The sequence below is a fragment of the uncultured Comamonas sp. genome, from assembly GCF_964277875.1.
GTDB classification, from domain to species: Bacteria; Pseudomonadota; Gammaproteobacteria; order Burkholderiales; family Burkholderiaceae_C; genus Comamonas; species Comamonas sediminis.
In genome coordinates this window covers 1-54,881 of the sequence record NZ_CAXYJV010000002.1, presented here as the reverse complement: position 1 = coordinate 54,881, position 54,881 = coordinate 1, and the positions used below count along the sequence as shown (strand labels likewise).

The window sequence follows — 54,881 nt, the reverse complement described above, 5'->3', positions numbered from 1 at the left end:
TTGTTCTGGACCACCACCGGGCGCCCCATCAGCCGCCCGGCGCATTCGCCCCAGGCGCGCGTCATGGCGTCCGAGCCGCTGCCTGGCGGCTGCTGCGCGATCACCTGCAGGGGGCTTTGTGCGGCGGCACCGAGCGCCCAGGCTGACAGGCCGCAGGCAAGAAGGGATGCTCTGATCAAGGGGACACCTCGCTGGAAAATGATTGAAGTAGCAGGGACAGCTGCTGCAGTTGCTGGTCAATGGCAGCCGGGCTGGAAAACGGCGCGACGACACCCAGGCCGCGCAGACAGGACAGCACCAGCTGGCAGCGCGCTGCGCCATCGGGCGCCGCTGCCCATTCGGGAAAGCTACCGCACAGGCGCTGCTGCAGCTGCTCATTGATGAGGGCGCGCTCGGCGCGGATATGGGCGACGATGTCCTCGTCAGCACGCACGGCCAGGTAAGCCTCCCAGGCCACCGCAAAGCGCGGCTGGCCATAGAGCCGGTGCCAGGCCTCGTGCACAAAATGGTCGGCACGCCGCCGCATGGACCAGCGCGGCGATGGCCAGAAGCTGTCGTCGGTATCGATCTTCTGCACCAGCCGCCGGATGATCTGCAGCATCAGCTCGGCCTTCGACGAGAAGTGGTGCTGCACCGCCCCGGTGGTCATCCCCGCCATGCGGGCCACCTCATGCATCGACAGGCTGGCAATGCCTTTGGCCTGCATCACATCGAGTGCAGCATCCATCAGGCGCTCACGCGTCTGTTCGCTTTTGATTTGGTGCAGGTTCGGCACAACGGGTCTCCTGAAATACATTATGTGTGTAATGTAATTTCGGAGAAATCCGGGTTTGGCCTAGGAGCGCAGCTTTGCACCGTGCATCGGGCGCTTGCAAGCTCGCGCGGGTGTCACCGCTTCGCTGCGCCGGCCGCACAAGCGATGCGGGCAGCACCGCTGCACAGCGCTCAGAAAAGATCGGTGAGCAAGGCCAGTTCCGCCAGAAACGCCTGCATCTGCGGGCTCGCCTCTTCGCCAGGCGCCAGCAAGCCATGCTTGTGCGCCAGTTGCCGGAACACCGAGGCGGCAGCCAGTTGCGGCAGTGCTGCACCACCGTCCCCTCCGGCATCGCTCAGGTTGTCATGTGCCAGTTCAATCATGCAAACTCCTCTCTTCTTATCGGATGCCAGCGCGCACGGCGCAGGCCATGGCTGGTCTTTAAACTGTATAAATATACAGTATCAGAGAAAGATTGCGCACCACATTGGCAGCCATCCAGCGCTGCATGGGCGGGCACTGCCCCTCAGCGCCTGCAGAGCGCGCAAAGAATTTTCAAGGGGCGGGAATAAAGCGGCACTGCCATTCGTCCATAGCAGTGTTCTTCCACCCCCACTTGAAAAATCTTTGCGATGAAAAACCTCCAAGTCTCCCTGGTCGCCCTGTCTTTGGCTGCACTGCTGGCGCCTATCGCACAGGCCGAGCCGGTGGCCAGGATGGCCAATGGCCTGCTGGTCAATGCCAGCGGCATGACGCTCTACACCTTCGACAAGGACGTTGCCGGCAGCAACAAGAGCATGTGCAACGGCCCCTGCATCGCGCTGTGGCCCGCAGTGGCGGCAGCGGCCAGTGCCAAGCCAGAAGGCGACTACAGCATCATCACCCGCGATGACGGCAGCCTGCAGTGGGCGTACAAGGGCAAGCCGCTCTATACCTATACTGCGGACAAGAAGGCAGGCGACGCCACCGGCGACAACTTCAAGGACGTCTGGCACGTCGTCAGGTAAGCGCCCGCTGCTGCCGGCCACCCACCCACGCCCCCAAAGCTACAGCACCCATGCGCGCACAGGACGAAGCGGAGATCGTCGCCTGCATCCCCAGCCTGCGGCGCTATGCGCGCGGCCTGGTCTCCGACCCCGACCGGGCCGACGACCTGGTGCAGGACACATTGGAGCGCGCCTGGTCGCGCTTTTCCATGTGGCAAAAGCGCAATGAGGTGCGCGCCTGGATGTTCGGCATCATGCACAACCATTTCATCGACCGCCTGCGCGCCCAGCGCAGCCGGCCCGAGGACAGCGCGGGCGACGACCTGCCCGAGCTGCCCCAGCGGCCCCAGCAGGCCGATGCGCTGGAAGTGCGTGACCTGGACCGCCTGCTGCAGCGCCTGCCGCCCGAGCAGCGCGAAGTGCTGCTGCTCATCAGTGTCGAGGAGATGAGCTACCAGGAAGTGGCACAGATCACCGGCGTGCCGCTGGGCACGGTGATGTCGCGGCTCTCGCGGGCACGCGCCCGGCTGCGCGACGAAATGGCCAGCCAGGGCCAGAGCAAGGAGCAGGACAAAGTCAGCCATGCAGCGCAAAGAATCCAACGGGTGAAGTGACCATGGACAAGAACCCTCTTCAAGCCCTGGACGCCAGTCCCCTACCGCCGGTGACCGAAGCCGATCTGCATGCCTATGTGGACCGGCAATTGCCCAGCGCACGCCGCCTTCAGGTCGAGCACTACCTGCACGAGCACCCGGAAGAACGCGCCCGTGTGGAGGATTGGCAGCAGCAGAATGCGCGGCTGCGCGACATGCTGGCACCCGTGATGGACGAGCCCTTGCCGATGGGCCTGCCCTTGCGCGCTGCGCACAGCGCAATGCCCTGGCGCAGCCTGGCCGCCGGCTTGCTGGTGGCGGTCATCAGTGCCGGCGCTGCCTGGTCGGTCCGGGGCGCCGTCGATGCCAAGGCCATCCAGCTCGCCATCGCTGGCCGGCCCGCAGCCCCCACCCCGGAATCCGCCCAGCCCCAGCTGCTGCCGGCCAGCGGCACGGCCTTGAGCGGCTTCGCCCAGCGCGCCGCGATTGCCCATAGCGTCTACAGCCCGGATGTGCGGCGGCCGGTGGAAATCGGGGCCGAGCAAGAGCAGTCGCTGGTGACCTGGCTGACCAAGCGCACCGGCGCGAACGTACGCCCTCCTGCGCTTCAGGCGCTGGGCTACCACCTGATGGGTGGCCGTCTGCTGCCCGGCGGCAGCGGCCCGGTCGCGCAGTTCATGTACGAGAGTGGGTCAGGTCTGCGCCTGACGCTGTATGTGACGCGCGAAGTGGCGCTGCAGAACGACGCACAGTTCAGGTTTGGCCAGGAGGGACCGGTCAATGTCTTTTACTGGGTGGAGAACCACCTGGGTTACGCCATTGCGGCCGAGGCAGACCGGACCGAGCTGATGCGCGTGTCACAAGCGGTCTACCAGCATTTGCAGCAGGATTGACCCAGGCGCCGCAGAACCTCCAGCGCGGTCAGGGCCGCGCCCGGACTGCGCCAGGTGCGCCGGGCCGCGTCACGCTGCTGTGCCACGCGGCGCAGCAACCGTTGTAATAAAGCCGTTGCCCGCGTGGGCGGCGCATGCAAGAGGTCTGTGGGACTGGGAGTGAGCCGCATGCGCCCGGCATGAAACCGAATCAACCGCCCAACGGCTTGGGGTGCTGCATCGCCGCCAGCCGGCGGTACTTCTCGAAAGTCTTGCTGATGTCGGTGGAGACCGAAGGCACATAGCGCTTCGCTTTCTCGCCGCGATGGGCCACCAGCGGCCGCGTCGGCATGGTCAGCATCGGAAATGAGGGCTGGTTTTGCATACCCAACTCCTTTCACAAAGGACTTATTCATCGATTCAGTCAATGATTTAAGAATGTAAGCCTTGGTTGCGCAAAGTCAAGAAGTCCCCGGCCATCGTGGCGCGCTTGGTTGTAATTAATTGCAAACCAGCCGCCCTGCTCTGCGTACCACCCCATCTCAAACCGCGTCGCTGCCGCCATACGGTTGCAGCCGCCCAACCCCGGCAAGGAGCGTGCCCGGCGGTACGGTGTCCCGTTCACCGCCCCCAAAAATCGGCTGGTTGCAACGCGTGGCGCGAGCCCGGGTCCGCAGGCCATCCCTGCATAGGCCGCGTGGGCTCGCGCAGCGCCTCCGGCATTTTTTTGCCCGTATGCCGATTAGAAATTGCTGACAATCCATTTGAATAAATTCATAGAGAATTCTTCTATAGAGATACCGTTTCGCCCCGTTCCCGGGGGGAGTCTTTGGGGAGAGGAGGTGCACCATGCAGCCGGTTATTCAACTTCGGTCGTCGAGGACCTCAGCGTCCAGCCTGCTGCAGCTCGGCAAGGGCCGCACCCAGATCGGGCGGGGTGCCGGTTGCGGGCTGCGGCTGCAGTACCAGGGGGTCAGCCGGGACCATGGTGCCTTCACCTACTACATCGGATTGCTGATGGTCGAGGACCATGACAGCACCAACGGCATCTTTGTCAACGGCGTGCGGGTCAAGCGCCAGGTGCTGTACGCAGGAGATCGCGTCACCGTCGGGCCCATCGAGATCTATATCCAGAATGGCTCGGCCGCGCCATCCACGGCCACCGCATGATCGCTTCCGCCGCCTGTTTGCCCGCAGCCTTTACGCCGTCACAGCTCCGCTTTATTCAATGGGCACGGGAGGATGGCCTCTGTCCGGAGGTCCGCGAGCCAGCGGCGCCCCGTTTTATTTCTGCGACAGATGGATGAAAACTTTTAAGCGCCGGTTTGAACCGGGTGGGCCTGGTGATAATTATTACGTTTAGCCACATAAGTGGTTTCTGTTAACGCGGTTCCGGCGGGGATTCGACCCCCGGCCCCGGGCCGAATCCTGATGGAAATGGGTCCAACAATGCATGCAGCTTGGGGTGTGGGACAGGGTTACTTTCGCGGGTGCATGGGCGCCTTGCTGCTGGCGGGCGCAGCCGGGCCCAGCCTGGCGCAGTCGTATGTCAATGCCCCGAGCAGCTACCTGGGCGTGGACGGGTTGGTGGCAGGCTGGATGAGCAATCGCCCACCGGGAACCCTGACCCAGGACTGGTATCCGGGCTCCGGTGAAGCCAGCACAGGGGCGGGGCCCGTATCAGGCCCGACACATGACGTGGTGTTTCTGTCCAGCACCGGCCCACAGCGCTTTGGCACCGGTCTGAGCGCCAGCCCGGACCCCACCTACCCCGATTTCCAGGTGATCTCCGGCCTGACCACGGATACGGCCGACGGCGCAAAGCTCGCCCAGCAGTAGATAGAGTTTCCCTTTGTGACCGGCACCATGCGGTATGCGGACACCAGCCCATCGGCTGCGCTGTTCTATGTGAATGGGGCCTTCACGGCCAAACGCTGGAACCTCAACGGCAATACGCATCCTCGCGCCTTCGGCTACGCCGCCTACCTCGTCGATGGTGACGGCAATGCCGTCAGCGCGCTGCTGCAGCAGACCGACGATGTCAGCACGGTAGCGGGAGACGACTTTCAATTTGTCCGTGCCCCCGACGGCCCGGGCCCCGGTATCACCCTGCAGCCGGGGTCGGCCTATGCGTTGCGCTTCTACCTGTACCGCACGGCCGCCAACACCGATGGCAAGGCATCCTGGGATGACACCTTGTTCACGATGAGCCGCCAGACCCTGGCAGAAATCATCGTGGGCGCCAGCGCCATCACGGCCGCGCCCGCTGGCACCCAGAACCACTACAGCTACAGTTTCAACGTCTACAACCATGGCCCCGACGCGACCCGGGCCGTCGTATCCGACCCCTTGCCGGCGACGGCAAACGGGGCCTCGGCGACCTGGTCATGCACGTTGCAGCCATCGGGCTCGCCCTGCGCCACACCCTCGGGCAATGGCCCCATCAGCGCGGTGGTCCAAGCGTTGAACTCCGGCGAAACCGCGCTTTACACCGTAACCTGGACCGGCCCGGGTGTCACCACCGCAAGCACGCATACGGTGACTGCGCAACCGGAAGCAGGCAGCCCCACGGACCCCATCAGCACCAACAATGCGGCTGAGCTGTCGCTGGTGCCACCCACCATCACGGCGGTGGACGATGTGGTGACCCTGGGCACGAACACCGCCAGCGCTACCACGCCCGTGGCCAGCAATGACACCAGCAGCGGTGGGGCGGTGGACCCGGCCACCGTCACCGTCGTCACGCCCCCGGCTGCGGGCACGGTCAGTTGCGCGTCGGGCATTTGCACCTATGTACCGCCCGCAGGCGGACTGGCCAGCCCCGTGAGCTACCAGTACAACATTTGTCTCGCAGCGCCCAACCAGACTATCTGCGCGACGGCCACGGTGCGCGTGTCGGCGGCACAGCCCAATGCCCAGCCGGCAACGCCCACCCCTGTGCCGGCGACCGGGGCGTATGCCCTCTCGCTGCTGGCCGTGCTGCTGGGCCTGCTGGGAATACGCCAGAGCCGCCGGTCCAGCGCGCAGTGATGGCGCGGTGCGCGGCGCTCAACGGGTGCCGCCCGAGAGCGCCAGCAGCACCCCAAATCCCACCAGCAAGCCGCCAAATGCGCGGTCGATCCAGTGGCGCGCCGCCAGCAGGTGGCTGCGCACCGCACCGGCAGAAAAGCACAGTGCCACCAGGCTGAACCAGGCGACATGTGCGGCCGAGATGAACGCGCCATAGCCCAGTTGCAGCGACAGCGGCGTGCCGGGCCGCACCACCTGCAAAAACAGGCTCACGATGAAGACCGTGGTCTTGGGGTTCAACGCATTGGTCAGAAAACCGGTACGCAAAACCGCCCCATCGGACAACGGCGCACTTGCGGCCTCGGGCACCCCGTTCGAAGGCCGGGTGCGCAGCATCTTGACACCGAGATAGACCAGATAGGCGGCCCCGGCAAGCTTGATCGCATGGAACAACCACAACGACTGCTGGATCAGCAGCCCCAGGCCCAGCAAGGTGTAGCCCACATGGACCAGCACGCCCAGCCCGATGCCCACGGCTGTCAGCACGCCTGCGCGGCGCGACAGCAGCAGGCTGTTGCGTGACACCATCGCAAAATCCGGCCCCGGGCTGATCACCGCGAGCAAGGTGATGGTGATAACAGCTAACAGTTCAGTCATCGCGTATCCTGTACAAAATCAAAAAACAGGCCGCATGGTGCCTGCAATGGCGCGCGATGAAAAACGATGATTTCTGACAAGTTTGGTGAATCTGGATCACATACCCAGCAACGCCGCCTGCCGTCGCTGCTGGCGCTGCGCTGCTTTGAAGCGGCCGCCCGGCTGGAGAACTTCAGCCGCGCTGCCGACGAGCTGCATGTGACCCATGGCGCCGTCAGCCGGGCCGTGCGCCTGCTGGAAGAGGACCTGGGCCGGGCGCTGTTCGAGCGGCGCAGCCGCCGCGTCTACCTCACCGCCGACGGGCGCATGCTGGCCCATGCCGTCAGCCAGGGGCTGGACCTGATGCGCGATGCCGTGGCTGAGCTGCGTGCCCGCGCGCGACAGAACCAGCGCTGGGTGCTGTCCTGCGAGCCCACGCTGCTGATGCGCTGGCTGATCCCGCGCTGGCCGGATTTCCAGGCCCGCCACCCCGGGCTGGAGCTGCACCTGGTGGCTGGCGGTGGCCCTTTCTCCTTTGCCAGTGGCATCGATCTGGCAATTCGCCGCGACGACTTTGCCTGGCCCGCAGGCTGCCATGCCGAGCCCCTGTTTGCAGAACGCACGGGCCCGGTCTGCCGCCCCGACCGGCAAGCGGCATGGTTCCGCACCGGCAAGGGCAGCCCCCGCCTTCATGCCCAGGCACCGCTACTGCATACGCACACCCGGCCCGGCGCATGGCAGGATTGGGCACAGGCTTCGGGACAGCCGCTGCTCCCCGCAAGCGGGCAAAGCTTCGAGCATTTCTATTTCAGCCTGCAAGCCGCCGTTGCGGGCCTGGGGGTGGCCATCGGTCCCTGGCATCTGGTGCAGGACGACATCGCCAACGGCCTGCTTGTCGCCCCGATGGGCTTTGTGGACGACGGCTCCCGGTACTGCCTGCTGTCACCGCAGCCATGGACGCCGGGCAGCGTGCAGGCTGATGTGCTGACCTGGCTGCGCGCGGCGGCTTAGCCTGGCCGGCATGGTCCGCCAGCCAGCGCGGCGGCCCCCTGGCGGCGTAGCCGAAGAGCCCGCCCACTGATGGGAATGACTGGCGCCAACCGCACCAGCAGGCGTCGAATGCAAAAAAACAATGGCTTTCCGTCCAGTTAGCAAAAACTTTATCGGTTTAGCAAATTCGATTGATTGAATAAGACAATAAAAATCTCCACTGTGATACCACCGATCCACATCACTTTTTGGAGATGAACCATGCGCAAAGCCCACACCGTCCAAGACAAGGTTGTATTGATTGCCGGCGGCGGAAAGAACCTGGGCGGCCTGATCGCGCGCGACCTGGCAGGCCAGGGTGCGAAAGCGGTTGCCATCCACTACAACAGCGCCGCCAGCCGTGACGAGGCGCTGGCCACCGTGGCCGCCGTCGAAAAGCTGGGCGCCAAGGCGGTTGCACTGCAAGGCAATCTGAGCAGCGCAGCGGCCGTGCAAAAGCTGTTTGCCGATACGGTGACAGCGCTGGGCCGCCCCGATATCGCCATCAACACGGTCGGCAAGGTACTCAAGAAGCCAATGGTCGAGATCTCCGAGGCGGAATTCGACGAGATGTCCAATGCCAACAGCAAGGCGGCATTCTTCTTTCTGAAGGAAGCGGGCCTGCACCTCAACGACAACGGCAAGATCGTCACGCTGGTCACCTCGCTGCTGGGGGCCTTTACCCCGTTCTACTCCTCCTATGCCGGCACCAAGGCGCCGGTGGAGCACTACACCCGTGCTGCGGCCAAGGAGTTTGGCGCGCGTGGCATCTCGGTCACTGCCGTGGGTCCCGGTCCGATGGACACCGCCTTCTTCTACCCCGCCGAAGGGTCCGATGCGGTGGCCTACCACAAGACTGCGGCCGCGCTGTCGGGCTTCAGCAAGACCGGCCTGACCGATATCGAGGATGTCGTCCCCTTCATCCGCCACCTGGTCACCGATGGCTGGTGGATCACCGGCCAGACGATTCTGATCAACGGCGGCTATACGACCAAGTAAGACCCGGCTGCCGTGGGGGCGACCGCGCCTCCCCGGCGGTAATCCGCACGTTGCCGTGCACGCGGGGTCCCCTTTCTTCCAACGCTTGAAAGTCTCGATATGCATGTACTGATGGTGACCGGTGGCGGTCTGTTGCTGCTCGGGGTGTTTGTGCTGTTTGGCTGGCTGTGGTCGGCCAGCGCCGTTGGCATGGTTGTGGCGGCCAAGCTGTTCATGCCGGTATGGCTGGTCCTGGCCTGCACCAATATGTGGGTGGGTGTCACCCAGGCTGGGTACAGCGTGCGCGAGGAGGCGCTGATCCTGCTCATCGTGCTGATGGTGCCGGTGCTGCTGGCAGTCTTTGTCACCCGCATCTTTGCCTCCAGCTGAAACGCCGCTCAAAGGAATTCCATGCCCATCACACCCGCCATCTCACAAGGGTTGCTGCGCCAGCGCGACGGTCACCACGCGCGGGTGACCTATGAGGAACTGTTTTTCGACCTGGTCTACGTGTTCGCCGTGACCCAGCTGAGCCACCAGCTGCTGCACCATCTGACGTTCAACGGCGTGGCGCAGACCCTGGTCCTGTGGTTTGCCGTATGGCTGGGCTGGCAGTACACCTGCTGGGTGACCAACTGGTTCGACCCGGAAACCTTCCAGATCCGAGGCATGCTGTTTTGCACGATGCTGCTGGGCCTGCTGATGGCTTCCAGCATTCCCGAGGCCTTTGCCGAGCGGGGACTTGTCTTTGCACTGGCCTATGCCGCCATGCAGGTGGGGCGCACGGCATTTATCTGGCGCCAGCTGCCCGCAGGTGACCCGCTGGCGCTGAACTACCGCCGCATGCTCGGCTGGGTCTGCATTTCTGCGGTGTTCTGGATAGCCGGCGCCCTGGCCGCGCCTGATACGCGGCTGCTGCTGTGGCTGGTCGCTGTGCTCTGCGAGTACGTGTCGCCGATGTTTGGCTTTGCGCTGCCCGGCCTGGGCCGCAGCCACACGCAAGACTGGACCATCGAAGGCGGCCACCTGGCCGAGCGCTGCCAGCTGTTCGTCATCGTGGCACTGGGCGAGACCCTGCTGGCCAGCGGCGCCACGTTGGCCGACACCGGGATCTGGAACTGGGAGGTGCTGATGGCGCTGGCCGCCACCTTTATCGGCACCTTGGCGATGTGGTGGCTGTACTTTGGCACCTCCAGCAAGGATGCCACCGCAGCCATCACCCATGCCGAAGACCCGGGCCGCATCGGCGCCTATTTCCACTACGTGCATGCCATCCTGATCGCGGGCGTCATCGCCACGGCCGTCGGCAACGACCTGGTATTGGCGCATCCCCATGCACAGGCGGCTGTTCCGCAGATTGCGATCCTGCTGGCCGGACCTGCGATCTATCTGCTGGGCAGCGCCATCTACAAGAAGGTCGTCTACGGCAGCCTGCCCGCGTCGCACTGGATCGGCGCGCTGCTGCTGCTGGCGCTGGTGCCGCTGAGCGAGTTCTTCAATCTGCTGGTGCTCGGCTGGCTGACCACGGCGCTGATCCTGGGAATCGCATTCTGGGATACCTACGACGCCTAGCCTTGCAGCGCAAGCCGTATGCACCAGCCGATGGGCGGGCAAAAACCTGGTGGTGTCCCAGCTGCGGCGCTGGCTGATGTCGGAGACCTGCCGCCCACCCCATGTCCAGACGCTGGTAGCCGCCGGCAGTGCCTTGAACACCATCGATCACTGGCGACCTTTCGGGAGATGCGGCCGTTCGCCGCTGCAGTGACCAAAGCGTCATTTGTTCGCTGTCCGAACCCGGGCCATAGACCTGCGCAATCAGATCCGTTATTTGGTATTTCTATAAATCTTTTGAATTTTTATCATTACCAAAGGAATGTCTTCATAACAAATACGTCCTAAAGCTTTACACAGCCATTTCAGTCCGGTTTTCACTGCCGCAGGCGGCATTTGTCTGACGCTCGCGCACCGCCGAAACGGCCGCTTTTGCGCCATCCCCGGCGCGCAGCGATACCGAAATGGCGTGGCTGTGTAAGTCCTCAAACCCAAAGGCCATGCGGGTTTCGCGCCATGTCCGATCTGCTGGCAACGCGCGGATGAGGCGGCTTTCCGCCGCGCTGATGCAGCGGCTAGCAGTGCCCCGTTGCAGCTGCAAGCAGGTGGATACCAAGCTCACGTAAATTGACATTGATGCAGCGCAACAAATTAAAAGCTGGCACCGCCATGTGTGACAATTCACAACGAAAACAGGTGATTAAAGGCTTCCAAAAACTATGAGTCACGGTGATATGCAATCTCCACATATATTGATCGTGGACGATGATCCCGACCAGTTGCGTTTGCTGGTCGCTGCACTGCGCAATAGCGCCTACCGGGTCAGCGTGGCACTCAATGGGGACCAGGGCTATGCACGGGCAGCGGTGCTGCTGCCCGATCTGATTTTGCTGGACGTGCGCATGCCGGGGCGCAACGGCATCACGATCGCGCGCCTGCTCAAGACCAACCCGGCGACCCAGCATATTCCGATCATCTTCCTGTCGGCGCTCGTTGACCAGGACGACCGGCTGTCCGGGCTGCGCGCCGGCGGTGTGGACTACATCACCAAGCCCTTTTTCGTCGAAGAGATCCAGGAGCGGATCCGCATCCATCTGACGCTGTCAAAGCCCGCCGTGCTGCAGGGCGCCCCGGCTGCACAGCCGGGCCAGGCTGCGCCACTGGCACTCCCCCCGGGCCAGTCTCCGGCCAACCTGACCCTCAAGCAGGTGGCCACGGAATTCATCCTCAGCCATATCCAGGATCCAGCGTTGAAAAGCTCCGACGTGGCGGCCAGCCTGGGGCTTTCCATCAGACGCCTGAACATGGTGTTCGAGGCCTGTGATGGCCTGTCGGCCTTTGAATTCATCCGGCAGGAGCGCATGCGCCGGGCGGCGCTGATGCTGGCACAAAGCACGTTGAGCATTGCCGATGTGGCCCTTGAAGTGGGCTACTTGAACTCGGCCAACTTCTCCACCGAGTTCAAGAAGTTCTGGCAGAAATCCCCGACGCAGCTGCGCGCCGAATGCCAGGCCAACCCTGAAGTCCTGCAGAACCTGGTGGCCTCCAAGTTCCACTGACACCGGGTCTCCTGCCTCTGTGTGCGGGCTGCCCCTCGGGCGGCCCGCCTGTAACCTCCTGCACCCCACTGCACTCTCCTGCACCCTGCGGCCCCTTGGGCGACTGAAGAACAACGAATGGATCACCCGGAACAAGGCCCGCAACCCCCGTATACCGACCGCCATACAGCCAGCCCACATGCGATTGCGATGAAGCGGGGAAAAGAGATGCTTCCCCAGGTGCGCAGAGCGACCTTCGCGCTCGTGCTGTTCTGGTGGTGCGTGGTCGCTGCGCTGGGATGGTGGCTGTCGCAACGTCTGGTTTCGCAATGGATACAAAGCCAGGCTGCGAGCGCGGCTTATGAAGCCGAGACCACGGCCCGCGTGGTCGACCGGCTCTTTACCCAGATGGTGAGCGTGGCCAACATGGTCGCCAACCAGAGCCAGGTGATCCAGCTGGCCTCCCGTTACCGCGAGGACCCGCCCGGTCTGGACGCGCTGACCCGCCAGCAGCGCGCAGCGCAGTTCACCGCCGATCCGTTGGTGCGCAAGGTGGGCGACTTCATGGATGCGCTGGCGGCGGACCTGCGCTATGCACGCATCTACCAGAACAACCTGTCCGACGACACCATCACGGCCAGCAACTGGGCCGCGCCCGACAGCATCGTCGGCATGATCTACGCAGGGCGCATCTACCTGAACACGGCCTTGCGCGACGGCAGCGGCCACTCCTTCGGCATAGCACGCATCAACAAGACCCCTTCGTACTTTGTGGCCAGCCGCATTGAAGACGCCCAGGATGTCGTGCAGGGCTCCGTCACCGTCAAGTTCGATGCCCCCGATATGGCGCACTACCTGACCGGCAGACATACCGCCTTGATCGTCAACCGCCAGGGGCGCGTGACCACCAGCGCATCCGAGCCCTTCATGCTGCGCAATGTGGCGGCCTTGCTGCCGCCTGGTCAGCTGCATCCGCCGGACGATGAAGATGGCGAGGAACTGGGCGATGCGATGGATATCCGCGCTGTCAAAGCCCATGGCGTGGCCGACCAGTGGCTGATCGACGGCATACCGTATGTGATGAAGCGCCAGCCGCTGAACAACCGGCAGTACCAGCTGCTGACCTTGGCGTCGCTGGAGCCGTTGGCAGAGCTGCGTGACCAGCACCTGTGGACGGCGGTGCTGATTGCCGCTGTCGGTACCGTGCTGATCCTGCTGTCCTGCCATATTCTGGGCCAGATGGTCGTGCGCCGGCAGGACGAGAAATACGCCACGATGGTCACCTCGGCACTCAATGCCGACCTGAGCACGGCGCTGAGCGATGCCCAGACCAAGGAGCGCCAGAAGGTGGAGGTACTGGGCTACATCGGCCATGACCTGCGCGCGCCGCTGGCCACCATCAAGGGCTACTCCGAGATGCTGCTGACCGAGTCTCCGGAAAAGCAGCAGGGCCTGGTCAAGACCATCCAGCGCAGCGTCAAATACCAGCTCGACCTGATCGACGAGTTGCTCGAATATGCCAAGTCCGAGTTGCAGCCGCTGGCCGTGCGGCCGGCGCCCATCGATCTGCAGGCGCTGCTGGACGATATCGCCGACTACGCCATCTCGCTGTGCTCGCAGCAGCACAACCACTTCCACTGCCATATCACCGGCACCCTGCCCGGGCGCATGGCGATGGACGGCAAGCGGCTGCAGCAGGTGCTGCTGAACCTGGTCTCCAATGCCGCCAAGTTCACCCGCGATGGCGTCGTGACCCTGTCGGTCAACGCCCGGCATGCCGGAGAATTCTGTGAACTGCATATCTCCGTCAGCGACACCGGCATTGGCATCGACCTGGCGCAGAAGCCCGATATCTTCGACGCCTTCCAGCAAATCCAGACCGAGGGCGGCAGCACGGGCCTGGGCCTGTTCATCTCGCAGCGCATTCTGATGGCCATGGGCGCCAGCCTGGAAGTCAGCAGCGCGGCGGGCCAGGGCACCACCTTTTCGTTCGCGCTGTCGGTACCGGTCATGGAAGGTGCCGGGGAGACGCCGGGCAGCCGGCCAGCCTCGCCAGCACCGCGCCACCGCACTGCGGCGGCGCTGGTGGCAGCCATCGCAACCCCCGCCGATGCGGCACTGGATGAACTGGCCGAGCTGGCCTTGCATGGCCGCTTGACCGATATCGAAGGCTGGATCGGCCGCCAAACCGATCACGGCGTGCATGCGCAATTCACCGCTCAGCTGCTGGACCGTCTGGAGCAGTTCGACTTTGCCGGCATCCACAAGCTGGCGCTGCAAAGCAGGCGCGGCACCAGCAGTACCCGCCGCTGAAAGGCCGCCCGGGCCGCACTCAGCCCGGCTTGCCGCGCTGCGTCCAGCGGCTGCTCACGGTGCGGGCCAGCCAGTCCAGCACAAAGCCCAGGCAGCCGATGACAACGATGCCGGCCATCAGCTCGTCATAGGCCAGGCGGTCGCGCGTGTCCAGCACAAAATAGCCCATGCCGCTGGAGACGCCCAGCATCTCGGCGGGCACCAGCACGATCCAGCCAATGCCCACCGCCAGCCGAAAGCCGGTCAGGATATGGCTGGTGCAGCCGGGCAGCACTACCCGGGCAATAGTCTCCCAGCGCGTGGCCGACAGGCTGTGTGCCAGCCGCATCCAGGCCGGGTCCAGCGCCGCCACGCCGGCTGCGGTGTTCAGCATGATCGGCCAGACCGTGGCAAAGCCCAGCAGGAAGATCACCGGTGCCTCGCCCACGCCCAGCGCCATCACCGCCAGCGGCATCCAGGACAGCGGCGAGACCATGCGCAGAAACTGAAAAGTCGGCCCGCTGATGCGCGCAAACAGCGGCGACAGACCCAGGCACAGGCCCAGCGGCACACCAATGGCCAGGGCCAGGACCAGCGCGATCGCCATCCGCTCCAGGCTCATGCGGATATGCGGCCACAGCTCGCCACTGCCCAGCAGCTGCACCAGCGCCTTGAGCCCGGCCTGCGGCGCAAAGGCGGCACGGATCGCCTCCACATCCGAGATATGCCGGGCCGCCAGCGCCCACAGCGCCAGCGTGATGGCCATGCCCAGCAGCGGCCAGGCCAGGCGCGCCGCCCAGCGTTGTCCCCCGTGCATCATGCTTCGATCACTTCCTTGCGGCTGAAATCCTCCGCATGGCCAAAGGCTTTCAGCCCGCCCACCTGGCTGAGTGCCTGCTTGACGAAGCGGTCATCCACCAGGTCCCTGGCGGCAAAGGCCGGATCAAGCTCGCGGATGAAGTCCACATTGCCTTCCATCAACGTGCCCTGCATGGCCTTGACCAGCTCCTGCGTGTAGCTGGGGAAGGGATAGGGCTGGAAGTCGATGCGGCGCTGGTTCCACGCGGGGTGCTGCAGCACGCCCTTGGCGTGGTACTGTTCGAAGTCCTTCAGGTCAAACACCTTTTGCAGCACCGGCAGCGGGTGCGGCGTGTATTTGTTGGCGCCGTCCTTGGACATCAGCTCGGCCGTCTCGCCCATATGCTCACGCGTCCACAGCTGCGCCTTGACGATGGCCGTGGTCACGCGCTGCGCCCATTCGGGGCGCTCGGCAATGTTGCGCTCGGACAGGGTCACCAGGCAGCAGGCATGGTCCTTCCAGATATCGCCCAGAAAACGCGCCACCTTGCCCACGCCCATGGTCTCGGCCACGGCATTGAACGGGTCGGCGACGATAAAGCCCGAGACCGATTTGGCGGCCAGCGCCGCCACCATCTCGGCGGGCGGCACGATGACCAGGTTCACCTCCTTGGCGCCCAGTGCCGTGCCCTTGGGCTTGCTGACCGGCGTGAGCCCGTTCTTGCGCAGCACCTGCTGGATCAGGATGTTGTGGATCGAGTACCAGAACGGAATCGCAAACGTCGTGCCAGCCAGATCGGCCACGCTGTTGATGTGCGGCGCCACCGTGATGGCCGAGCCGCTCATATGGTTCCAGGCCACCACCTTGGCGCCAAACTTGGAGCCATAGCGCACCGACAAGGTGGTGGGCGAGAGCAGATGCACCACATTCACCTGGCCGGCAATAAAGGCCTCGATCAGCTGCGCCCAGCTGCGGAACAGGCGGGGCTTTTCTGCCTGCAGGCCTTCGGCCTCAAACAGCTTGCGGCTGTGCGCCACAAAGAAGGGGGTGGCATCGGTGATCGCCAGGTAGCCAATGCGCACGGGTACATCGTCGCCCTTGAACTTCTGCGCCAGCGCGTCACCCGCGCGCAGCAAGGGGCTGGCCGCCACACCGCTGATGGCGGCAATGCGCAGCCAGTCGCGGCGGCTGATGCCGCAGTCGCAATGGCTCGATGGGCAGATGTGCTGGTAGGTCATGGTTCTCTCTCTTCGGGGTTATCTAGGGGTGTCTGTCAACGCGTCAAACGGCAGCCGCCTGGCCGCGCAGGCTTTGCAGCGCATGCAAAATCTCCAGCCGCATCGCGGCAATGCGCTCGTCGTCGATGCGCCGGGGGTGGGCGATGTCGAGGCGCCAGCTCTGCACGATGCGGCCGGCACCGGCCTGCACACCCGGCGTGCTGCCCATCAGCAGCACCCGGTCTGCGACCAGCAGCGCCTCGTCAATGTCGTGGGTGACCAGCAGTGCAGCGGTATGCCAGCGGTGCACCACCTCGACCAGCAGCGCCTGCATGTCGCTGCGGGTCAGCACATCGAGCGCCGAGAACGGCTCATCGGCCAGCAGCAGGCGCGGCTCACGCGCCAGTGCCCGGGCCAGCGCCGCACGCTGGGCCATGCCGCCCGACAGTTGCGCCGGAAAAAGCCGCTCCTTGCCGGCCAGGCCCACCGCGCCGATGCTGGCCTGCACGCGCTGTGCAATCGCCTGCTGCATGGCCTTGGGCTGGTGTTTGAAGTCCAGGCCAAAGGCCACGTTGTCCTGCACATTCAGCCAGGGCAGCAGGCTGGCCTGCTGGAACACCACGGCCGCACGCGGGTGCGGCGCGCGCAAGGGCGCATCCAGAAACTGCAGCGTTCCGGCATCGGGCGGCTGCAGTCCCGCCAGGGTGCGCAGCAAGGTCGATTTGCCGCAGCCACTGCCGCCCAGCAGCGCCACAATTTCCTGGCTGTCGATATCGATGTCGATGCCGGCAAACACCGGCCGGCCCGCCTGGTAGCCATAGGCCAGGCCGCGTCCCTGCAAGGCTTGGCGGGGTGCAAGGCTTGCCGTCATACCGCCACCTGTGGTGCATGCTGGGCCAGCTCACCTTCCAGCTGGGTCAGGCTGGGCGTGACGATGGGGATAAAGGCCGACTCGCGCCAGCGGCGGCCAAAATCGGGCTGCCGGTCCTGCAGGTAGGCGCGGCCCCCGGTGGCCTGCAGCTCCAGCTGCAGCGCTTGCTGCACCAGGCCTGCCAGACGCATGCGCAATGCAAACAGAGGGCTGACATCGGCGACCCAGCGGTCACCCAGCACACCACCCAGCAGCTCTGCCTCCACCTGGCCCAGTGTCGTCTGCGCCTCGGTCACGCGGCTGTGCAAGGGGCCACGCGCGCCGCCATCCTGGGCGGCAGCCTGCAACGCTGCCCGCGCCAGGCCAATCGACAACGCACACTGCATGCCCAAAAACCCGGGCCGCGCGGCTTTGAGATACGGCGGCCCGGCCTGGGCCAGCAGCGCCTGGGCGGGCACCGTCACCTGGTTCAGCTGCAGCGCCGCAGTATTGCTGGCACGCATGCCCAGCAGGTCCAGATCGGGCGAGCGCACCAGGCCCGGCAGGCCGCTCTCCAGCGCCATCACCATCGGCATGCCACCGCCTTCGGGCTGCACCGCAGCGGCCACCACAAAGCCCTGGGTTCGCACGTTGGACACCCAGGGCAGCAGGCCATCCAGGCACCAGCCCTGCGCCACCGGCCTGGCCTGCACCTGCAAGGCCTCGATGCGCGACAGAAACTTGATGACATTGGAGAGGCCCACCGCGCCCGCGATATCGCCACGCAGCAACGCATCCCACCAGCGCTCACGCGCGGCCTCATTGCCGCTGGCCTGCAGGTAATGGATGAAGGCGCGCTGGCTCCAGAACACAAAGGCCGTTGTCAGCGACACGCTGGCGACCTCGGTGATCGCGGCCATCGCATCGCGCACATCCCCGCCATGGCCGCCTTGCGCGGCAGGCAGGCCCATGCGCAGCAGGTCATGGTGGGCCAGCATCGGCAACACGGTGCTGGCCAGCTCGGCCTGGGTATCCAGTGCATGGGCGCGCTGCGCGATGTCGGCGCGCGCGCTCTCGGTCAGCAAAGGGTATGGGGTGGTGCGCATGGTGCAAGGCCGGCGGCCCCTTTGACATGAACGCAATGGCAGCCATTGCCGGGCCACCAGAGGGCGGGCATGGAAAGCATCCGTCGCATGGTCAGTTGCCGGACCGGCAAAAAGTCATGGTGGGAGCGCGGGCAGGCCCCGCGCGAGGATGCTGCAGTCTAACGCAACTGCCTTATAGGCTTATTTGACCGAGCGCAGGTGCTTCCCACAGCAGCGCAGCCATTGCTCGCGCATCTGCGCCTCCAGCGCCAGCAGGCTCTCGGGCGGGCCGCCCCCGCCGACGGCCTGCACATCCTGCAGCTGCTGCTGGACCTCGGGCCGGGCGAGCACCTGGGCCACGGCCTGCTGCAGTTCACGGTTGGCAGCAGGGTCGGAGTGGGCCGCTGCCCAGAGGATGTAGTGGTCGTAGACCGCCAAACCCGCCAGCGCGGCATGGGCGCCCAAGGTGGGCCAGGTAACGCCATCGAGGCTTTGCGGATGGGCCGGGTCCGCTGTGGTGCCCAGCACCCGCAGCTGGCCACCTCGCACCGCCGTGGCCACGCCATTGACGGGCGCCAGCACCAGCTCCACCGCATGCGCCTTCGTCACCACATCGGAGTCAGGGTACATGCCGCGGAAGACCTGGCGCTGCATGTCCACACCGCCGCGCGCCAGCAGCTCGGCCCATGCCAGCTGGCCGATCCAGCCATCGTCCCCGGTGCCTACGCGCAGCCGGCCCGGGTGGGCCCGCGCATAGGCCAGCAGGTCGTCGGTGTTGCCAATGCCCAGCGCATCGGCCTGCGTACTGTCGATGGCCAGCACCAAGGGCTGCGATGCGACCAGGGTCACCGGCAGCAGCGATCGCAGCGCGGTATCGATGGCAGGCCCTTGGTGCAGGCCCGGGATTCCGCCGCGCGGCAGGGTCATGGCTGTGAACAGCAGTTGCCGGTCGCCCCCGTCGGCGGCCAGCCGCTCGTAGTCGGCCACGCTGGCATCGGGCACATGCCTGATCTCGACATGGCGGCCCAGCAGCAGCGGCAAATGGGCGGCCACCATCCGGGCATAGTGGCCATTGCGGCCACCAGCTGGTGATGGCACGGTGATCTGCAGCGGCAGCTGCGCCTGCGGCGCCAGCCACTGGCCGGCATCGTTCATCACGCCATAGCGGATGGCCCACTGGCCGGCGGTCGATGGATTGCGCACCAGCGCCTCGGCCACCCAGTAGCGGCCCATGCGCCAGTACTGCCGAATCATCGGCCACTCGTCCCGCCAGCCGGGCGGCCGCCAGTCCTCGGCAAACAATGCCGACACCACCGCGTAGCCATGGCGAAACCGGCGCGCCTCGTGGAACTGCGGCGCAATCACCCACTGGCCTTTTGCATTTTGGTAACCCCAGCGCCCGGTGGCAGTGTCCTGGACGGGGCGCAGCGCCTCGCCACCCTGGCTGCGCTGCAGGCGCTGCCAGCGGCATACCCGGGGCGTGCCGGCGTCCCGCTGCAGCCGCAGCCCGGCATTGCTGCACAGCTGGATGCGGCGCTGTGCCGTCGCATCGGGCAGGTGGCCAAAGGTGAACGGAATCACCATGCGCCCCTGCGGATCAATCAGACCGGCGCCCAGCGAGCCCGGTGTCACGATCTGCTTTTTGTAGTCCATCCACTGTGCGGTGGTGATATCGCTGGGCGGCACCGGCGCCAGCCAGCGGCCTCCGGCATCGCGCAGGCCCGGCTGCGCATACACCAGGTCCAAGCGCAGCGCCGACGGCAAGGGCTGGGCGTCACCCGGCACCAGGTAGGCGACCGCATCGGGGGAGTACACCCCGTTCGTGGTGCCGCCATCGCAGGTAACCGGTGGCACGGCCCAATGGCCTTGCGCATCCAGGTGCCCATAGGCGGTGGTTGCTTCTCGCCGGCCATTGGGCTTGTGCTGCACCAGCCAGACCTTGGTAGCGGGCTGCAGCACGTTGTTTACCTTGGAATTGTGGTGCGAATCCACCCGCACCACCTGCCAGCGGCCATCACAGAAGCTGCGTGCGGACGGCGCGAGAAAAAGCGTGTGCCCCTCCAAGGCATCGAACAAGGCGGGCGCCAGTCCCGTGTTCGGGTCCGGGTTCAGGCTCAGCCAGCGCAGGCGATCGATGTGTCGGGGATCAGTGCCGATCTGGAACATGAAAATCTCTGCCCAGGGCGGCGCAGACGACGACACGGGCCGCAGCTGCCAGTGCGGCTGCATCGGCATCGCGCGCTCGGGGTGGGCATACAGCTCCTGGTAGTCAGGCGGCGCAGCCTGGGCGCTGGCCATGCCGAGGCAGCATGCCAGCAGCGCCAGCCAGGCGCGCAAAGGCTGCAGGGCTTTCATACCGGGGCCCCGGCCGACCCGTTGGGCGCCGATGGCAGCTGCGGCGAGCCGCTGCGAGAGATGCAGAAGAAGGAGCATGGAGGCCATGGACCGAAGGGGATACAGCGCCAAAGTATCCGCTTTTTCTGCGGTGGCCTGGCAGAGGCCCCACCCCCAAAAACCCTGGGGGCCGGCGCCCAGGGCTTGGCCGGCTCAGGCCTGCGCAGTCTCCAGCGCCGGCTCGCCCAGGCTCAGCATCAGCCGGTTGGCCCAGTTGAAGAAGGCCGCGCCTTGCAGCGCATCGGCAATCGCATAGTCGTCCAGCCCGTTCTGGCGCAGGCCGTCGATATGGCTGGCATCCAGCGCCAGGGGCGTCTCGGTCAATGCCACCGAGGCGGCAACGATTGCGTTCCAGCGGGGGCCCAGCTCGGCCTGAACGCCTTGGTCCAGCAGCTTTTGCACATCCTCTTCGCGGCGCGAGAAATGCGACGCAAAGCGCGCATGCACCGAGGCGCAGTAAATGCAGCCGTTGAGGCGGGATGTGGCCGCAGCGGCCAGCTCGCGCTCGGCGCGGGGCAGGCCACCATCGGGGTTGTAGAAGATGTCCTTGTCGGTGCGGGTGCGCGCACCCAGGGTGTCGGGGTCGCGGGCCAGCAGCCGAAAGTACGGCGACTTGGCGCGTGACGCATCCACCAGACCGTCAAAATGCCTGGGGGTCAGCTCCGCCTCCGGCAGCGGCTCCATCCAGGGCAGCCAGTCCAGCTGGGCCTGGGTAAAGACCTGGGGTTCGGTGCTGTTCGGGTAGTGCAGGGTCTGCTCGCTCATGCGGCGTTCTCCTCGGCGGTGGGTTGTGGGGCGGATGCGGATGGGGCAGGATGGGCCTGCAACAGGCGCAGCCCCGCCACCACGCGGATCTGAAAGGCCAGGAACGACACCAGCTGCGACAGCACCACGATGTCGGTCGCCGTCCAGCCCGCATCCAGCAAGGCTTGCAGATGCGCGGGCTTGGCGTCGCGGGGGTGGAAGGCGAGCAGATGCGCATGCGCCAGGCCGGCAGACAAGCGCTCGCCCAGCACGGCACGGTTCTGCGCAGCCACCGCGTAGACCGGGCCGGCCTGGTCTTCGGCGCTCAAAGGGCCTTGCGGGTAGTGGCCATAGGGCCCACGGGCCAGGCCCTGTGCCGCTTCGCCATCAATGGCTTTGCCCAGCGCCAGGCTCGCCTGGGTGGCCAATGCATCGCGGTAAAAACGCTGCACCTGCGGCTGCTGGTGCAGAACGGCCACAAAGGCGGCCACTGCCAAACGCTCGTTCAGCGGCCACTGGCTGCTGAGCGGCGCGCGGGGCGCCAACAGCGCCAGGTAGCTTTGCTGGGCCTGCTCACGCGCCTGCAGGCGGTGGCGGCGCACGGCATCCAGGTGGCTGCCCGGCTGTATGCCGGCGAGCTGGTCAATCACATCATCGGTCTCCGATGGGTTCCATGCAGAAGTCATCAGTGCATCACTCCAAAAAAATCAGGCCAGCGCCGGTGCGGGCACGGGGGCAGAGGCGGTTGCGGGCGGCACCGGCGCGTCGTCGCGCCACCAGCCCAGCGCCGGCGCCACATACTGCGCGGTCAGCGCGATCGAGCGCAGGATGTCGGCATGCGGCGGGTCGATCGAATGCACTTGGAAGGAGATGTCGGTCACCCGCGCCAGCGCGGTATCGGCACGCAGCGAGGCAATCACCTCATCGGGCGTACCCACATGCACGTCGTAGGCGGCCAGCAGCTGCGCCAGCGGTGCATCCGGCCCCCATTGGCTGGCCGGGCCGCCCGGGTTCGCAGCGGCGGCACGCGCCAGGCTGCGGCGCAGGCCCACATCGGCCAGTTGCAACGCACGCTGGCGGTCTTCGGCCACAAACAGGGTGCGCGATCCCAGGATGCGCGGCGCCGTGCCAGCCGGCAACGCCGCCAGGTAGGTGTCGATCAAGGGGTTCTGGATGTCGGCCAGGCTGGCACCCGGCGCCTCGGCGCTGCGCGGCTGGGTGCGCGACAGCATCAGCCCATCACCGGCCAGGCCGGCGCGCTCGGCCCCGGCGGCCGAGAACGTGGCCTGCCAGATGCGCGGCAACAGCTGCGGCCCGGCAGGGTAGAGGCGATCACCGCCAGGCAATGGCAGCCCCGCCCAGGCATTGCGCAACACCGCCAGGTGCTGCGCATAGACGCGGGCGCGGTCGTCGCTGCGCAGGCCAAAGGCGGTAAAGGATTCGGGCGTGCCACCGGTGCCCACGCCAAACTCCAGGCGGCCACCGGACAGCAGATCCAGCACCACCGCGTCTTCGGCGACCCGGATCGGGTTCTCCATCGGCAGGGTCACGATGCCCGTGCCCAGGCGGATGCGCTGGGTGCGCGCCGCCACATGGCTCAGGAACACCAGCGGCGCAGGCAGGCCGCCTTCGGCTTCATGAAAGTGGTGCTGCGCCACCCAGGCCGTGTCAAAGCCATGGGCCTCGGCATGCTGGATCTGCTCGGACACCAGGCGGTAGCGCTCGGCAGCGCTGGCCTGGTCCAGCAGGCGGCTGAAAAAGCCCAGGCGTTTTCTAGGCGGCGAGTGCAGGAATGGGCTCTGGTTCATGGTGGTGTTTTTGTCCGGGAATGGCAGCGATCAGCTCGCGCGTATAGGCACTGCCGGGGCGCGAGAACACCTCGTCCACCGGCCCGGCATCGACCTGGCGGCCGCCCTGCAGCACCGAGACGGTATCGGCAATCTGGCGCACCACGGCCAGGTCGTGCGAGATGAAGAGATAGGTCAGCTGCAACTCGCGCTGCAGCTGGTCGAGCAGTGCCAGAATCTGCGCCTGCACGGTCACATCGAGGGCAGACACGGCCTCGTCCAGCACCAGCACACGCGGCTGCAGGATCAGCGCCCGGGCAATGGCCACCCGCTGGCGCTGGCCGCCCGAGAGCGCGCGCGGGCGGCGCGTCAGTACCGCCGGCGGCAGGCCCACGCGGGCCAGCATGTCATGCACGCGGCGCTCGCGCTCGGCCGGCGCCAGGCGCTCAAAGTTCAGCAGCGGCTCTTCGATGATCGCGTAGATGCTCTGGCGCGGATCGAGCGAGCTGAACGGATTCTGGTAGACCAGCTGCACCGTTTTGCGGAACTGGCGCAGCGCCTCGCCGCGCAGCGATGTCACATCGACGCCTTCGACCGTGATGCGGCCCGCCGTCGGTTTGCCAAAGCCCACCACGTCGCGGATGGTCGTGGTCTTGCCCGAGCCGGACTCGCCCACGATCGCATGCGTGCTGCCCCGAGGCACTTCGAACGAGATGCCATCGACCGCGCGGAACAGGCCGCGCTGGCCCGCCACTGCAAAGTCATGCACCAGGCCCTGCACCACAATCGCTGGCTCTGCCGCCACCGTCCGTGGCACCCGCGCCGGCGCCGTACCCAGCGATGGCGCATCGGCCAGCAGCTGGCGCGTGTAGCGGCTTTGCGGGTTGCGCAGCACATCGGCCGTGGGCCCCTGCTCCTGGATGCGGCCGGACTGCAGCACGACCAGACGGTTGGCGCGGTCGGCAGCCACGCCCAGGTCATGCGTCACCAGCAGCACGGCGGTGCCAAACTCGCGGCGCAGGTCGTCAATCAGATCCAGAATGCGGCGCTGCACCGTCACATCGAGCGCGCTGGTGGGCTCATCGGCAATGATCAGTGCAGGCTGCAGCGCAATCGCGATGGCGATCAGCACGCGCTGCTTCATGCCGCCCGAGAGCTCATGCGGAAACTGGCGTGCGCGCAGCTCGGGCTGCGACAGCCCCACTTTTTGCAGCAGCTCCAGCACACGCTGGGCAATCTGCTTTTTGTCGCGCCAGCCATGCAGGCGCAGCATCTCGCCGACCTGGTCACCCACGGTGCGCACCGGGTTCAGCGAGGTGGTAGGATCCTGCGGAATCAGGCTCACCACCTTGCCGCGCAGTGCCTCCAGCTGGCGCTGCGACCAGCCCGCCACGTCGGTGCCGTTGATGCGGATGCTGCCGGCCTGTACCCGGCCGTTGTCGGCCAGCAGGCCAATGATGGATTGCGCGGTCGTCGTCTTGCCCGAGCCGGACTCGCCGACCAGGGCCAGCACCTCGCCAGCGGCAATGGAGAACGAGACCTCGTGCACGGTGCGCTGCTCGGCCTGGCCGTCGTGGTAGGCGATCGACAGGTTCTCGACCTGCAAGACGGGAATGGCGGCCCCGGTCATGCGCGCCTCCGGGTCAAATCGGCACTGATATGGTTGGCCGCCAGCACCACCGCTGCCACCAGCAGGCCGGGCGCCGCGGTCAGCCACCAGGCGGTGGAGATGTAGTTGCGGCCTTCGGCAATCAGCAGGCCCCATTCGGGCGTCGGCGGCGGCGCACCATAGCCGAGAAAGCCCAACGTCGAGATCGCCAGAATGGCCGAGCCAAACTGCAGTGCCGCCAGCGCGATCACCGAGGTCAGCGAATTGGGCAGCACATGGCGCCAGAGCACGGCCGCAAAGCGCCCGCCACTGCCCAGTGCCGCTTCCACATAGTCAGAGCGGCGCACCCGCACCACTTCCGAGCGCACCAGGCGCGCAAAGCTCGCGACCGAGACAATCCCCACCGCCAGCGCCGCATTCACGGTGCCAAAGCCCAGGATGATGATCACCGACAGCGACAGCAGCAACGAGGGCACCGACAGCAGCACGTCGACGAGGCGCATCACCGCGTCTTCCACCCAGCCGCCTGCTGCGCCGGCAACCAGGCCCAGCAAGGTGCCCAGTACCAGGCCGACGCTCACCGCCACAAAGGCGCCGCTGAGCGAATGGACGGCGCCGTAGACCAGGCGCGCATAGCTGTCACGGCCCAGCGCGTCCGTCCCCAGCCAGTGGGCGGCGCTGGGCGCCTGCAGCTGCTGGCCGGCCGTGCCCAGCACCGGGTTGTAGCTGGTGAACCAGCCCGGCGCAATGGCCCACAGCGCCACCAGCGCCAGCACGCCCCAGGCCAGCAGCAGGCCCAGCGGTGCGGCACGCAGGCGTTGCAGGGCCTTGGCAAAGAGGGCAGACAGGCCTGGCGCAGCCAGCCGCTGCTGCGGCGCCTGCACCGCAGCGCTGTCCGTGGCTCGGGCCCCGGTCAGCAGGCCCGGCTCGGCGGCCAGGGCGCCCAGCCCGGCGGGTGAAGAAGTGCTTGCAGACATGGTCAAACTCCCAAACGGTTGCGCAAACGCGGATCGAACAGCGGGTAGAGCAGGTCCACCGCAAGATTGATCAGCACAAAGGCGGTGGCCGAGATGACCACGACCGCCTGCAGCACGGCGCTGTCCTGGTTGCCGACGGCTTGCTGCGTGAGGCTGCCCAGACCGTTGAGGCCAAAGACGGCCTCGGTCACGACAGCGCCGCCCAGCAGCTCGCCAAACAGCACGCCGGCCATCGTCAGCATCGGCAGTGCGGCATTGCCGGCCACATGGCGCAGCAGCAGCCACAGGCGCGGCGCGCCCTTGGCACGTGCCACGGCCACAAAGGGCTGGGTCAGCACCTCGTCCACATTGCGCAGCAGGATCTGCGCCAGTGGCGCCGCAATCGGTATCGCCAAGGTCAGGGTCGGCAGCACCAGGCCTTGCCATTTGCCGGGGTTGATCACGGGGATCCAGCCCAGGCGGAACGACACCAGCTGGATCAGCACAATGCCCAGCCAGAACACCGGCACCGAGACAAATACCGACGGCAGCGCATAGAGCGCGCCGCGCAGCCAGCGCCACGGTGCCAGCTGGGCCAGCAGCGCCAGCAGCAGAGCCAGCACCACGGCCAGCGCAAAGCCCAGGCCGGCCAGCCGCAAGGTGGGCGGCAGGCTGGTGGCCAGCCCCTGGCTGACCGGCACGCCGGCCTGCAGCGAGTAGCCAAAGTTGCCGCTGACAAAGCCGGTCAGGCTGTGCCAGTACTGCTGCCACACGGGCTGGTCTGCGTCATAGGCGGCGCGGATATCAGCCACCTCCTGCGGGCCCAGGCCCAGCTCGGGGCTGAGGAACTTGATCAGCAGTGCATCGCCCGGCAGCAGCTGCAGCAGCACGAAGGACGCGGTGAACGCCGCCCACAGCACCAGCAGCGCCTGGGCACTGCGCCGGGCCAGATAGGGATAGAAGGACATCGACGTGCTCCTTGACGCTCAGCAGGGCTGCGCCTCAGCGCTTGGCCAGCCAGGTGCTGTAGAAGCTCGGGCGCCCTACGGCCTCAAACCCCACTTCGCGCACCCAGGGTGCAGCGGCGAAGGCCTGCGGCTCTTCAAAAATGGGGATCACATAAGCCTGGTCGATCAGGTAGTTCTGCACCTCGGCGGTCAACGCCAGGCGCTTCTGGGCGTCCGTCTGCGCGGCAATCGCTTCCAGCAAACCGTTGAGCTGCGGATCGACAAAGCCCTTGACCTTCTGGCTCACGCCACCTTGCTGCAGCAGCACGTTGCGGTTGGTCGGGTAGTAGTTGCTCTTGATCACATCGGGATCGGCGCGGCCCACCATGCCGGGGGCGACCGGCGTCTTCTCCGGATCGAGGTTGTCGACAATGCGCACGCCAGCATCACCGCTGAGCACCTGCAGCTTCACCCCCACCTTGGCCCACTGCTGGGCCACCAGTTGCAGGGTTTCCTTGTTCTGCGGCTGGGGCAGCGAGTCATAGGCGGCCAGCGCCAGCGCGCGGCCGTCCTTTTGGCGGATGCCGTCCGGCCCCGGTGTCCAGCCTGCGCTCTCCAGCAGCTGCTGCGCCTTTTGCGGGTCATAGGCCAGCTTGCTGGCCAGGTTGACGTAGCCCAGCGCGCTGGACGCAATCACCGAGGTGGCCTGCGGGTAGTTGTGCGAGAACAGCGTCTGCACGACCTCCTGGGTATTGGTGGCATGCAGCAGCGCCTGGCGCACCTTCAGATCGGCGACCAGCGCGTTGTCGGGCCGGAAAACAATGCTGTTGTTCACCCCCCGCGTGGACGGCGCATAGATGACGAACTTCTGCTCCTCCACCCGCTTTTCGTCATAGGCCTGCACCTGGCGGATCACACCAGCCTGGCCCGACAGCAGCGCACCAATGCGCACGCTGTCTTCCGGGGTGACGATAAAGCGCACTTCATCCAGGCGCGCGCGGCCCTGGTGCGCCAGCTGCGCAGGGCCCCAGTTGTAGTCCTTGCGGGCCGACAACACCAGCTCTTTGCCCAGGGTTTCGCTGGCCACCACGAAGGGGCCCGAGCCAATGATCTTGGTGGCATCGCCCAGCTCATCAAACGGGCGCTCCAGGGTCTGCAAAGACACCAGGCCCGAGCCGATCACCGAGGTACCTTGGAGGAAGCCCGGTGACGGCTTGCTGAAGTAGAACTTCACCGTCAACGGGCCCAGCACCTCACTGCGCTCATAGTTGTTGATGACTTCGGACACCGGCAGCTTGAGTGCCTTGTTGCCGCGCCCATAGGTGTCAAAGTTCTTGGCCACGGCTGCCGCATCCAGCGGCGTGCCATCGGAGAAAGTCACGCCCGGGCGCAGCTCGAATGTGAACTCGGTGGCGCGGTCGTTGATGGTCCAGCTCTTGGCAATCCAGGGCTGGATCTCCAGCGTCTTGGGGTCCTGGTAGGTGAGCTTGTCGGTGATCTGGTTGAGCACGCCGCCATTGGGGTAGAAGCCACCGGCTGGCGGGTAGAGATTGGTATGCGCCTGCTGCTCCAGGTACACCAGGGCGCCGCCGTTGGCCGGGCCCGTGTCGGCCTTGGCCTCGGCCACACTCTCGTTCTTGGAGCAGGCTGCCAGCAGCCCGCCCAGCGCCAGCACTGCCGCGCTCCATACCGCCAGTTTTTTGAATTTATTCGCTTTCAACACCACGCACCACCCTCGCTAGCCACGGGCAACCTTGCCTGCACCGGCACGCCAACCTCGGCCGCCGGGCAGCGGCACCCTTGCAGAAAGTGCCGCCATCTGGGTGTGTCATGCTAGGCATTCGGCGGCCGGCGAGAAGGTATTTTTCAGAGCATCGATATGCGCAAACCAAGGAAGCAAGCGGCCGCCAGGCCTGGCGCCGCATAGAGGGTTTGCGCATAAGCACATGCGCGGCAGCCGCATATGCACATGCGATCTGCGCAGTTCACGGATGGGGCATGCGTGCCAACAATGGGCTGAGAACGTGTTTTCGTTCGTAGGCACGCATCACCTCCCGCCGATGCAGCACATTTCCCAATGACTCCATGAGTGCAAGCCCTGCTACCTTGAATGACTACCTGGCTGAAAAGCGCGGCGCCGTATTGGCGCGCGATGCCCAGATCGATGCCGGCACCGCCCAGGCCACGGCGCTGCGCGCCAACGTGAGCGCCGAAGGGCGCAGCGGCGTGCGCCGCATCCGTATCCGCGAGCACCAGGTCATCAGCGACAGCCCACCCAGCTTTGCCGGCTACAACCTGGGCCCCAGCTCGCCCGAGCTGCAGCTGGGTGTGCTGGGCAGCTGCGTCACCCATATCTTTCTGATCCAGGCATCGGCGCAGCAAGTACCGCTGACCAGCCTGGACGTGGAGGTGAGCGGCGTGATCGACCCGCGCGCCGGCAAGCCCGGCCACGAGGCCACGCCCATCTGGCCACACGACATTGCATACACCGTGCATATTGATTCGCCCGCACCGCGTGCCGACATCGATGCGCTGTTTGCCGCCGTGGAGCGGACCTGCCCGATCCTGAACCTGCTGCGCCAGCCGCAGACCATCCGCGCGAGCGTCGAGCACAGCAATTCGCTGGCCCAGACGCACAAGCAGGCGGCCTGACACCTGTCCCTCCCTCCTTTTTTTACGGAACTATCCCATGGCACTGACACTTGACCACATCGTGATCGCGGTCCACGACCTCGACAAAACCATTGACGACTACGCTGCACTGGGCTTTACCGTCGTACGCGGCGGCGAACACCCCGGCCGCCCCACCCACAATGCGCTGGTGGTGTTTGAGGATGGCGCCTATTTCGAGCTGATCGCCTGGCGCAGCCCGGCACCGCAAGACCGCTGGTGGCAACTGCTGGACCAGCATGGCGAAGGCATCATCGACTTTGCGCTGCTGCCCCCCAGCACCGCCGAGGTGATTGCTGCGGCCAAGGCGCGCGGCCTGGACCTGCAAGGCCCGCTGGATGGCGGCCGCCTGCGCCCCGATGGCGAACGCCTGCAATGGCAGACCGGCCGCCCGCACACGCATGACCTGCCCTTCCTCTGCGGGGATATCACGCCGCGCAAGCTGCGCGTACCTGAGGGCGAAGTGCGCCAGCATGCCAACGGTGCCACCGGTGTGGCACGCCTGACGGTGGCCGTCAGCGATCTGCTGCAAAGCCTGGAGCGCTACCGCGCGCTGCTGGGCGACAAGGCCCACATCCACGCCGCCGACGGCGGCAACAGCGCCACCATTGCATTGGGCAACAGCGTGCTGGAGCTGACGCAGACGGCGCCGCAGTTGCAAAGCAAGGGCGAAGGCCCGTTGGCGATTGTGCTCCAGGGGGCTGGTACCTGGGACCAGGCCTCGGCCAAGCTCTCGCCTGGTGCGCCGATTGCGTTTGTGAAGGCGGAGCTGACGAGCAAGGCCGACAGCAGCCTGGCCACCGCCTAGGCTTTCTGGGCCGGCCAGGCCTCAGTACACATCCCGGCGGTAGCGCCCGGCCAGCGCCAACGCATCCACCGCGGGGGCGCCCAGCACCTGGCGCAGCACCGCATCGACGCCTTGCGCCATTCCCTGCTGGCTGCCGCAGACATAGATCGCGGCGCCGCGCGCGACCCAGCCCTGCAGCCGCTGCGCCTGGCGCTCCAGCAGCTGCTGCACATAGCAAGGGTCGGTCGCATCGCGGGACCAGGCACGGTCCAGACGCTCCAGCTGGCCAGCGGCCAGCCATTGCTGCAGTTGTGCATCCAGCAGTGCATCCTGGTCAGGATGGCGCTCGCCAAATACCAGCCATTGGTCCGCACGGCCTTTGGCCACGCGGGCGCGGATATGGCTGCACAGTCCCGCCAAGCCGGTGCCATTGCCGATCAGCAGCAAAGGGCGCTCGGCGTTGTCACCCAATCTAAAACCGCTGTGCGCACGCAGCCGCATCGGCAGCACATCGCCCACAGCCATGCCCTCGCACAACCAGCCCGATGCCAGGCCCGGTGTGCCATCGGCACGCGTGCTTTGGCGCACCAGCAATTGCAGCTGGCCGTCCTCGGGCACCGACGCAATCGAGTAATCCCGGCTGCGCTGCGGATCGGCGGGCACCGCCAGCGACACCAGGTCGCCTGATTCCCACAGCGGCAACGCGCCGGACTGCGGCTGCCAGTCGAGCAGGTACACGGGGCTGCCCTGGCTGCCGGGGTTGAGCAACTGGCGGCGGCGCAGCACCCAGGGCTGGGCGGGCTCCGGCTGGCGCCAGCCCTCGCCTGCCTGGCCGGTCAGTGTCTGCAGCAACTCGGCCGTCTGGCCCTGCCAGGCCATCAAGCTGGCCTCATCGCCGTTGTCCATGCACAGCACATCGGCCTTGGCGCCCTGCTGTTGCAGCCACTGCTGCACGCGCAGACCAAAGGCGCAGAAGGCCGCGTATTCGCTGTCGCCCAGCGCCAGCACCTGGGCACTGTGCCCGGGCAGCGGCTGCGCCTGCTCCAGCACCTGGCGCACAAATGGCAGCGCATCGTCGGGCGCATCGCCCTCGCCGGTGGTCGACAGCAGCCACAGGCTCTGCGTGCAGGCCTGCAGGTCCGCCAGCCGCAGCGCCTGCACCGGCCTCAGCTGGACCGCGCAGCCGCCCGCATGCAGCACCCGTGCGGTCTCATGCGCCAGGGCCTCGGCCCGGCCCGTCTGGCTGGCATAGGCCACCAGCACCGGCGCACCCTGCTGGCTGCCCGCTTGCAGTGCGAGCTGCTCCTGGCGCTCGGCCCGGCGCTGGCGCCACAGGCGTGCTGCCACACCGGAGCACAGCAGCGCATACCCCGCCACCAGGCCTGCTGCGCCTGCGATCCGCGCAGGGCTTGCTATCCAATCGATCATCGCTTCATGCTGCCTGCAAAACGCTGCACCCAGGCCGGCGTGCTGCGGTGCAGGCCTTGCGGCTGCCCGGCATCGGGATGGGTGTGGAACGCCGCCGCTATCTGGTGCTGCAGCGCAAACTGCCAACCGTCCTCGGGCCCCAGCACCGTGAGCACGGTGGCCAGCGCATCGGCATGCATGCATTCGCGGTGGTAGACGGTGACGCTGGTCAGCGCATGGGCCACGGGCCGGCCGCTGCGCGGGTCCAGGCTGTGTGAAAAACGCTTGCCACCGTGCATGAACACATGCCAGTGGTCGCCCGAACTGGCCAGCGCGCCATCGCCCAGCGGCACCACGAGCGGCTCATCACCGGCAACACCTGCCACCGCTACCCGCCAAGGCTGGCCGCCGGGTTTCTGGCCCCAGGCCCGGATCTCTCCGCCAATCTCGAGCAGCGCATGCGGCCAGCCGGCCGCGCGCAGGCGCTCGGCGACCCAGTCCACCGCATAGCCCTTGGCGATGCCGCTCAAATCCAGCTGCAGGCCACCGGGCTGCAGCAAACACCGCCGCTGCGGCTGCCACTGCAGGCGCTGGTGGCCGCAGACCTGCAGCGCACGGTCGATATCGGCCTGCGCAGGCGGCTGGCCGCTGTGGGGCGCCTGCGGGTCTGCACGCGGGCCAAAGCCCCAGAGCGACACCAGCGCGCCCACCGTCGGGTCATAGGCGCCATCGCAGGCGCGGGCCCAGTGCAGGGCCGCATCCAGCACCTGTGCCAGCTCGGGGGGCAGCACGTGCCAGCTACCCGCATCGGCGGCATTGAAGCGCGAGACGCAGGAGTCCGCCTCCCAGTTGCTCATCTGCGCGATGACGGCATCCAGCGTGTCCTGCACCAGCGCCTGTACCGGCGCCAGCGGGGCGTAGTCGGGGTTGGCCAGGCGCAGCGACCAGGTGGTGCCCATCGTTGCGCCCTGCAGGCTGTGCAGGCTGCCGTGCTGCGCAGGGTGCATCGCAGGCGCCCTCCAGGCGGAGGATGCAAAGGAGCGGCCGGCCAGCGCAGGGGTCGCCAGGGCAGACTGGCCTTCACCCCGGGCCTGGGCCTGGGGGATCTGCCAGATGCCGGCGCCATAGTGGATGCGCGGTGCCGTGCTCATAGCCGCTCCGCGATCAGGCCGGCGCTTGTCCGTGTTGCTGTCACCCGCCACCGCACCTTAAGGCAGCACTTCCAGGGTGGCGACATAGGCCAGGCGGCGTTCCTTGGCGATGGGGTTGGAGGTCTTGTCGTCCTTGACGTCCGCATCCAGCCAGTACATGCCAGCGGTGGGGAACTTGACCTTGACCTGGCCCTGGGCATCGGTCTTGAGCTTGATCTCGTTGACGGCATCGCGGTAGCGCTTGCCGTCGGGCACCAGCACCACTTCAACATCGGCAGCAGGCTTGCCATCGACGTGGAAGGCAAAGGTGGCTTCTTCGCCCGCCACCAGGTCATTGGGGTGGGTAACAGGCACCAGCTCCAGGCCCTTGCCGCTCAAGCGCAGCGGGCTGGGCTTGCCCATGGTCACAAAAGTCTCGATGCGGCTGATGCTTTCTGCCACGCGCACGTCCTTGGCATCGGCGGGGATCTGCTTGGCGATCTCTTCAGCGCTGCCGCGCAGGCGCTTCATCTGGCCGGCGGCATCCTTGTAGGAGCCCATGACGCCGCTGTTGACGATGGCCAGCTGGTAGGTACCGGCTTGCTCGGGCTTGAGGTCAAAGACGCTGCGCAGCTCGCCCTTGTGGGCATTCTTGGGCTCCACCGTGCTGCCATCGGGCGCCGTGATCACCAGCTTGTCCAGGCCCAGCGGGCGGTGGTTGAAGAAGAACATGTCATTGGACACGGCGGCATCGACCGTGACCCAGTCCGCCTTGGACAGCACGGTGCTCGAAGGCTTCATCCAGACGCTGTGGGCCTGGGCGCCAATGGCGGCACAGCCCAGCGCCAGCGCGGCGGCAATACGGGTGGCAGAAAACATGGTGACTCTCCTCAAAAATAGGGGTGTGTGGGATCAGGGCTTGAGTTCGAGCTTGATCTCGCCCAGCTCCGTCTTGCCCTGGGCAGACAGGCTGGTGGCCTGCTTGGCGGGCCATTCAAACGGAATGCTCACCAGCTCGCGGCCACCGACTTCGCGTGCGGCCTCGATCTGCAGCTTGTACTGGCCCGGCTCCAACTTGGGCAGCGGGTTGCTGCCTTCGGAGAACGACAGCGCATGCTTGCCTGCCGGCTTGGTGGGCTGAGTCACGCCATCGATGGGCACACTCAACTCGCGGCCGCTGCGGCGCCACCACTGGCGCATGTCCTTGAGCCATTTCGCGCCTTCGGCATCGCGCTTTTTCACCTCGTACCAGACCGACAGATTGGCGGCCACGCTGCCATCGGCACGCTCCAGCCAGACGGCGACATAGGGGCGGTGGTATTCGGCCACCTCCAGGCGTGGCAGCTCCACGCCGACATTCAGCCCACCGGCAACGGCCGGCAGCCCAGCCACCGCCGTCAAGGCCACGGTGAAACGCGAAACAGTGCTTGTCATGTGCTCTCCTCGGAATAAAAAGACGGTGGCTGCGCGCTCAGTGCACCAGCAGCAGCGCGAGCAGCGCAGGGACCAGCAGGCCCAGGCCCACCATGGGCCAGGTCATGGGGCGGCGGCCTGCATGCATCTGCAGAATGAACAGACCGGTGATGCAGAACACCAGACAGGCGCCCGCAAAGATGTCGATGAACCAGGTCCAGGCCAGGCCCGCATGGCGGCCCTTGTGCAAATCGTTGAAGTAGGAGATCCAGCCCCGGTCGGTGGATTCATGCTCGGCCTGCCCGTCGCTGAGCGCAACACGCACCCAGGCATCGCCACCTGGCCGTGGCAGGGCCACATAGACCTCGTCCTCATTCCATTCCACCGCACCTTGGCGCGTGTCGGCACCCAGCTCCGTGCGCAGCCAGCGCTGCACATCGTCCGGCAGCGCCTGGGCTGCGTCTGCGGCTTGCTTATGGCTTGCGGCTGCCTGTTGCAGGCCCTGCAGCAGTGGCACGGGCAAGGTTGCTTCGCGCAGCACCACGGCGGGCTTGGCCTCAATCTGGCCAGCATGGTTGAGCGTAAAGCCCGTCACCGCAAACAGCAGCATGCCCACCAGGCAGATGGCGGAGCTGACCCAGTGCCATTCATGCAAGGTTTTGAGCCAGTAGGCCCGCTGCGAAGAGGAAGACGCGTTGGCTTTCATGCGGAGGCAAGCAGGTGGAGGGCTCCGGAACGGGAGGCGGGACCGGGCAGGTGGAAAGCAGCGATTTTAAGGAAAATAAATGCTAATGACTCTCATTTTCAAATAATTTACCAGCGGAGACATGGGCAGAGCTTGGATCGCAGGCCTCAGGTCTCCGCCCACATGCGCAACAGGTTGTGGTAATGGCCGGTGAGGGAGACGGTGTCTTCCGTTTCGCCCAGCTGGCTGCGCAGCCGCTGAATGCTCTGGTCCAGCTCAAACAGCATCGCGCGCCGGGCATCGTCCCGCACCAGGCTCTGGGTCCAGAAGAAGGAGCTGACCCGCTCGCCCCGGGTCACCGGCTCGACCCGGTGCAGGCTGGACGAGGGGTAGAGGATCAGGTCGCCCGCAGGCAGTTTCACCTCGTGCATGCCATAGGTATCGACCACCACCAGCTCGCCACCGTCATAGTCCTCGGGGTCGGACAGGAACAAGGTCGACGACACATCGGTGCGCAGCCACTGGGCCACGCCCGCCTCGCGCCGCGCGGCGCCGTCCACATGCAGGCCATAGGTTTCGGATTCGGCATAGCGGTTGAACAGTGGCGCCATCGTGCGGGCCGGCAGTGCGGCCTGGAAAAACAGCGTATTGGCCGCCAGCGCACGCTGGATGATGCGGCCCTGCTCCAGCGCCACGGGCGAGGTCTCGGGCAGTTGGCGGTTGCGCTTGACCTGCGCGCCCTGGCTGCCAACGGTGGCACGGCCGTCTATCCAGTCGGCCGCATCGATGGCCGCGCGCATGGCGGCGACCTCGTCGCGCGTGAGTACATTGGGAATGTGCAGCATCATCGCTTGATCTCCTCCATGAAAAAAAGCCCCGGCAGACGCGGGGCTGGCTTCCAACCAAGGATTAGAAACTAAAGTTCGCCGTCACGCGCGCCGAGCGTGGAATGCCGGGGAAGTAGCGGTAGCCGCTCTTGTTGATGGCCGCCACATAGCGCTTGTTGAACAGGTTGTAGACATTCAGCTGGATATCCACGTTCTTGTTGATGCGGTAGCTGGCCAGTGCGTCAAACACCCAGTAGGACTCGGTGAAGTTGGGCGTGCCCACGGCGCCATCGGTGCCGCGCTTGAGGCCGCTGGAGTAGCGTGCGCCGCCACCCACTGTCAGGCCCGAGGAGAACTGGTAGCTGCTCCACAGCGACAGCGCATTCTTGGGCGTGTAGGTCAGACCACTGGATCCGTCCTGCGCCACATTGGCGCCTGTGTCCACCTTGGTGTTCTGGATGGTGTAGCCCGCAGTCACGCCCCAGGCGGGGGTGATCTGGCCAGTGGCGCCCAGCTCCAGGCCTTGCACCGTCTTCTTGCCGGTCTGGCTGATGGTGCCGTCCGAGTCGGTCACGATTTCGTTGGTGATCTCGGTACGGAACAGCGCACCGGTCAGCAGCACCCGCTTGTCCATCAGCTCCCACTTGGTGCCCACTTCGGCCGTCTTGGCCTTTTGCGGTGCCATGTTGGGGTTGCCAGCGTTATTGGCTGCCGCAGACAGCGCAAAGTTGCTGCCGCCCGGTGGTTGCTGCGACAGCGCATAGTTCACGTAGACGCTGCCGTTGGGTGCCGGCTTGTACAGCAGGCCGGCCTTCCAGCTCACCAGATTGCCCGAGGCCTGCAAGCCATCCGAGGTCGTGGGCACCACGGTGCCAGCCGGGTTGGTGCCGCAAGGCTGGGTGGTGGATGTCGCCGTACAGACGGCCATCGCGTTGTACTTGGTCTTGTAGTGGTCCCAGCGCAGGCCCATGTTGGCCTGCCACTGGTCATTGAACTGCAGGGTGTCAAAGGCATACAGCGCGACGGTATCGGTCGTGCCCTTGCTGTCTGCACCGTTGCGGGCATAGCTCGGCAGCGACACGCTGGAGTCCGGGTGGTAGATGCTGACCGTGGGCACCACGCCCGTCGTCGCCAGGCCGTAGTTGGTCTGCTCTTCGCGCGTCAGTTCCAGGCCAGTGCTCAGACTGTGCTTGATGGAGCCGGTCGCAAAGGCGGTGGTCAAATTGGTCTGGTTGGTCAGGATGCGGTTGACCTGGTCCTTGGTATTGATGTTGCGCGACATCGTCCAGGTGGAAGGGTCGGCCGGATTGGGCGTCAGCAAGGAGCCTGGCGTCCAGGCGCCCGTGGTGGCGTTCTGCGAATAGCCAGTGGCCATGAAGGCCGACAGCAGGTAGTTCTGCTTGGTCTGGCCCCAGCGTGTGGTGTTGCGCACCGTGGTGCCGGGCGCAATGTCGTGCTCCAGGCGCAAGGTGGCCATGTCGGCGGTCACATCGTCGTGGTCCGAGGCCGTGCCATAGAAATTGCTCGAATCCACGCGCGATGCGCTGTTCAGAAAGCTGCGGTAGCCGGGGTAGTTGCTGCGGTCGGGCGCACTGTAGCCGGGCAGGCCCAGGGTCAGCACACCGCCATCGGGCACATTGCTTTGCTTGACATGCAGCAGGTTCAGGAACACGCGCGTGTCGGTGTTCAGACCAAAGGCAAACGACGGCGCCAGGCCCCAGCGATCGTTCTTGACCTGGTCGCGGCCGGCCACACCGGCATCCTGCACCATGGCATTGAGGCGGAATGCGGTGCCGTTGTCGTGGCTCAGGCTGCGGTTCAGGTCGATGGTCGTGCGCTTGTAGCTGCCACTGCCAAAGCCCAGCGAGCCGCCAAAGCTGTCGGTCATGTTGGGCTGCTTGGTAACCATGTTGATTGCGCCGGTGGGCGCGCTGCGGCCGTAATCGGTGCCGGCGGGGCCCTTGGTCACTTCCACCTGGTCGGTGTTGAACACATCGCGCGACAGCGCGCCCACATCGCGCACACCGTCCACATAGATGCTGCTGGACGTGTCAAAGCCGCGCATGTAGATGGCGTCGCCCGTGCTGGTGTTGCCGTTCTCGCCCGCGTAGAAAGTGCCCACACCGGGCACATTGCGCAGTGCTTCGGTCAAGGTGGTGGCGCCCTGCTCCTTCATCACCTGCTCCTTGACCACGGAGATCGTCTGCGTGGTGTTGACCAGGGGCTGGGTGAACTTGGGCGAGGACAGCTGGCTGGGCTCATAGCCGGTTTCGCGCGGTGCCTCCACCGTCACTTCTTTCAGCGTGACCGTCGGTGCGGGTGCGTTCTGCGCCAAAGCCGGCATGCCCAGTACCGCGATGGCAGTCGCTGCCACCAGGCCGGCCTTGGGGGCGGGAGCGGCAGCACCATGTTTGCGACTTTTGATATAGGTTTGTTGTGTCATAAACGAGGAAAGCAGAGTAAAGAAACGCTTGCAGATTCATCGACTTGGAGGGCAAAAAACCGTCCAAACCGCAGAGCATGAGCAAGCGCTAACTGGCAATGATAACGATTCTCGTTATTAATTTCACTTAGCTTTCGCCAAACCCGGGCTTCTGTCGCGAAGTGGCAACAGGCGGCTGACCCGGCATCGCTGCGGGCGACGCCAGCCGTTCCATCGCACGGGGCCGGGCGGGTGGGTAATGGGCCGGTCGCTGCCATGCGAGAATCGCCAGCGGGCTCAGCCCCAACCCTGTCAAAGCCATCGCATGCCTGCCCCAACGCCCATCACGACGTCCACCAGCCAGCCGGCCCAGGCGTTCTGGTGCGACCCGGCCCTGCCCTTCGTCGAAAGCCGCCGCGCCAGCCAGAGCCGGGCCTGCTACAAGCCGCACCACCACCCGAGCTTTTCCATCGGCGCGGTCGATGGCGGCCACAGCGTCTTCACCGGCGCAGAGGCCGGCCCGGTCCGGCTGTCACCCGGCGCCCTGGTCTTTGTGCCGGCCGAGCGCGTGCATGCCTGCAACCCGGCGCCCGATAGCGCCTGGAGCTACCAGATGCTGCACCTGGATGCCGGCTGGCTGCAAGCGCTGCGTGCGGAATATGCGGACCCGGCTGCGATGGCCAACGAGCCGGTGCGCATCGTCGAGGACCCTGCCCGCTACCGGCGCTTTTGCCAGCTCAATGCCCAGCTGTTCTCCCAAGCCGACGCGGCCGACAAGGAAGCCAGCCTGGTCGAGTTCATCGGCGACCTCGACACCCAGCAAGGCCTGCACATCCACGCCCCCGATCTGCCATCGCAGTTGGCGCAGCGCATCCGACCGGCGCTGGACTGCCTGCGCGCCCGCCCCTGCGCCAACGGCCACTGACCCAGCTGGCCGACCTGGCGGGCATGAGCCGCTACCAGACCATCCGCGCCTTTCGCAAGCTGACGGGCCTGGCGCCCCATGCCTGGCAGCTAAACCAGCGTATCAACCTGGGCAAGCAGCTGCTGCGTGGGCAAGACGGCATAGCCGCAGTGGCGCTGCAGTTGGGCTTTGCCGACCAGGCGCATTTTCAGCGGGTGTTCAAGGCGCATACCGGCGTCACGCCAGGCTGCTTTCGCAAGGGGTCCTCTGCAAAACACCCTGCCGTGGTCTGAGCGCGGCCTCGGGCGATCCGCTGCAATTTCGTTCAATACAAGGCATGCGGCAGCCGCCACCATGCAAGGCCATTCCCCGCCTGGTCCTTTTGCATGCAACCGTTTTTGCTGATCGCCGCCGCTCATTTTCTGGCGCTGCTCTCCCCCGGTCCTGATTTCTTTCTGATCGCCCGCACCTCGCTGGCCAGCGGTTGGCGCAGCGCTGGCGCGGCCTGCCTTGGTATCGCGCTGGCCAATGGCGTTTTTATCGTCACCGCCTTTGCCGGTGTCGCCGTGCTCCAACCGGGCAGCCGGCTGTTCATCGCGCTGCAGTTGGCCGGCTGCGGTTACCTGCTCTACCTGGGCCTGCTGTTTATCCGCCATGCGGGCAAAGGCGCGCTGGGCGTTGCAGCCAGCCCGGGCCAGGCGGCCGCAGCCCGCACCAGTTGGCGCCGCGCCGCCGGCATGGGTTTTCTCTCGGGCATTCTCAACCCCAAGAACGCGCTGTTCTATGCCAGCCTGGCGGCCATGCTGACGGGCCCGCATGCCAGCGTGGGCTGGAAGCTGGTGTACGGCAGCTGGATGTTCAGCATCGTGCTGCTCTGGGATCTGCTGATTGCCGCACTCATCGGCAACCCCGCCGTGCTGCGGCGCTTTGCGCGGGCATTGCCGTGGCTGGAGCGCATCTCGGGTGGGCTGCTGATCGCACTGGCCCTGGGGCTGATCGCAGCAATGTGGCTGCATTGAGGCCTGCGAATCGACGGGGTTGCCGTCCTCTGTGCCTGGCAATTTCGCGCAGTATTTTTTTCGTGTCTGCACCTCTGCAAAACACGGCTGGATGGGGGATTTGAAAGCAGCGCTCAACGTGCATTGGGTATGCTCGCGCAATGGCAAGGCAATGCTGCCCTGCACATTACAAGGAGCAAACATGTTCGATCACGTGGGCATCGGCGTCTCCGATATCGCCGTAAGCAAGCGCTTTTTTCTCCAGGCGCTGGAGCCGCTGGGGGTCTCGCTCGCAATGGAAGGGCCTGGCAGCCTGGGTTTGGGCCGCGATGGCAAGCCCTCGCTGTGGATCTCGGAATCCACCGACAAACCCGCTCGCCTCCATATCGCCATCAGCGCCCCCACGCGCGCGCAGGTGGATGCCTTTTATGCGGCGGCGATGGCGGCGGGTGGGCGGGACAACGGCGCTCCGGGCCTGCGCCCCCATTACCATCCCCATTACTACGCAGCCTTTGTGCTGGACCCGGACGGCAACAACATCGAAGCGGTTTGCCACCAGCCGGCGCCCTAGCCATCGCGCTGGCATCCTGAGACTGCGGGCAGCAGGGTTGCGCAGTGCGGCGCTGCAGGGCGTGGCCTCAGCCTGGATGACGCGCTCCTCGATACAGACGCGCCCTAACGCAGCGCCGTGGCGCCTCCAAGGATCAACAGCAGCTCGCGATGGCGCTGGCTGCGCCAGGTCTTGCCGGGCGAGAGGGCCAGCCACCTGGGCGCGGGCCGGCAAAGGCTGCCCGGTCCACGGCCTCCCCCACCTCTTGGGCCCGATGCAGCTTTGCCTCGACCGGCCGCGCGCAGTACCCTGGCTGCGCACTTATGCGCACGGGTGCGCCACCCTATCTACCGTGTCGGCCTCTGGAGTATTTTTGATGCGACGACTTCGCCACCTGACCAACCGCCACCGCGCCCAGTCCACCAATGTCGCGCTGGGCTGGGTGCTGGCGTTCAATGCGGGAGCGGTCAACGCGGGCGGCTACCTGGTTTTGCAGATGTACACCTCGCACATGACCGGCTTTGCCTCGCAATTGGCCGATGGGCTGGTGCTGGACAACCTGAAGATGCTGCTGAATGCGTTGGGCGCCATCCTGTCGTTCATGGTGGGGGCGGCTGTCTGCGCCATCCTGGTGAACTGGGGACGCGAGAGGCGCCTGTACAGCGTGTATGCGCTACCGCTGATGCTCGAGGCGCTGATGCTTTTGCCGTTCGGGCTGATGGGCGCCGCCACGCTCAGCTGGCAGACGCCTTTTGCGGTGCCGCTGACCGTGCTGTTGCTGTCTTTCATGATGGGGCTGCAGAATGCGGTCGGCTCCAAGACGTCGGGGGGCAGCATTCGCACCACCCACATGACCGGCAACATCACCGATCTGGGGATGGAGCTGGGCAAGCTGCTGTGGTGGCAGCGCCGCCGCCGGGGCACCCCAGCGCCGCTGCAGCCCGTACCGCACCACCGGGGCCGCATGCGCACTGCGGCAGGCCTGATCGGCATGTTTGTGCTGGGCAGCATTGCAGGCGCGCTGGGTTTCAAGTTCATCGGATTTTTTTGCGTCGTACCGCTGGCAGCCTGCCTGCTGGCCATCTCGCTGCCGCCGTTTCTGCGCGATGCCCAGCACTCCGGGGAGCTGCGCGGATTTTTCCGCAAACGCGGGGGGCGCTGACGCAGCGCTTGCGGCTGGACGATGCAAGGCCCGGCCCTGCGTGTTGGGCCATGGCAGGCGACCTCGGGCCGGAACGCGGCGCTGCACGATGGCCCGCCTCGCCGGTTCAGCGTGCGGCGGCAGGCTCCATCCCGGTACTGCGAACCAGCGGAGCCGCCGCAGCAGAAGCGAGAAAGCGGATGAAATGCCGTGCCACATCGGGCTCCGCCGCAGCCGCCGCGATCCCCGCCGAGAAAAACACGCGCTGCTGCACCTCGTCGGGCAGCGGCCCGACAAACTCCAGCTCCTTGAACGGGAGCAGTTCACTCACCTGCTGAAAGCCAATCTCCGCATCGCCCCGCAATACGACCGCGCCGACGCGTTCGCTCAGAATTCTGCTGGCCTTGTCCTTGATCTGCTCGGCAACACCCAGACGCGGAAACAGCTCGCTGGCGAGATAGGTACCACTCGCGCTGGCCGAGTAGGCAATGCTTTTGGCATCCAGCAAGGTCTGCCTGAGCGCTTCGACCGAGCTGATGTCGGGTTTGGGTGTGCCCTTGCGCACACTCATGCCAATCATCGAGCGCGCCAGATCCACACGCGAGCCCTGCTGGACTTTGCCTTCGGCGATGAGCTGCTCCAGGCCGGCGTCCGCCAGGATCACGATGTCGAACTGCTCACCCCGCGCCAGGCGGCTGGGAATGGCGTCCTGTGCATTGCCCATCGAAGCGCCACGCGCAGTGATCACTCGGTGACCGGTGGCCTGCTCGTACAACGGCACCAACTGGTCATAGGCCGCCGAGAACCCGCCGGAGGTGACGACGCGAATATCGGCTGCATGGGCGGTGGAAGGCTGTACTGCGCCAGCCAGCAGCCCCAGGCTCAGCCAGCTGGCCGCCAGGCCGAGCAGCGCACGGCGTTGCCAGCGCATGGCACAGGCGCTGCGAAGAAGATGGGATATGGACAAGGCTTGTCTCCTTATGGGTGATGGTTGATTCCCCAGCCAGGGCTACTCGATCGTGATCTTGCGGTCCTGGATGATGCGGCCCCACTTGGCATACTCGTCGGCGATGAACCTGCCCAGCTCCTCGCGCTTGCCCGGTGCCGTGGTCTGGCCGTGCTTGAGCAGGTTGTCATGCACCTCGGGCGCGTTGAGGGCCTTCACCAGCTCCAGGTTCCACCGGTCCAGCAGAGGCTGGGGCGTCTTGGCCGGTGCCAGAAAGGCATACCAATTCGTCGCGTTGAAACCGGGGAAGCTCTCGGCCACCGTCGGCACATTGGGCAGGTAGGCGGGGCGGGTCAGGCCAGTGGTCGCCAGCGGGATCAGCTTGCCCGATTCGATATGCGGCAGTGCGGTGGGAGGCGCGGCATAGAACGATGCGACGCGGCCGCCCAGCACGTCCTGCAACGCAGGCGCGCCGCCCTTGTACGGGATGTGGACGGTGTTGATATGGGCCACATCGTTGAGCAGCTCGCCGGCCAGGTGGGAGGCCGATCCCGGTCCGGTGGAGGCGAAGTCCAGCTTGCCAGGCTCGCGCTTGGCTTTCGCGACATAGTCCGCCAGCGTCTTGATGCCGGTGCCGGCCGGCACGACGAGCACATTGGGAAAGACGACGCCCATCGTGATGGGCGCCAGATCCTTCAGCGGGTCGTAGCGCAGCTTCATCAGATGCGGCGATATGGTCAGCGGACCGATCGAGCCAAACAGCAGCATGGAGCCATCGGCGGGACCATGGGCCACCTGCCCATGCGCCAGGTTTCCCCCAGCGCCTGGCTTGTTGTCCACGACCACGTTCTGGCCGATGTTCTCACTCAATTTCTTGGCGATGACACGTGCAGCAATATCGGCCGATCCTCCAGCGGCAAAGCCGACGACCATGGTCACGGGACGTTTTGGCGGAAAGTCCTGCGCATGGCTGACCGCCATGGACAGGCCAAGTCCAGCCGAGACAAGGCCCAGCACGGCCCATCGTTTCTTTGTCATGTTGTCTCCTGCGCACGCCGCGCGTGCCTGCTTTTGTCGATACCCGCGATCCTAGGCAGGCAGTGTTATTCTGTAAATTGCAATTTAATGAGGAACTATTGCATGGGGCGCATCAAATTCGACATGGGTGAGCTGGAGGCATTTGTGATGACGGCCGAGAAAGCCAGCTTTCGCATGGCGGCCGAGGCGCTGTTTCTGTCACCCCCCGCGCTCAGCAGACGGGTGGAGCGCCTGGAGGCGGCCCTGGGCGTGCGGCTGCTCGAACGCACCACGCGCCATGTTCAGCTCACACCGGTCGGCCAGGAGTTTCTGCAAGAGGCGCGCAGAGCGCTTTCTGGTCTCGAGGATGCCGTTCAGCGGGTGGACGACCAACGCATGCTTCGCCGGGGACGTGTGGTGATCGCGTGCATCCCGTCGGTCGCCACCCAAGTGCTGGCCCCGGTATTGAAAGCATTTGCCACGGACCTGCCGGAGGTCCAGGTGCATGTGATGGACGAGAGCGCCAAGCGGGTGCTGGACGCCGTCGTGCAAGGCGAGGCCGATTTTGGACTGAGCTTTACCGGCAGCCAGGAGCCCTCGCTGCATTTCGAGGCGCTGACCAGCGAACGCTATGTGCTGGCGATGCCCAGAAACCACCGCTGGGCCAAGCGGGAGAGCGTTGCATGGATGGAGCTGGCGGGCCAGCGGCTGGTCTCCGTCTCCCGGCAAAGCGAAAACCGCTTGCTGCTGGACCAGATCGTTGCCCAATTGCCGGACCAGCCTGTCGCATGGTATGAATGCAACCATCTGTCGGGCGCCTTGGCTTTGGTCGAGGCCGGACTGGGGTTGGCGGTCATGCCCCAGCTCGCGCTGCACCCCCAACCCGCACAGATTCGCGGCGTGCCGCTGGTCTCCCCTGAGGTGTGGCGCACCATTGGCCTGCTACAACGCCGTGACCGCAGCCTCAGCCCTTCCGCAGAGACATTGCGCAGCCGCCTTCTGCATCGCTATGGGGAACACTGAGCCCGCCGCTGCGCCCAGCAGCGCGCTGGCCTCTGCGCTGCGGGCGATGCCAACCCTGGCGCAGGCAAAGCCGCTGGGCTGCCGGCGGTTTTGATGACAGCGGGTGGGCGTGGAAGATGACCACCAGGCGGCCCGGCGGAGCGAAGACCGCATAGCGGCGATGCCGCACACGGACGACCGCCACCATCGGCTTGCGCATCGCTGCGTTCAGCCACCCACCGTCTGCTGTGCATGGTGGTTTTGCCAGCCCAGCGCAGGCGCAATGCGCTCCGTGAAATCACTCAGGATCTGCAGGTAGTCCTCATGCGGCAGGTTGTAGGGCAGCTCCAGCCGCAGCTCGTCCACCAGGGGCAGAACCGGGTCCACCAGGAGCGACTCCAGAATCTGCGCACTGCTTCCGACCAGATCGCGGGCAAACAGCACCCGGCGCTCGCCCTGCGGGGCCAGCGTGCGTGCATGGCGGCTCTGTGCAAAGGCCTCATAGCGCTTGCGGCTGTCGCTGCCGGCGCTGTCGGTGGGCACGATCACCCGGCCCAGGGCGACCCGCGGGGCGTGTGGCGCCGTCCAGTGGTTGCGAAAGCGCTGCAACTGGGCCAGTTGCGTCTCGAAGAAATGGTCGCTGTGCTCGCCCCGGTTCAGGTTGCCGATCAGCAGATGCAAGCCGTTGCGACCCGCCCATTCCGCCGAATGCAGCGAGCCGCCGCCATACCACAGCCGATGCGCCAGACCTGCTGCGTGGGGATAGATGCGGGGAATGTGCTGGCCGGCCGGCGATTGCACCAAGGCGCCTTCGGGCCCCAGAGGCTGCCCCTGCAGCTTGCTGCGCAGGCGCGTGACGCGCGCATGCGAGAAGTCGATGGGTGCGGGATCACCGTCATACAGGTGCGCGCCCAGCAGGTCTCCATGGTTGGGCGCCCCGGCGCTCACGCCGACCTGGAGCCGGCCCTGCGAGAGCACATCCACGGTGGAGAGGTCTTCCGCCAGCCGGAAAAGGTTTTCGTATCCCAGCTGAATGACGGCGCAACCGAGCTCCATGCGTTCTGTGCGCTGGGTGGCTGCGGCCAGCAACGTGGAGGCGGACGACACAGCAGGCTCCAGATGGCGCTGCCGTACCCAGCCCCCGTCAAAGCCCAGTTGCTCCCCGTACTCCAACAATTGCAAGGTGTGCTCAAGCCCGGACCAGGGCGCGTCCTCCGCATGGTTGCCCGGCGTGAGGAAAGCGATGCGGGAGATATGGATGCGCATGGACAGGCCTATGGGAAAAGGTTGCGGGCGCCGATCAGAACTTGGGCAGTCCCGGCGGATTGGTCTCCGAGCGAGGCAGCGCTTCTTCGGCGAGTTTCCAGCGGTCCAGCACCTGCGCGTACTGCCCGCTCTTGATCAAGCCGTTGGCAGCTTGCGTCACCGCATCGGCCAGGCCACTGCCCTTGCGGGTGGTGATGGCGACATCCGACTTGTTGGGCCAGCCGGCGTTGACCGTGCCCACAAGCCGTATCTGCCCGTCCCTGGCGGCCTGGTAGGCCTGCGGCGCGTTCGGGTTGAAGTTCACATCGGCGCGGCCGGACACCAGCGCGAGAGTGCGGGCCGTTTCATCGTCGTAGTACTGCAGCTCGGCCGGTTTCAGGCCTGCCGCAATGTTCAGGCGGTTCCATTCCAGCGCGATGCGCTCCTGGTTAGTGCCCGAGGCCGATATCAAACGCAGGCCGGCAATGTCCTTGGGCTCCTTGATCGAGGTGATCTTGCTGCCCGTCTTGACATAAAAGCCGTGCAGGCCCAGCCGGTAGGTGGAGAAGTCGAACTTCTCCTTGCGCTGCTCGGTGACGCCGACGTTGGAGATCACCGCATCGTATTTGCCCGAAGTCAGACCCAGCGGCCAGTCCGCCCAGGCAATTGGCTGCAAGTCGAGCTTCAGCCCCAGCGCATCGGCGATGAGCAGGATGAAGTCGGGATCAAAGCCGACGATGGTTTTGGCATCGGTGGCATAGGTACCCGTCGGGGGTGCGCCAGGATGGATGGCCACGGTCAGTACGCCAGGCTTGACGAATTTGAAGTCCTTGGAGAGCGCGGCGATCGCCGCTTCGTCCCGGGGCGCGCGCAGGCGCCCCTTTTGCTCCGGGCTCAGGTCGACCACGGTCTGCGCATGTACGGCGCCGCAGAGGGACAGAACGGCCAACAGGGCCAGGCGGCGGCGGAGGCTCTTGATGGTGGACATGGTGTGCGCAGTCTTCATTTTTTGGGCAGGCCGGGCGGGTTGGTACGTGATGCCGGGATGGCCTCGGACTGCAGGCTCCAGCGCTCCAGCGCCTTGGCGTAGTTGCCGTTGCCGATCTGCGCATTGAGCGCAGCGGTGATGGCATCGGCAATGCCCGATCCTTTGCGCGAGGTCACTGCGATTTCGGCGGATTGGGGCCAGCCGCCCGAGAAAAGGCCCACCAGGCGTGTCTTGCCGTCGCGGGCGTTGTAGGCCGCAATGCCATTGGGTGCGAAATACGTATCCGCGCGGCCCGAAGCCAGCGCCAGATACAGCACCACATCATCGTCGTAGTACTGCACTTCCACCGGTTTGAGGCCTGCCTTGATGTTCTGCTCGTTCCAGCGCAACAGCACCTGCTCCTGGTTGGTGCTGGCGCCGACGATCACCTTGAGGCCGGCGACGTCCTTGGGTTCCTTGATGGCCTGCACCTTGCTGTTCTTGGCGACGTAGAAGCCCAGCGTGTCATTGCGGTAGGTCGAGAAATCGAATTTCTCCTTGCGCTCCTCGGTCACCGTGACGTTGGATATCACGACATCGAACTTGCCCGATTGCAGGCCCAGAGGCCAGTCGGCCCAGGCCACAGAAACCAGCTCCAGCCTGCGGCCCAGGCTGTCGGCCACCAGTTGCGCAATATCGGGCGCGTTGCCCACCGGGGTCTTGTTGTCCGTGGCGTACGCGCCAAACGGCAGGCGGCCCGTGGTGGTGCCCACCACGAGCGCACCTTCCTTGGCAAACTTGAACTGGGGGTTGAGGAGGCGGATGGCTTCGTCCACCTTGCCGGACCGAGGGCGGCCTGCCTGCTCGGGGCTGAGGTCGGGGGCGGCGGACTGCGCCCAGGACGGCAGCGCAAGCAGGGACAGCGCGGCGACTGCAGTGTGGATCAGATGACGACGTTGCATATTCTCGATTCTTCGATGTCAGTGGGAGGGAGGGGTTGTGCGGTCTACAGCACCTTGGCAAGGAACTCGCGCAGGCGCGGCTGATCGGGCTGCTGCAGCACCTTGTCGGGGTGGCCGCTTTCGATGATGCGGCCCTGGTCCATGAAGACCACGTGGTCTGCCACCTCACGGGCAAAGCCGATTTCATGGGTGACGATGAGCAAGGTGGTGCCGGTGCGGGCCAGCTCCTTGATCACGTCGAGCACCTCGTTGACCAGCTCCGGATCCAGGGCCGAGGTGGGCTCGTCAAACAACAGCACTTTGGGTTTGAGGGCCAGCGCCCGGGCAATGGCCACGCGTTGCTGCTGACCGCCGGACAGCTGGCGGGGGAAGGCGTCTGCCTTGTGCGCAAGGCCAACACGCGCCAGCAGTTCCCGGGCCAGGGCCTGGGCTTCGGCCCGGGGCAGGCCCCGTACCGAGACAGGCGCCTCCGCCACGTTGTCGAGCACGCTCAGGTGCGGGAAGAGGTTGAAGTTCTGGAACACCATGCCCACATCGGCGCGGCGGGAGAGGATGTCCTTTTCCTTCAGTTCATACAAGGTGTCCCCGTCCTGGCGGTAGCCCACCAGCTCACCATCAATGGCGATGAACCCGCTGTCCACCCGCTCCAGATGGTTGATGGAGCGCAGCAAGGTGGACTTGCCCGAACCCGACTGGCCCAGAATGACTGTCACGCTACCCGAAGGGACGTGCAGCGACACATGGTTGAGCACGCGAACGCCGTTGTAGCTTTTGGAGACCGCCTGTACCTCGACCTGCCCACCCCGGGAGTGGGAGTGGGTCCATGCAGCGGCGCGCGCCGGGGGCTCGTCTGCAGCGGCCGGGGCTGCGTCCACCGCGGGCACTGGCGCAGGACGCAGCCAGGCCCAGGCACGGCCCAGCAAGGTGGGCGGCAACTGGCGCAGCGCGCCGCGTGCGTAGTGGCGCTCGACTTGCGCCTGAATGATGGAGAGCACCGAGAGAATGATCAGGTACCAGACGGTTGCCACCATCAGCAGGGGGATCACTTCCAGGTTGCGGCGGTAGATGATCTGGATCGTGTAGAACAGCTCGGGCAAGGCCAGGATGTAGGCGTTGGAGGTGCCTTTGGCCAGGCCGATGATGTCGTTGAACGCAGACGGCAGGATGGAGCGCATGGCCTGGGGCAGCACAATGCGGAAGGCCTGGTGGCGGCGCGGCAGGCCCAGTGCAGCGGCGGCCTCATGCTGGCCCTGGTCCACCGACAGGATGCCGCCACGGATGATCTCGGAGGAATAGGCCGCCTGGTTCAAGGTCAGGCCGATCACCGCAGCCAAAAACGGCGTGACCAGCTGGGTGGTACTCCACTCGGCCCAGGTGATGTTGGTGAAAGGCACGCCCAGCCATACCGTCTCGTACAGGTAGCCCAGGTTGTTCAGGATGAGCAGCAGCACGATGAGCGGGATGGAGCGGAAGATCCAGACGAAGGTCCAGGCCAGTGCGCGCAGCAGGGGCGAACGCGAGACGCGGGCCAGTGCCAGACCGGTGCCCAGCGTGAAGCCCAGCGCAGCCCCCAGCGCGGTCAGCACCAGGGTGCGGCCCAGACCCACGAGCACCGGTTCGGCAAAAAACCATTCTGCAAACACCGGCCAGCCCCAGCGGGGGTTGCCGAGTACCGAGTTGAGGACGGCGCCCATCAGCACCAGCGAAATGATGGTGCCAACGGTGCGTGCAGGGTAACGCGCCGGAACAATGCGCAGCGAAGCATAGTCGCGGCGGCGTGACGCAGGCGCCGGTGCTGGCGCGGCGGGCGCTTGCTCGATGGCGACGTTGGGCGGAGCAAGGGTGGTGGTGTTCATGGTGCAGTTCTTTTCAAGTGGGCTCAGACACCGGAGAGCATGGGTACTTGCAGTGGGTGGGTGGAAGGCAGCGGTGGATGGTTGCGAGGCACCAATGACAGCTGCTTCTCAAAAGGCAGTTTTCGCAACGCCTGCAGATCTGCAGTGGGGTCGAACAGACGCCGGTAGCCATGTCCCAGGTACAGCCCCACCGCTTCCGGCTGGCGAAAGCCGGTGGTGAGATAGACCCGTTGGTAGCCCTGGCGCAAGGCCTGCGCTTCAAGCTCGACCAGAACCGATCTCGCCAACCCCTGCCGGCGCAGGCTGCTGTCCGTCCAGATACGTTTGAACTCTGCGGTCTGCGCATCCAATCGCTTGAAGGCGCCGTCTGCGACCGCGCGCCCCTTGCGCAGCAGCAACAGGAAATTGCCCCCCTGGGCCGGTGTGAACACTTCGGCCGGGTAACGTTCGATTTCCGGAACAGCGGATTCCTGCAGGTAGAAATCGCCATAGCGGCTTTCATACTCCCGGCCCAGCTCTTCAATCAAAGGCAGGGCACGCGGGTCTTGCAGGCTGGTGTAGACAAAGAGGTCAGAGCGCATGAGAACTCCTGAAATCATGGGGCGAGAAAGCGCTCTACCAGGTGCACCCAGTAAGCGGCGGCCGGCGCCAAAATGGCGTCATTGAAGTCATACCGGGGGTTGTGCAGAGACGCGCTTTCGCCATTGCCCAGAAACAGGAAGCTGCCGGGCCTGGCCTGCAGCAGGTAGGCAAAATCCTCGCTGGCAGTGCGGGGGCGAAAGTGCGAATCCACAAAATCCTCCCCCAGCGCATCTTTGGCCACATCGCGCGCAAACCGTGTTTCCTGCGGATGGTTGATGACCGGTGGAAAGCCATTCTTGAAATCCACATGGGCCTGCGCCCCAAGGCTTTCCGCCTGGGCTTGCGCCACGGCCTGCAAGCGGCTTTTCAGCGTGCTGCGCACCTCGGGCTTGAACGAGCGCGCCGTCAGCTGCAACTCCACCTGATCGGGGATGACATTGGCCGCATGGCCGCCGTGGATGGAGCCCACCGTGACCACGCCCATCTCCAGCGGATCGACATTGCGGGAGACCACGCTTTGCAAGGCGGTGATCACATGGGCGCTTGCCAGGATCGGATCGACGGCCTGGTGCGGCTCGGCGCCATGGCCGCCCTGGCCGGTGATCGTAACCTTGGCGTAGTCGATCGACGCCATCGCCGGACCCTCCACGCAACCCAGGTGTCCGGCGCGCACGCCCGGCCAGTTGTGCAGCCCGTAGATGGCATCGCAGGGAAAGCGCTCGAACAGGCCTTCGCTGATCATCTTCTTGGCGCCCGCACCCAACTCTTCCGCAGGCTGAAAAACCAGGTGCAACGTGCCATCGAATGCGCCCTGCTCTGCCAGAAAGCGAGCAGCCGCCAGGAGGATGGCAGTGTGGCCGTCGTGACCGCAGGCGTGCATCACGCCGGCATTCTGGCTGGCATAAGGCAGGCCGGTGGCCTCCTGGATCGGCAGCGCATCCATGTCGGCGCGCAGGCCGAGGGTTTTACCGCCCCCGCCCTTTTTCAGACGGGCAACCACCCCCGTCCCCGCGATGCCGGTGAACACCTCATAGCCCCATTCGGCCAGCGCCCTGGCCACCAGCGCTGAGGTCCGGTGCTCCTGGAACGAAAGCTCGGGGTGTTGGTGGATATCGCGGCGCAGCGCAATAAAGCTCTGCGCATGGCGGGCGATGCCGTTTTCCACCCGCAAGCGGTATGCGCTGTGCGGCTGGACGGCGGGTTCGGTGATGGCGGCGCTGCTCATCAGGCGACCCGCCGGGATTCAACAGCGTCGTGTGCCACTTCGTACCGGCTGGCCTTGCGCCGCAGGCCGAGATGGTCGCGCAAGGTCTGGCCTGTCAGGCTGCGTTCATAGCGGCCGCTGGCTTCCAGTTCGGGCAGCACATGCGCGATGAAATCGTCAAGACCTTCGGTGCTGACGGGGAACTGCAGGATGAAGCCATCTGCAGCGCCCGCGTCCACCCAATCGATGATCTGTTCGGCAATTTTCTGGCCCGAGCCAACGAAGTTGGATTTGGGCGTGGCTGCCTGCAAGGCCACTTGCCGCAGGGTCAACCCCTGCGTTTTGGCATCGGCCTTGATGCGGTCGGTGGTGGAGCGGAAGCTGTTGCGGCCGATATCGCCCAACTCGGGGAACGGTGCATCCAGCGGGTACTGGGTGAAATCATGGTGGTCGAAATAGCGGCCCAGGTAGGCCAGCGCTTCGTCGATGCCGAGCAGGTTGCGCACGCGCTCGTATTTGGCGTTGGCTTCTTCATCGCTGGCACCGGTCACGACATTGATGCCCGGAAATATCTTCACATCGCTGGCCAACCGGCCATGGCTGATCGCACTGGCCTTGACCTTGCGCGAGAACTCGCGCGTCTCATCCAGCGATGGTGAATGGGTGAACACGGCGTCTGCGTATTTGCCTGCAAGATCAATGCCGGCATCGGAGGAACCGGCCTGAAAGATCACGGGCTGGCCCTGGGGCGAACGCTGGATGTTGAGCGGCCCGGCCACCTGGAAAAACCGGCCTTCGTGGTCGAGCGTGTGCAGCTTGCTGCGGTCAAAGAACTGGCCGCTGTCACGGTTGCGGACAAAGGCATCGTCGTCCCAACTGTCCCACAGGCCTTGCGTGACATGCAGGTATTCATCGGCAATCTGGTAGCGCAATGCGTGCTCGGGGTGCTTGCGGCTGTAGTTCAGCGCCGAGCCTTCAAGCGGCGTGGTCACCACATTCCAGCCTGCACGGCCGCCACTGATCAGATCGAGCGAAGCGAACTGCCGGGCGATGGTGAAGGGATCGCTGTAGGAGGTGGATACAGTGCCGGCGAGCCCGATCTTGCTGGTGACGGTTGCCAGCGCCGAGAGTATGGAAATGGGCTCGAACCGGTTCAGAAAGTGGGGAAGGGATTTTTCGTTGATGTAGAGGCCGTCAGCCACAAAGGCAAAGGCAATGCCATGGTCCTCCGCCTTCTGGGTGATACGGATGTAGTGCTGCAGATTGACGCTGGCATCGGCCGGTACGCTGGGGTGGCGCCAGGCATTCATGTGTGCGCCTGCGCCGTGCAGCATCAGACCAAAACGGATGGGGGATTTGCTCATGGTGAACTTTCGGTCAGGGTTCAGGCGGCCGTCAGCTCGGCCATTGCGGGTTGCGCGTTGGCAATCAGCTCTATCGATGCCAGGCGCTCTTCAAAAAAGGGAACCGGGGTATCGATGACGAATTCATCGATGCCGTGTTGCAGGTGCAAGGCAGTCAGCGCCGCATGCACGTCGTCAGCGGTGCCCGCAATGACATGGGGGTGGGTCTCCTCCAGCCGGTAGTCACTGGCTCCGGCTTGCTGCGCAAACTCTGCGGCGGCTTCGCGGCTTGGCAGGTTGAAGCTCTGGCCTGTGGGCAAATGCAGCTTGAAGATGCGCACGTTCGCGACCAGCGCTTCAGCCTTGGCCCGGTCATCGGCGGCAAAGGCATAGACGGCCATCGATGGCGCCTGGCCGCTGAGGGGGCGGTAGGCAGCGGTGGTGCTGGCAAGCAACGCGGGGTCGTCATTGAAATGCCCGGCATAGGAAAAGCCCCAGCCCAGGCGCGATGCCAGCTGTGCGCTGTCGGGAGAGGCCCCGAGCAGCACGCATTGGGGCAAGGTGCTGGGTTTGGGCAGCGCGCGCGAAGCAGCCAGCGGGTGCCCGGCGGGCAGGTCGTCTCGCAAAAAGCCGTTCAGATCGCTGAGCAGGCTGTCGAAGTTGATGGGCTGTGACGGGTCGTGACGCGCTTGCAAGGCACGTGTGGACTGCGGCAGACCGCCGGGCGCCTTGCCAATACCCAGATCCACGCGGCCCGGCGCCAGCGCCGATAGCAGCTTGAACACCTCGGCAACCTTGTAAGGGCTGTAGTGCTGCAACATGACGCCGCCTGAGCCGATGCGGATGCGCTTGGTATGCGCCAGCAGCCAAGCAACCAGGATCTCTGGGGCGGAACCTGCGACCTGGGGATTGCCATGGTGCTCTGCCACCCAGAAGCGGTGGTAGCCCAGCGCTTCGGCGCGCTGCGCCATGGCCAAGGTGGAGCGAAGCGCCTGGGCGGTTGAAACGCCCGGCGGAATGGGGCTTTTGTCGAGCAGCGAAAGGCGGTAGGTCATGAATAGTAGCGCTGGGCTGGCACCGGTGAATATGCGAGAAATAATATCTCTCGCCATTTCGGGCGGTTGCTACTTATTTGCAGATCGTCATGCGTAATTCGTTGCGCTATTCCGGTATTAAATAGTTTTTCGTATTTGATAATTTCCCAATGTTTTATGAGTTTCTTCTAATCAAAAAACTATTGAAAAATATCCAGGGCCTGGCTTCGCCTAGCGCAGAGTGAGGTGGGGTGAACGGCCGCAAAACATATCCATGTAGCCACATGCATCGGGCTCGATCCATCGGTCAGAAGCGCTTTTAAGGCGTATCTTGCCTGGCGGGCCCGTGGCGTCAGCCTGCAGTTCGGCGTGGGCCCAGCGATATCGAGACGCCTGCGTTGGAAAGCATGGGTAGTCGGGGCTCGGTCATGGGCGACTTAGCTGCGTTTGCCCAAAGCGGTCACGCAGTCGACGTCCCGGGGCAAGCCGCTGCCAATGGCGCTGGCGATTGGGACAGGGTGTGTGGGACGGGACCTTTCATCCCATTAACCAGCCTTGGCTGGCTAGCCGGTTTCCATGGGCCTGCCAGGCAGCAACTTTAAGTTGGCAAACCCGTCTTGGTCACTGGTATCTGCAGACTGGAGACGCTGACTGAATAGCGCCAATGGATGGATTAATGAGAAACCGAATGACACCCACGCTCCTTGCATGAGGCATCCAATGGAATATTGGCAGACGCAGGTGCATGTTCTTGGTCAAGCGCTCGCTCGCAGCGATGCGGTCGCAAAAGGGAGAGGTCATGAACTGCATCTGCCCGCACCCTGCCCTACCCTCCCCTGGCCCCTGACCCTTCGCGGAGGCAGCATGGCACCGTTCGGTCATGGCCTCGTCCGCCGTTGCGGGCTGGTGAATAGGATGGGATACCAACGGTAGCCGATGCGCGCCCACTATTTCAGAGACCCACTGTTGGGTCCATTCTGTTGCGGTGCAGGCAAGAGCCGTGCGCGCGCAGATCACCATTCAGCAGTGGCAGCCTGTGGTGGAATACAGCAAAAACGAAAAAGCCTCAGAGCATTTCTACTCTGAGGCTTGACGTTTGGTGCGGCTGGCAGGAATCGAACCCACGACCCCTTGGTTCGTAGCCAAGTACTCTATCCAGCTGA

At 65.4% G+C, this 54,881-nt stretch carries 55 protein-coding genes and 1 pseudogene (1 of these 56 running past the window's edge); 21 read left to right on the top strand and 35 right to left on the bottom strand.

The annotated features are described in order from the left end of the window. The 3 genes from ACHWUQ_RS01345 to ACHWUQ_RS01335 form a co-directional block, all read right to left on the bottom strand. Positions 1-179: the 5' portion of a tripartite tricarboxylate transporter substrate binding protein gene (locus ACHWUQ_RS01345; RefSeq protein WP_239811072.1), read on the bottom strand. The gene continues 775 nt to the left of window position 1, outside the view; only the first 179 of its 954 coding nucleotides appear in the window; the start codon lies at positions 177-179; the stop codon falls past the left edge of the window. Then, a complete protein-coding gene (locus ACHWUQ_RS01340; RefSeq protein WP_312410468.1) occupies positions 176-775 on the bottom strand; it encodes a TetR/AcrR family transcriptional regulator in 600 nt (199 codons plus the stop codon). The genes ACHWUQ_RS01345 and ACHWUQ_RS01340 overlap by 4 nt, the downstream gene beginning before the upstream one ends. A 170-nt stretch (positions 776-945) precedes the next feature. Further along, the gene (locus tag ACHWUQ_RS01335) at positions 946-1,137 is read right to left on the bottom strand and encodes a hypothetical protein (protein WP_312529071.1); all 192 of its coding nucleotides are present in this window, start codon (positions 1,135-1,137) and stop codon (positions 946-948) included. 249 nt (positions 1,138-1,386) lie between these two features. On the opposite strand from ACHWUQ_RS01335, the gene ACHWUQ_RS01330 reads away from it, so the two are divergent. From ACHWUQ_RS01330 to ACHWUQ_RS01320, 3 genes are read left to right on the top strand one after another with little or no spacing between them, the layout of a single operon-like run. Next, positions 1,387-1,761: a hypothetical protein gene (locus tag ACHWUQ_RS01330; protein WP_394680121.1), complete on the top strand. Its 375-nt coding sequence runs from the start codon at positions 1,387-1,389 to the stop codon at positions 1,759-1,761. A 50-nt stretch (positions 1,762-1,811) separates the two neighbouring features. After that, positions 1,812-2,354 (top strand): RNA polymerase sigma factor, encoded by a 543-nt coding sequence (locus ACHWUQ_RS01325; protein ID WP_239811068.1) that lies wholly within the window; start codon positions 1,812-1,814, stop codon positions 2,352-2,354. Between the two features lie 2 nt (positions 2,355-2,356). Further along, positions 2,357-3,226 (top strand): anti-sigma factor family protein, encoded by an 870-nt coding sequence (locus ACHWUQ_RS01320; protein WP_394680120.1) that lies wholly within the window; start codon positions 2,357-2,359, stop codon positions 3,224-3,226. 190 nt (positions 3,227-3,416) lie between these two features. On the opposite strand, the gene ACHWUQ_RS01315 is transcribed toward ACHWUQ_RS01320, so the two are convergent. Further along, the gene (locus tag ACHWUQ_RS01315) at positions 3,417-3,590 is read right to left on the bottom strand and encodes a hypothetical protein (protein ID WP_239811066.1); all 174 of its coding nucleotides are present in this window, start codon (positions 3,588-3,590) and stop codon (positions 3,417-3,419) included. A gap of 464 nt (positions 3,591-4,054) precedes the next feature. On the opposite strand from ACHWUQ_RS01315, the gene ACHWUQ_RS01310 reads away from it, so the two are divergent. The 3 genes from ACHWUQ_RS01310 to ACHWUQ_RS01300 all read left to right on the top strand — a co-directional run bounded on the left by ACHWUQ_RS01310 (position 4,055) and on the right by ACHWUQ_RS01300 (position 6,235). After that, positions 4,055-4,375, top strand: coding sequence for an FHA domain-containing protein (locus ACHWUQ_RS01310; protein ID WP_394680119.1), 321 nt, complete (start codon positions 4,055-4,057; stop codon positions 4,373-4,375). A gap of 324 nt (positions 4,376-4,699) precedes the next feature. After that, on the top strand, positions 4,700-5,044 hold the full coding sequence (locus ACHWUQ_RS01305) for a hypothetical protein (protein WP_394680118.1): 345 nt from the start codon (positions 4,700-4,702) through the stop codon (positions 5,042-5,044). A gap of 15 nt (positions 5,045-5,059) precedes the next feature. Continuing rightward, positions 5,060-6,235, top strand: coding sequence for an IPTL-CTERM sorting domain-containing protein (locus tag ACHWUQ_RS01300; protein WP_394680117.1), 1,176 nt, complete (start codon positions 5,060-5,062; stop codon positions 6,233-6,235). Between the two features lie 18 nt (positions 6,236-6,253). On the opposite strand, the gene ACHWUQ_RS01295 is transcribed toward ACHWUQ_RS01300, so the two are convergent. Then, on the bottom strand, positions 6,254-6,871 hold the full coding sequence (locus ACHWUQ_RS01295; protein WP_394680116.1) for a LysE family translocator: 618 nt from the start codon (positions 6,869-6,871) through the stop codon (positions 6,254-6,256). A 66-nt stretch (positions 6,872-6,937) separates the two neighbouring features. Here ACHWUQ_RS01295 and ACHWUQ_RS01290 point away from each other — a divergent pair, with 66 nt between their 5' ends. The 4 genes from ACHWUQ_RS01290 (at position 6,938) to ACHWUQ_RS01275 (ending at position 10,429) form a co-directional block, all read left to right on the top strand. Continuing rightward, entirely contained in the window at positions 6,938-7,861 is a 924-nt protein-coding gene (locus ACHWUQ_RS01290; protein WP_394680115.1) for a LysR family transcriptional regulator, read from the top strand. Positions 7,862-8,101: 240 nt separating this feature from the next. Continuing rightward, complete coding sequence (locus tag ACHWUQ_RS01285) at positions 8,102-8,878, top strand: SDR family oxidoreductase (RefSeq protein WP_312529083.1); 777 nt, start codon at positions 8,102-8,104, stop codon at positions 8,876-8,878. Between the two features lie 99 nt (positions 8,879-8,977). Then, positions 8,978-9,247: a hypothetical protein gene (locus tag ACHWUQ_RS01280; protein ID WP_312451649.1), complete on the top strand. Its 270-nt coding sequence runs from the start codon at positions 8,978-8,980 to the stop codon at positions 9,245-9,247. Between the two features lie 21 nt (positions 9,248-9,268). Next, the gene (locus tag ACHWUQ_RS01275; protein ID WP_394680114.1) at positions 9,269-10,429 is read left to right on the top strand and encodes a low temperature requirement protein A; all 1,161 of its coding nucleotides are present in this window, start codon (positions 9,269-9,271) and stop codon (positions 10,427-10,429) included. A 331-nt stretch (positions 10,430-10,760) separates the two neighbouring features. On the opposite strand, the gene ACHWUQ_RS01270 is transcribed toward ACHWUQ_RS01275, so the two are convergent. After that, positions 10,761-11,042 (bottom strand): hypothetical protein, encoded by a 282-nt coding sequence (locus ACHWUQ_RS01270; protein WP_394680113.1) that lies wholly within the window; start codon positions 11,040-11,042, stop codon positions 10,761-10,763. A 100-nt stretch (positions 11,043-11,142) separates the two neighbouring features. On the opposite strand from ACHWUQ_RS01270, the gene ACHWUQ_RS01265 reads away from it, so the two are divergent. The 3 genes and pseudogenes from ACHWUQ_RS01265 to ACHWUQ_RS01255 all read left to right on the top strand — a co-directional run bounded on the left by ACHWUQ_RS01265 (position 11,143) and on the right by ACHWUQ_RS01255 (position 14,259). Beyond that, entirely contained in the window at positions 11,143-11,967 is an 825-nt protein-coding gene (locus tag ACHWUQ_RS01265) for a response regulator (protein ID WP_394680112.1), read from the top strand. A gap of 189 nt (positions 11,968-12,156) precedes the next feature. Then, positions 12,157-13,464, top strand: a pseudogene (locus ACHWUQ_RS01260) (histidine kinase dimerization/phospho-acceptor domain-containing protein); the annotation flags it as partial. Positions 13,465-13,614: 150 nt separating this feature from the next. Then, positions 13,615-14,259, top strand: coding sequence for an ATP-binding protein (locus tag ACHWUQ_RS01255; protein ID WP_394680179.1), 645 nt, complete (start codon positions 13,615-13,617; stop codon positions 14,257-14,259). Positions 14,260-14,278: 19 nt separating this feature from the next. Here ACHWUQ_RS01255 and ACHWUQ_RS01250 read toward each other — a convergent pair whose 3' ends face one another. The 12 genes from ACHWUQ_RS01250 to ACHWUQ_RS01195 all read right to left on the bottom strand — a co-directional run bounded on the left by ACHWUQ_RS01250 (position 14,279) and on the right by ACHWUQ_RS01195 (position 28,346). Next, positions 14,279-15,055: an ABC transporter permease gene (locus tag ACHWUQ_RS01250; protein ID WP_394680111.1), complete on the bottom strand. Its 777-nt coding sequence runs from the start codon at positions 15,053-15,055 to the stop codon at positions 14,279-14,281. After that, on the bottom strand, positions 15,055-16,275 hold the full coding sequence (locus tag ACHWUQ_RS01245; protein ID WP_394680110.1) for an ABC transporter substrate-binding protein: 1,221 nt from the start codon (positions 16,273-16,275) through the stop codon (positions 15,055-15,057). The genes ACHWUQ_RS01250 and ACHWUQ_RS01245 overlap by 1 nt, the downstream gene beginning before the upstream one ends. A 43-nt stretch (positions 16,276-16,318) precedes the next feature. Beyond that, a complete protein-coding gene (locus ACHWUQ_RS01240) occupies positions 16,319-17,125 on the bottom strand; it encodes an ABC transporter ATP-binding protein (RefSeq protein ID WP_394680109.1) in 807 nt (268 codons plus the stop codon). Continuing rightward, positions 17,122-18,210, bottom strand: coding sequence for an acyl-CoA dehydrogenase family protein (locus tag ACHWUQ_RS01235; protein ID WP_394680108.1), 1,089 nt, complete (start codon positions 18,208-18,210; stop codon positions 17,122-17,124). Before ACHWUQ_RS01235 ends, ACHWUQ_RS01240 begins: the two co-directional genes overlap by 4 nt. A gap of 180 nt (positions 18,211-18,390) precedes the next feature. After that, on the bottom strand, positions 18,391-20,622 hold the full coding sequence (locus tag ACHWUQ_RS01230; RefSeq protein WP_394680107.1) for a tripartite tricarboxylate transporter substrate-binding protein: 2,232 nt from the start codon (positions 20,620-20,622) through the stop codon (positions 18,391-18,393). A 114-nt stretch (positions 20,623-20,736) separates the two neighbouring features. Further along, positions 20,737-21,348, bottom strand: coding sequence for an alkylhydroperoxidase domain protein (locus ACHWUQ_RS01225; protein ID WP_312834129.1), 612 nt, complete (start codon positions 21,346-21,348; stop codon positions 20,737-20,739). Next, positions 21,345-22,013, bottom strand: a complete 669-nt coding sequence (locus ACHWUQ_RS01220; RefSeq protein ID WP_394680106.1) for a CMD domain protein — start codon at positions 22,011-22,013, stop codon at positions 21,345-21,347. Before ACHWUQ_RS01220 ends, ACHWUQ_RS01225 begins: the two co-directional genes overlap by 4 nt. Positions 22,014-22,034: 21 nt before the next feature. After that, positions 22,035-23,135, bottom strand: coding sequence for a putative FMN-dependent luciferase-like monooxygenase (locus ACHWUQ_RS01215; protein WP_394680105.1), 1,101 nt, complete (start codon positions 23,133-23,135; stop codon positions 22,035-22,037). Next, on the bottom strand, positions 23,101-24,744 hold the full coding sequence (locus ACHWUQ_RS01210) for a dipeptide ABC transporter ATP-binding protein (RefSeq protein ID WP_394680104.1): 1,644 nt from the start codon (positions 24,742-24,744) through the stop codon (positions 23,101-23,103). The genes ACHWUQ_RS01215 and ACHWUQ_RS01210 overlap by 35 nt, the downstream gene beginning before the upstream one ends. Next, complete coding sequence (locus ACHWUQ_RS01205; protein ID WP_394680103.1) at positions 24,741-25,700, bottom strand: ABC transporter permease; 960 nt, start codon at positions 25,698-25,700, stop codon at positions 24,741-24,743. Before ACHWUQ_RS01205 ends, ACHWUQ_RS01210 begins: the two co-directional genes overlap by 4 nt. 2 nt (positions 25,701-25,702) lie before the next feature. Next, positions 25,703-26,647: an ABC transporter permease gene (locus ACHWUQ_RS01200; protein WP_394680102.1), complete on the bottom strand. Its 945-nt coding sequence runs from the start codon at positions 26,645-26,647 to the stop codon at positions 25,703-25,705. Positions 26,648-26,681: 34 nt separating this feature from the next. Further along, a complete protein-coding gene (locus ACHWUQ_RS01195; RefSeq protein ID WP_394680101.1) occupies positions 26,682-28,346 on the bottom strand; it encodes a TIGR04028 family ABC transporter substrate-binding protein in 1,665 nt (554 codons plus the stop codon). A gap of 365 nt (positions 28,347-28,711) precedes the next feature. On the opposite strand from ACHWUQ_RS01195, the gene ACHWUQ_RS01190 reads away from it, so the two are divergent. Both ACHWUQ_RS01190 and ACHWUQ_RS01185 read left to right on the top strand, forming a co-directional pair. Continuing rightward, positions 28,712-29,278, top strand: coding sequence for an OsmC family protein (locus tag ACHWUQ_RS01190; protein WP_394680100.1), 567 nt, complete (start codon positions 28,712-28,714; stop codon positions 29,276-29,278). 37 nt (positions 29,279-29,315) lie between these two features. Continuing rightward, on the top strand, positions 29,316-30,104 hold the full coding sequence (locus tag ACHWUQ_RS01185) for a VOC family protein (protein ID WP_394680099.1): 789 nt from the start codon (positions 29,316-29,318) through the stop codon (positions 30,102-30,104). A 21-nt stretch (positions 30,105-30,125) separates the two neighbouring features. Here ACHWUQ_RS01185 and ACHWUQ_RS01180 read toward each other — a convergent pair whose 3' ends face one another. The 7 genes from ACHWUQ_RS01180 to ACHWUQ_RS01150 all read right to left on the bottom strand — a co-directional run bounded on the left by ACHWUQ_RS01180 (position 30,126) and on the right by ACHWUQ_RS01150 (position 37,988). After that, entirely contained in the window at positions 30,126-31,511 is a 1,386-nt protein-coding gene (locus ACHWUQ_RS01180) for a sulfite reductase subunit alpha (RefSeq protein ID WP_394680098.1), read from the bottom strand. After that, positions 31,508-32,497, bottom strand: coding sequence for an FAD:protein FMN transferase (locus ACHWUQ_RS01175; RefSeq protein ID WP_394680178.1), 990 nt, complete (start codon positions 32,495-32,497; stop codon positions 31,508-31,510). The genes ACHWUQ_RS01180 and ACHWUQ_RS01175 overlap by 4 nt, the downstream gene beginning before the upstream one ends. Positions 32,498-32,698: 201 nt before the next feature. Further along, positions 32,699-33,499, bottom strand: coding sequence for a DUF4198 domain-containing protein (locus tag ACHWUQ_RS01170; protein ID WP_394680097.1), 801 nt, complete (start codon positions 33,497-33,499; stop codon positions 32,699-32,701). Positions 33,500-33,532: 33 nt separating this feature from the next. Then, a complete protein-coding gene (locus ACHWUQ_RS01165; RefSeq protein ID WP_230772083.1) occupies positions 33,533-34,054 on the bottom strand; it encodes a DUF2271 domain-containing protein in 522 nt (173 codons plus the stop codon). A 37-nt stretch (positions 34,055-34,091) separates the two neighbouring features. After that, a complete protein-coding gene (locus ACHWUQ_RS01160; RefSeq protein ID WP_394680096.1) occupies positions 34,092-34,739 on the bottom strand; it encodes a PepSY-associated TM helix domain-containing protein in 648 nt (215 codons plus the stop codon). Positions 34,740-34,885: 146 nt separating this feature from the next. Beyond that, positions 34,886-35,566, bottom strand: coding sequence for a Fe2+-dependent dioxygenase (locus ACHWUQ_RS01155; protein ID WP_239811041.1), 681 nt, complete (start codon positions 35,564-35,566; stop codon positions 34,886-34,888). A gap of 61 nt (positions 35,567-35,627) precedes the next feature. Continuing rightward, positions 35,628-37,988 (bottom strand): catecholate siderophore receptor Fiu, encoded by a 2,361-nt coding sequence (locus tag ACHWUQ_RS01150; protein ID WP_394680095.1) that lies wholly within the window; start codon positions 37,986-37,988, stop codon positions 35,628-35,630. Positions 37,989-38,292: 304 nt separating this feature from the next. On the opposite strand from ACHWUQ_RS01150, the gene ACHWUQ_RS01145 reads away from it, so the two are divergent. The 5 genes from ACHWUQ_RS01145 to ACHWUQ_RS01125 all read left to right on the top strand — a co-directional run bounded on the left by ACHWUQ_RS01145 (position 38,293) and on the right by ACHWUQ_RS01125 (position 41,581). Continuing rightward, entirely contained in the window at positions 38,293-38,892 is a 600-nt protein-coding gene (locus ACHWUQ_RS01145) for an AraC family ligand binding domain-containing protein (protein WP_394680094.1), read from the top strand. Between the two features lie 23 nt (positions 38,893-38,915). Continuing rightward, positions 38,916-39,164 (top strand): helix-turn-helix transcriptional regulator, encoded by a 249-nt coding sequence (locus ACHWUQ_RS01140; RefSeq protein WP_394680093.1) that lies wholly within the window; start codon positions 38,916-38,918, stop codon positions 39,162-39,164. 93 nt (positions 39,165-39,257) lie between these two features. Continuing rightward, entirely contained in the window at positions 39,258-39,890 is a 633-nt protein-coding gene (locus ACHWUQ_RS01135; RefSeq protein WP_394680092.1) for a LysE family translocator, read from the top strand. Positions 39,891-40,071: 181 nt separating this feature from the next. Further along, complete coding sequence (locus tag ACHWUQ_RS01130) at positions 40,072-40,440, top strand: VOC family protein (protein WP_394680091.1); 369 nt, start codon at positions 40,072-40,074, stop codon at positions 40,438-40,440. Positions 40,441-40,795: 355 nt separating this feature from the next. After that, a complete protein-coding gene (locus ACHWUQ_RS01125) occupies positions 40,796-41,581 on the top strand; it encodes a YoaK family protein (RefSeq protein WP_373448808.1) in 786 nt (261 codons plus the stop codon). A 106-nt stretch (positions 41,582-41,687) separates the two neighbouring features. Here the strand turns inward: ACHWUQ_RS01125 and ACHWUQ_RS01120 are convergent, their stop codons facing one another. Further along, a complete protein-coding gene (locus ACHWUQ_RS01120) occupies positions 41,688-42,491 on the bottom strand; it encodes a substrate-binding domain-containing protein (protein WP_239812642.1) in 804 nt (267 codons plus the stop codon). Between the two features lie 78 nt (positions 42,492-42,569). Then, positions 42,570-43,487: a tripartite tricarboxylate transporter substrate binding protein gene (locus ACHWUQ_RS01115; RefSeq protein WP_239812641.1), complete on the bottom strand. Its 918-nt coding sequence runs from the start codon at positions 43,485-43,487 to the stop codon at positions 42,570-42,572. A gap of 159 nt (positions 43,488-43,646) precedes the next feature. Here ACHWUQ_RS01115 and ACHWUQ_RS01110 point away from each other — a divergent pair, with 159 nt between their 5' ends. Continuing rightward, the gene (locus ACHWUQ_RS01110) at positions 43,647-44,546 is read left to right on the top strand and encodes a LysR family transcriptional regulator (RefSeq protein ID WP_239811035.1); all 900 of its coding nucleotides are present in this window, start codon (positions 43,647-43,649) and stop codon (positions 44,544-44,546) included. A gap of 207 nt (positions 44,547-44,753) precedes the next feature. Here the strand turns inward: ACHWUQ_RS01110 and ACHWUQ_RS01105 are convergent, their stop codons facing one another. The 8 genes from ACHWUQ_RS01105 to ACHWUQ_RS01070 are packed head-to-tail and all read right to left on the bottom strand — an operon-like array spanning position 44,754 to position 53,739. Next, positions 44,754-45,791: an LLM class flavin-dependent oxidoreductase gene (locus tag ACHWUQ_RS01105; protein ID WP_394680090.1), complete on the bottom strand. Its 1,038-nt coding sequence runs from the start codon at positions 45,789-45,791 to the stop codon at positions 44,754-44,756. A 34-nt stretch (positions 45,792-45,825) separates the two neighbouring features. Then, positions 45,826-46,758: an ABC transporter substrate-binding protein gene (locus tag ACHWUQ_RS01100; RefSeq protein ID WP_394680089.1), complete on the bottom strand. Its 933-nt coding sequence runs from the start codon at positions 46,756-46,758 to the stop codon at positions 45,826-45,828. Between the two features lie 14 nt (positions 46,759-46,772). Continuing rightward, positions 46,773-47,699 (bottom strand): ABC transporter substrate-binding protein, encoded by a 927-nt coding sequence (locus tag ACHWUQ_RS01095; protein WP_239811032.1) that lies wholly within the window; start codon positions 47,697-47,699, stop codon positions 46,773-46,775. A gap of 44 nt (positions 47,700-47,743) precedes the next feature. Further along, positions 47,744-49,555, bottom strand: coding sequence for an amino acid ABC transporter permease/ATP-binding protein (locus tag ACHWUQ_RS01090; RefSeq protein ID WP_394680088.1), 1,812 nt, complete (start codon positions 49,553-49,555; stop codon positions 47,744-47,746). Between the two features lie 23 nt (positions 49,556-49,578). Further along, a complete protein-coding gene (locus tag ACHWUQ_RS01085) occupies positions 49,579-50,136 on the bottom strand; it encodes a GNAT family N-acetyltransferase (RefSeq protein ID WP_394680087.1) in 558 nt (185 codons plus the stop codon). A 14-nt stretch (positions 50,137-50,150) separates the two neighbouring features. Further along, positions 50,151-51,362: a M20 aminoacylase family protein gene (locus tag ACHWUQ_RS01080; protein WP_394680086.1), complete on the bottom strand. Its 1,212-nt coding sequence runs from the start codon at positions 51,360-51,362 to the stop codon at positions 50,151-50,153. Further along, on the bottom strand, positions 51,362-52,705 hold the full coding sequence (locus ACHWUQ_RS01075; protein WP_394680085.1) for an LLM class flavin-dependent oxidoreductase: 1,344 nt from the start codon (positions 52,703-52,705) through the stop codon (positions 51,362-51,364). Before ACHWUQ_RS01075 ends, ACHWUQ_RS01080 begins: the two co-directional genes overlap by 1 nt. Before the next feature lie 20 nt (positions 52,706-52,725). Then, positions 52,726-53,739, bottom strand: coding sequence for an LLM class flavin-dependent oxidoreductase (locus ACHWUQ_RS01070; RefSeq protein ID WP_394680084.1), 1,014 nt, complete (start codon positions 53,737-53,739; stop codon positions 52,726-52,728). Positions 53,740-54,881 lie beyond the last annotated feature (1,142 nt).

Bases quoted from the DNA above. Each gene is read 5' to 3' on its own strand.
- ACHWUQ_RS01230 (WP_394680107.1), bottom strand. From the start codon at position 20,622: ATGCTCCTTCTTCTGCATCTCTCGCAGCGGCTCGCCGCAGCTGCCATC.
- ACHWUQ_RS01110 (WP_239811035.1), top strand. From the start codon at position 43,647: ATGGGGCGCATCAAATTCGACATGGGTGAGCTGGAGGCATTTGTGATG.
- ACHWUQ_RS01295 (WP_394680116.1), bottom strand. From the start codon at position 6,871: ATGACTGAACTGTTAGCTGTTATCACCATCACCTTGCTCGCGGTGATC.
- ACHWUQ_RS01080 (WP_394680086.1), bottom strand. From the start codon at position 51,362: ATGAGCAGCGCCGCCATCACCGAACCCGCCGTCCAGCCGCACAGCGCA.
- ACHWUQ_RS01310 (WP_394680119.1), top strand. From the start codon at position 4,055: ATGCAGCCGGTTATTCAACTTCGGTCGTCGAGGACCTCAGCGTCCAGC.
- ACHWUQ_RS01280 (WP_312451649.1), top strand. From the start codon at position 8,978: ATGCATGTACTGATGGTGACCGGTGGCGGTCTGTTGCTGCTCGGGGTG.
- ACHWUQ_RS01095 (WP_239811032.1), bottom strand. From the start codon at position 47,699: ATGCAACGTCGTCATCTGATCCACACTGCAGTCGCCGCGCTGTCCCTG.
- ACHWUQ_RS01150 (WP_394680095.1), bottom strand. From the start codon at position 37,988: ATGACACAACAAACCTATATCAAAAGTCGCAAACATGGTGCTGCCGCT.
- ACHWUQ_RS01075 (WP_394680085.1), bottom strand. From the start codon at position 52,705: ATGAGCAAATCCCCCATCCGTTTTGGTCTGATGCTGCACGGCGCAGGC.
- ACHWUQ_RS01170 (WP_394680097.1), bottom strand. From the start codon at position 33,499: ATGTTTTCTGCCACCCGTATTGCCGCCGCGCTGGCGCTGGGCTGTGCC.
- ACHWUQ_RS01165 (WP_230772083.1), bottom strand. From the start codon at position 34,054: ATGACAAGCACTGTTTCGCGTTTCACCGTGGCCTTGACGGCGGTGGCT.
- ACHWUQ_RS01325 (WP_239811068.1), top strand. From the start codon at position 1,812: ATGCGCGCACAGGACGAAGCGGAGATCGTCGCCTGCATCCCCAGCCTG.
- ACHWUQ_RS01185 (WP_394680099.1), top strand. From the start codon at position 29,316: ATGGCACTGACACTTGACCACATCGTGATCGCGGTCCACGACCTCGAC.
- ACHWUQ_RS01265 (WP_394680112.1), top strand. From the start codon at position 11,143: ATGCAATCTCCACATATATTGATCGTGGACGATGATCCCGACCAGTTG.
- ACHWUQ_RS01220 (WP_394680106.1), bottom strand. From the start codon at position 22,013: ATGACTTCTGCATGGAACCCATCGGAGACCGATGATGTGATTGACCAG.
- ACHWUQ_RS01225 (WP_312834129.1), bottom strand. From the start codon at position 21,348: ATGAGCGAGCAGACCCTGCACTACCCGAACAGCACCGAACCCCAGGTC.
- ACHWUQ_RS01160 (WP_394680096.1), bottom strand. From the start codon at position 34,739: ATGAAAGCCAACGCGTCTTCCTCTTCGCAGCGGGCCTACTGGCTCAAA.
- ACHWUQ_RS01320 (WP_394680120.1), top strand. From the start codon at position 2,357: ATGGACAAGAACCCTCTTCAAGCCCTGGACGCCAGTCCCCTACCGCCG.
- ACHWUQ_RS01155 (WP_239811041.1), bottom strand. From the start codon at position 35,566: ATGATGCTGCACATTCCCAATGTACTCACGCGCGACGAGGTCGCCGCC.
- ACHWUQ_RS01215 (WP_394680105.1), bottom strand. From the start codon at position 23,135: ATGAACCAGAGCCCATTCCTGCACTCGCCGCCTAGAAAACGCCTGGGC.
- ACHWUQ_RS01140 (WP_394680093.1), top strand. From the start codon at position 38,916: ATGAGCCGCTACCAGACCATCCGCGCCTTTCGCAAGCTGACGGGCCTG.
- ACHWUQ_RS01285 (WP_312529083.1), top strand. From the start codon at position 8,102: ATGCGCAAAGCCCACACCGTCCAAGACAAGGTTGTATTGATTGCCGGC.
- ACHWUQ_RS01130 (WP_394680091.1), top strand. From the start codon at position 40,072: ATGTTCGATCACGTGGGCATCGGCGTCTCCGATATCGCCGTAAGCAAG.
- ACHWUQ_RS01235 (WP_394680108.1), bottom strand. From the start codon at position 18,210: ATGCGCACCACCCCATACCCTTTGCTGACCGAGAGCGCGCGCGCCGAC.
- ACHWUQ_RS01330 (WP_394680121.1), top strand. From the start codon at position 1,387: ATGAAAAACCTCCAAGTCTCCCTGGTCGCCCTGTCTTTGGCTGCACTG.
- ACHWUQ_RS01205 (WP_394680103.1), bottom strand. From the start codon at position 25,700: ATGTCTGCAAGCACTTCTTCACCCGCCGGGCTGGGCGCCCTGGCCGCC.
- ACHWUQ_RS01125 (WP_373448808.1), top strand. From the start codon at position 40,796: ATGCGACGACTTCGCCACCTGACCAACCGCCACCGCGCCCAGTCCACC.
- ACHWUQ_RS01245 (WP_394680110.1), bottom strand. From the start codon at position 16,275: ATGACCTACCAGCACATCTGCCCATCGAGCCATTGCGACTGCGGCATC.
- ACHWUQ_RS01240 (WP_394680109.1), bottom strand. From the start codon at position 17,125: ATGACGGCAAGCCTTGCACCCCGCCAAGCCTTGCAGGGACGCGGCCTG.
- ACHWUQ_RS01115 (WP_239812641.1), bottom strand. From the start codon at position 43,487: ATGGCGGTCAGCCATGCGCAGGACTTTCCGCCAAAACGTCCCGTGACC.
- ACHWUQ_RS01200 (WP_394680102.1), bottom strand. From the start codon at position 26,647: ATGTCCTTCTATCCCTATCTGGCCCGGCGCAGTGCCCAGGCGCTGCTG.
- ACHWUQ_RS01290 (WP_394680115.1), top strand. From the start codon at position 6,938: ATGATTTCTGACAAGTTTGGTGAATCTGGATCACATACCCAGCAACGC.
- ACHWUQ_RS01145 (WP_394680094.1), top strand. From the start codon at position 38,293: ATGCCTGCCCCAACGCCCATCACGACGTCCACCAGCCAGCCGGCCCAG.
- ACHWUQ_RS01210 (WP_394680104.1), bottom strand. From the start codon at position 24,744: ATGACCGGGGCCGCCATTCCCGTCTTGCAGGTCGAGAACCTGTCGATC.
- ACHWUQ_RS01305 (WP_394680118.1), top strand. From the start codon at position 4,700: ATGGGCGCCTTGCTGCTGGCGGGCGCAGCCGGGCCCAGCCTGGCGCAG.
- ACHWUQ_RS01070 (WP_394680084.1), bottom strand. From the start codon at position 53,739: ATGACCTACCGCCTTTCGCTGCTCGACAAAAGCCCCATTCCGCCGGGC.
- ACHWUQ_RS01250 (WP_394680111.1), bottom strand. From the start codon at position 15,055: ATGCACGGGGGACAACGCTGGGCGGCGCGCCTGGCCTGGCCGCTGCTG.
- ACHWUQ_RS01275 (WP_394680114.1), top strand. From the start codon at position 9,269: ATGCCCATCACACCCGCCATCTCACAAGGGTTGCTGCGCCAGCGCGAC.
- ACHWUQ_RS01270 (WP_394680113.1), bottom strand. From the start codon at position 11,042: ATGTCAATTTACGTGAGCTTGGTATCCACCTGCTTGCAGCTGCAACGG.
- ACHWUQ_RS01135 (WP_394680092.1), top strand. From the start codon at position 39,258: ATGCAACCGTTTTTGCTGATCGCCGCCGCTCATTTTCTGGCGCTGCTC.
- ACHWUQ_RS01315 (WP_239811066.1), bottom strand. From the start codon at position 3,590: ATGCAAAACCAGCCCTCATTTCCGATGCTGACCATGCCGACGCGGCCG.
- ACHWUQ_RS01190 (WP_394680100.1), top strand. From the start codon at position 28,712: ATGAGTGCAAGCCCTGCTACCTTGAATGACTACCTGGCTGAAAAGCGC.
- ACHWUQ_RS01105 (WP_394680090.1), bottom strand. From the start codon at position 45,791: ATGCGCATCCATATCTCCCGCATCGCTTTCCTCACGCCGGGCAACCAT.
- ACHWUQ_RS01255 (WP_394680179.1), top strand. From the start codon at position 13,615: ATGGCGATGGACGGCAAGCGGCTGCAGCAGGTGCTGCTGAACCTGGTC.
- ACHWUQ_RS01100 (WP_394680089.1), bottom strand. From the start codon at position 46,758: ATGTCCACCATCAAGAGCCTCCGCCGCCGCCTGGCCCTGTTGGCCGTT.
- ACHWUQ_RS01120 (WP_239812642.1), bottom strand. From the start codon at position 42,491: ATGCGCTGGCAACGCCGTGCGCTGCTCGGCCTGGCGGCCAGCTGGCTG.
- ACHWUQ_RS01180 (WP_394680098.1), bottom strand. From the start codon at position 31,511: ATGATCGATTGGATAGCAAGCCCTGCGCGGATCGCAGGCGCAGCAGGC.
- ACHWUQ_RS01175 (WP_394680178.1), bottom strand. From the start codon at position 32,497: ATGCACCCTGCGCAGCACGGCAGCCTGCACAGCCTGCAGGGCGCAACG.
- ACHWUQ_RS01090 (WP_394680088.1), bottom strand. From the start codon at position 49,555: ATGAACACCACCACCCTTGCTCCGCCCAACGTCGCCATCGAGCAAGCG.
- ACHWUQ_RS01085 (WP_394680087.1), bottom strand. From the start codon at position 50,136: ATGCGCTCTGACCTCTTTGTCTACACCAGCCTGCAAGACCCGCGTGCC.
- ACHWUQ_RS01335 (WP_312529071.1), bottom strand. From the start codon at position 1,137: ATGATTGAACTGGCACATGACAACCTGAGCGATGCCGGAGGGGACGGT.